This is a genomic window from Streptomyces sp. cg35, from assembly GCF_050410835.1.
Taxonomy (GTDB): Bacteria; Actinomycetota; Actinomycetes; order Streptomycetales; family Streptomycetaceae; genus Streptomyces.
The window spans coordinates 5,461,118-5,517,213 of sequence record NZ_CP191268.1 but is presented as its reverse complement, the minus strand read 5'-3'; the positions used below and the strand labels follow the sequence as shown (position 1 = coordinate 5,517,213).

Here is a 56,096-nt window from a genome sequence, read left to right as displayed (position 1 = left end):
TCACACGGCCCATGCTGCCACCACGAGGCGTCAACCGCACAAACGAGCCGCTCGCGCGGGCCTTGCCGCACACCTGCTCCACGATCGGACGCAGAAATCGTCACACTGACGCTAATTGGGGGTAGCATTCCTCTCATGAACACAGCGGACCTTGGCCTGCCGGTGGACGTTCCGTCGACAGCGCTCTTCACCGATCACTACGAGCTGACGATGCTGCAGGCCGCCCTCCACGGAGGTACGGCCGACCGGCGCTCGGTCTTCGAGGTCTTCACCCGGCGCCTGCCGGAGGGCCGCCGCTACGGGGTCGTCGCGGGCACCGGGCGCGTCCTGGACGCCGTGGAGAACTTCCGCTTCGACGCGGGCGTGCTCGGCTTCCTGCGGGAGCGGAACGTCGTCGACGAGCCGACGCTCCAGTGGCTCGCGGACTACCGCTTCTCCGGCGACATCTGGGGCTACCCCGAGGGCGAGGTCTACTTCCCCGGCTCCCCGATCCTGCGCGTCGAGGGCTCCTTCGCCGAGTGCGTGCTCCTGGAGACGGTGATCCTCTCCATCCTCAACCACGACTCGGCCATCGCCGCGGCCGCCTCCCGGATGGCCTCGGCCGCCGGGGACCGGCCGCTGATCGAGATGGGCGCGCGCCGCACGCACGAGCTGGCCGCGGTCGCCGCCTCGCGGGCCGCGTACGTGGGCGGTTTCGCCACGACGTCGGACCTGGCGGCCGGGTTCCGGTACGGCATCCCGACCGTGGGCACGTCCGCGCACGCCTTCACGCTGCTGCACGACTCCGAGCGGGACGCCTTCCGTGCCCAGGTCGACTCCCTCGGCGAGGGGACGACACTGCTCGTGGACACGTACGACGTGCAGGAGGCGGTCCGCACGGCCGTCGAGATCGCGGGGCCGAAGCTCGGGGCCGTCCGGATCGACTCCGGCGACCTGCTGCTCGTCGCGCACCGGGTGCGTCAGCAGCTCGACGAGCTGGGCGCGAAGGACACCAAGATCGTGGTCACCTCCGACCTCGACGAGTACGCCATCGCCTCGCTCGCGGCCGCGCCCGTGGACGCGTACGGCGTCGGTACGCAGCTGGTGACGGGCTCGGGGCACCCGACCTGCTCCATGGTCTACAAGCTGGTCGCGCGGGCCGAGTCCGCCGACCCGAAGGCGCCGCTGGTGCCGGTCGCCAAGAAGTCGGCGGGCGGCAAGACGTCCATCGGGGGGCGCAAGTGGGCCGCGCGCCGTCTCGACCGGGACGGCGCCGCGGAGGCCGAGGTCGTGGGCACCGGAGCCGTGCCGGCGGAGCTCGCCGACCGGCAGCTGCTGGTCGAGCTGGTCAAGGGCGGTGAGGTGGTCTCCCGCGAGCCGCTGGACGCGGTGCGCGAGCGGCACATCGCGGCGCGCGACGGGCTCCCGCTGTCGGCGACGCAGCTCTCCCGGGGCGAGGCCGTGATCCCGACCGAGTACGTGTGAGCCGTGCGGGAGCGAGTGCACCAATTGCCCTCTCCCGCAATGCACTTGAAGCTTCTACGCTCGTAGTCTCCAGCCGAAGACCTTTAAGGACACCGACCATGTGCCGCGCCCTGATCGTCGTAGACGTGCAGAACGACTTCTGCGAGGGCGGCAGCCTCGCGGTGGCGGGAGGTGCCGATGTCGCTGCCGCGATCACCGATCTCGTCGGGCAGACGGCGGGCGGCGGCTACCAGCACGTCGTCGCCACCCGCGACCACCACATCGCGCCCGGCAACCACTTCGCCGACTCCCCCGACTACGTCCACTCGTGGCCCGCGCACTGCGTCGCCGGGACCGAGGGCGTGGGGTTCCACCCGAACTTCGCGCCCGCCGTCGCCTCCGGCGCGATCGACGCCGTCTTCGACAAGGGGGCGTACTCGGCCGCGTACAGCGGGTTCGAGGGCGCCGACGAGAACGGGGTGTCCTTGGCGGACTGGCTGCGGGACCGGGAGATCTCCGAGGTCGATGTCGTCGGGATCGCCACGGACCACTGTGTGCGGGCCACTGCGCTGGACGCCGCGCGTGAAGGGTTCCGTACGCAGGTTCTTCTTGATCTCACCGCGGGAGTCGCCGCCGGTACGACCGAGTCCGCGCTGGAGGAGATGAAGGCGGCCGGGGTCGAGCTCACCGGTAAGCCGGTCGTGGCCTAGGTCGCGGGGCCCCGCTCCTCAAGCGCCGGAGGGGCTGGCTGCGCCGGGTCTCAGCAGCGCGCGTATCGGGTGCCACAGCTCGCCCGTCGTCGCGTCCGGGGCCTGGCGCCAGACCAGGCCGTCCGGATGGTGCAGGACGGCCGTGATCTCGTCCGGGGTCGGCGGGTGCGCGTTGCCCCGGAGGTAGACCGCGCGCAGGCCCAGATTGCGCAGGCGGGTCAGGGCGCGGGCCCGGTTCACGGCGTGCACCAGGACCCGGACCGCACCCTCGCCGGTACCCGGCGCGGGCAGCGTCAGAGCCACCACCACGCTGCCGCCCGGCAGCTTGCAGAACCCTCCTGCGGACATGACTGTCACACCCCCGTGAGACGTAGTGTCAATAAGGAACTCACAGGACGCACTCAAACACGATCGGCCGCGACCCGCCAGAGGGTCGCGGCCGATACGTTTCTGACCTGCGGTTTTACCGGCTACTTCGCCGAGGGGCCGACCTTCACCGTGATCGAGGAGCCGTCGAGGGGCTGGCCCACGACCGTGATCCGGGTGTTGGTGTCAGTTGTCTGGACACTGCCGGTCGGGTTCTCCTTGTACCAGTAGGTGCCCTTGTGGTCGTCGAAGACCGGGTTGCCGAGCTGCGCCGGGATCCTGGTCTCGACGCCGAGCTTGTGGAGCTTCATGCCGGGCACCGGGTACCAGCCGAAGGCGGCGTCGTACGGCGTGATCTTGTTCGTGATCAGCTTGCCGTCCGCCCACTTCAGCGGCTTCGCGTGCGCGTCGACCGGCAGGATCAGACCCTTGCCGGGGTGCTGGCCGACGTTGTTGTTGCGCTGCGAGGTGTCCCACTGCCAGATCATCAGGCCGGGCCGGTACTGGTAGTGCTCGACCCAGTCGTTCTTCGCGCCGCCGTCGCGCCAGCCGAAGTTGTACGGGCCGACCTTGAGGGTCTTGTCGTACGACACGTACTGGCGGTTCTCGGCGATGTAGAACTGCGGGAAGTCGCCGTTGATCGCGGCGCCGACGCGGGAGAAGCCGCGCGCGGTCCAGCCGTTGTCGTCACCCTCGGCGTTGTCGGTGAACACGGCCGAACCGTCCGCCTGCACCGAGAGGTTGTCGGCGGTGAAGCCCAGGCCGCCCGCGCCGCCGTCGGTCTTGTAGCGGAAGCGGATGTCGATCTTCTTGCCCGCGAACTCGTCGAGCGGGAAGACCAGGTGCTGGAACGTGGTGGAGTCACCGGTCAGGGCCGGCTTGTCGCCGCCGTCGCGCGGGATAGTGACGCCGTCGGCCGTGCCGTCGATCGACTTCCAGCTCGCGCCGCCGTCGGTGGAGACCTGCGTGTACAGGTAGTCGTAGTCCTTCTCGATGTTCCACCAGCCGTCGAGCTCCAGCGACGCCTTCGCCTTGCCGCTCAGGTCGACCGTGCGCGACAGGGTGTTGTCGAGGTCGTCGCCGTAGTCCGACCACCACTGCTTGGAGCCCTCGGCGGGCTTCACGATGTCGGTGGTGACGTTCTTCTTCGGCAGCTCGACGACCAGCGCCTGCTTCAGCTTGGTGTTGTACTCCGAAACACCCAGCTTGTGCGTCGAGTTGGTGGCCGCCTTCGCCTTGTCGTAGGTGAGCCAGCCCAGCTGCAGCTTGTCCCAGGCGGTCATGTCGCCCGGCATGTCGCCGATCGAGTCCTTGCCGGTGCCGAGCCAGGAGCCCGCCGACATCAGCGACCAGAAGCCGACCGAGTTCTCGCCCGCGTACGAGGTGTCGTACAGGTCGGGCAGGCCCAGGTCGTGGGCGTACTCGTGGGCGAAGACGCCGAGGCCGCCGTTCTCCGGCTGCATCGTGTAGTCGCCGACCCAGATGCCGGTGTCGCCGACCGGGGTGCCGCCCGCCTTGAAGCCCTCGGGGCCGGTGTCGCCGTCGTCGCGGCTGTAGACGTAACCGCGGTGCGCCCACAGGGAGTCGCCGCCCTGCGCGCCGCCGCCGGCCGACCCGTCCTCGCCCGCGTGGACGATCTGGAAGTGGTCGATGTAGCCGTCGGGCTCGTTGAAGTTGCCGTCGTTGTCGTGGTCCGTGCGGTCCCACTGGTCGTACTGTGCGAGGTCGGCCTTGATGTCGGCGTCCGACTTGCCGGCCGCCTTCTGCTGCTCGACCCACGCGGTGACGCCGTCACGGACCAGGTCCTCGACGTTCGGGCAGTTGTCGGCGCCGCAGTAGTTGGAGCCGTAACGGGCCTCGTTCCAGGGCACCTTCACCCAGTCCGAGACCTCGCCGTCCACCGAGTAGCGGCCCGAGGACGTCTTCTCGTAGTACGTCTTGAGGGAGTCGACTCCCTTGCCCGTACCGAAGTAGAGGTCCTTGTAGTGCTGGGAGTCGTAGTCCTTCTTCCAGGCCGTGCTGTTGTTCGTGGCGCGGTCCGGCTCGGCGATCTGGTTGTGCAGCGGGCCGGGCGTACCGCCGTACTTCGGCTTCAGCTCGTCGGTGTCGTCGTCCGCGCGGTCCACCAGGGTGGTGTTGTCGACCTTGTCGCCGAACTCGGTCAGGATCGTGAAGATCTTGTCCGTGCGCTCGCGGCCCAGCTCGACGTACTTGCCCTTGCCGAGGTCGACGACCCGGGAGCCGTGGCGCTCCTGGACCTTCGACGTGCCCTGCAGCACGTTCTGCAGGGCGGTCTGCCGCTGCTGCTCCTGCTGCTTGCTGAACGGGCCGTCCAGGACGTGGCCCTTGCCCCCGTACGTCTTCCCGTCGGCGGTCGTGCTCGTCGCGGCCGGAGTGTCGGCCTGGGCGGTCGTCGCCGCTATGGAACCGGTGGCCGCGGTGGCGGCCAGGGTCACGAGCACGGCGGCGGATCTCAACGCCCGTCTCTTGGTGGTCACTTGAGTGGTCCCCTCCTCCGTGGCGCACCCGCCACGTGTCACAAGTGACGCCATTTGACCGGAGGTAGAGGAGAAATAACAGTCCTTGACTGTGACGTTTCCGTTGCACTATGCAGGTGCGCCGGTCCGGAATCCGGACAAGCACGCCGATACTCAACAGCGCGTCGAGCCGTCCACTTGGCGGACGGGATGACTCCGTGCGCCCCCCATGCTCCGACACCGGGGGTTAGGTCATGCTTACCGGCCGTTCCGCTCGGGCACACGTCGGAATAGAGTCGGGCCGTTGGTGTGAACCAACCCGGCAGCCCGCTCGCGCTCCCCCGATGTCACGAGGACGGATACCGCCATGCCTCGCCCGACTGTCGCACAGCTCCTCTATGGTTCGGCCACCGTCGTCTTCTCCACCCTCGCCATGCTGCTGCTGTCCCAGACGAGTTCGGGTCCCGGGGTCGTCGTGATCGCCGTGTCGGCACTCGCCCTGGGGCTGCTCGTGGCCCTGTCCGTACCGGTACGCAGGCAGACGCCCGCGGCCGAGCGGGCCAAGGAGCGGGTGCCCGGGCAGCGCGTCGCGGCCCCGGAGCCCACCGGGTCCCGGAGCGTGCGGGAACGCGAACCGGCAGGCCCGTGAGGCACGGACCCGCCGGTTCGGTCGTACGTCGCCGCTGTCGCCGTGAGGCGCCCGGTCAGGCGCTGCTGACCACCACCGTCTTCGCGGCCTTGTCGTGCAGGCCCTGCTTGTAGGGCTTGTCGAAGAAGCTCCAGCCGCCGGAGATCGCCGTCCAGATGCAGGCGCAGCAGAACACGGCGGGGACCCAGAGCACCACGGCGCGGATCAGGTTGGTCTGCACACTGGGCGTCGCCCCGTTGTCGAGGTTGGCCAGGCGCAGCTTCATCAGCTTCTTGCCGAGCGTCTGGCCGGTCCGCGCCATCAGCACGGTGTCGTAGCCGATGTAGAGGACGGCCGCGAGCAGCGACTGGCCGAACTGCTTGCCGTACTCGATCTTGTCAGGGTCGGTCTCGTACTCGGAGATCCCGAACACCCACGACAGCAGGCCCGCCACGATCCCGACCAGGATCAGGTCGATGATGCGGGCCAGGACGCGCTTGCCGCTGTCGGCCAGCGGCGGCATCCCGGCCAGCGGGTCGGCGGCGCCGCCGTAGCCCCCGGACCCGTACGGGTCACCGCCGTAGGGAGGGGGCGTGCCGCCGCCGTACGGGGGCGGGGTGCCACCGCCCGGCGGGGGCGCCGAGCCGTAGGGGTTCTGCGCGGAGTCGTACGGGTTCTGGCCCGCGGAGCCCTGGGAGCCCTGCGGACTGTCGTACGGGGAGCCGCCGCCCGGCGTGGCCGGGGGCGGCTTGCGGAACGGGTCGTCGTCCGGCGGCTGGCCGGATCCGTTGGGCGGCGGTTCGGTACTCATGGCCCGAGTGGACCGCGAACACCGGCGGTACGCACCCGGCGGGCCGCCGTCCGGATGACCCAGGAGGGCCTGTCCGGCCGCGCCCCGGCTATCCGGCGACGAACGTGCGCGCCGCCTTGTCGTGCAGGCACTGCCGCCACGGCCGGTCGACCGCACCCCACAGGACGCCGACGACACCGATGACGAGCACGACCGGCACGCAGTAGGCGAACCAGCGGCGCAGGGCCGCGCCGAACGTCGGGGAGTCGTGCGCCTCGATGTCCCGCACGCTCAGGCCCATCAGCTTCTTGCCCAGCGTGCGGCCCCACTTGGCGGTCGGCAGTGCCTCGTACAGGACGCCGGCGACGAGCAGCACGGCGAGCACGATGCCGAGGTACGTCGCGGTCGTGCCGTCGAGCAGCCAGACCGTGACCTGCCGGCCCGAGGCCTTCGCCGCGTCGATCTTGCCGTCGATGTGGTCGGCCGCGCGGGCGCCGAGCGGCACGGCGGCGACCGCGGTGACGGCGCCGAGGACGAGCGTGTCGACGAGCCGCGCCACGAACCGCTTGCCGAGGCCCGCCGGACGCGCCGACGCCTGGGCCTGCGCGGCGGCGAGGAACGGGTCCTCGGCCACCGGCTTGAACGGGGTGACCGGGCCCTCCGGCTCCGCCGTCTGCTGCTGCGGCGCGGCCAGCTGGTGCACCTGCTGCGCCCAGGACGGCGAGCCGCCGCCGGGGCCCTGGGTGACGGGCGTGGGCAGCGCGGGCGCCGACGGGGCGGGCTGCGGGTATCCGTAGGCGGGCTGACTCGGCGCGGGCGCGGGCGCCGGAGAGGGCGCCGGAGCCGGGGCGGCCGCGCGAGGAGCGGCCTGGGCGGGGGCGCTCGCCCGGGGCGGGGCGGCGCCGAGGCGGGGGTCGGCGGCGGGGGTGCCGGGCGCGGGCTGCGGGTTGAGGCCGGCCCGGGACTGGGCCGGCGCCTGCGCCTGCGCCGGGGCGGGTGCCTGCGCGGGTGTCTGGGCCGGGGTCCCCGACTCGGCCGGGGTGCCCTGCTGCGGTACGGCCCGGATCGTCATGGTGCCGTCGGCGCGCGGGGCGGTCTCGGCACCGGGCCGGACGGCGCGAAGCGCGACGGTGCCGTCCGCGCGTGCGGCCGCGGGAGCGGCGGGGGCCTCCGGGGCGGCGGGCTCGGCGGGCGTCTCGGGGGCGGCGGGCGGGTCGGTGTGCTCCGCCGCGTCGTCGCCGGAGGCGTCCGCGCCCCACGAGACGCGGCGGTCCTGGTCACCGCCGAAGCCGGACTGGCGGGCGGTGTCGGCCGCCCACGCCGAGGCGGGCTCGGGCGACGCCGGCTCGTCGGGGCCCGTCTGCGTACGGACGGAGGGCTCTTCGTCGAGGAAGACCGGGCCGGTCTCCTCGGCGGGGGCGGGAGTCTGCGTGACGACCGGGGCCGAACCCGGCGGCGTCGGCAGGGTCTCGCCGTCGGACGGGGCGGGGCGGCTGGTGCCGGGGACCCAGGCGGCTCCGTTCCAGTACCGGACATATCCGGGAATGGACGGGTCGGGGTAATAGCCTTCGCGGGGCCTGTCGTCACCGGGGGCCGGGGTTGGGGCGCTCATGTCCGTCGTCCCGTATCTGCTCGGGGGTCTTGTTGTGGCCTCTACGTCTATCAGAAGGCCGCACCCGCCCGCGCCGGTCCGCCGGTACGCCCCACTTTCCGGGCAACGGAACCTGCCAAAAAAAGAATCTTCGCGAACTCGCGTAATGCCGCGGGGGGGATCGCTGTCTCACCTTGCACGGGCCCGCTCCGGGGACCCGTGCAGATGGAGAGGAAGCGCACGACATGCACACCGTGGTGGAACGTGAACTCGAGCTGAAGCTCGTGCTGTCGCCCGAGCGAAGCATCCCTGTACCGGCCCGACTGACCTACCGCACCGATGACCCGTACGCCGTCCACGTCGCGTTCCACATCGGCTCCGAGCACCCGGTCAACTGGACGTTCGCCCGCGAACTGCTCGTGGAGGGGGTGTTCCGGCCGTGCGGGCACGGGGACGTACGGGTATGGCCGACAAAGGTGGACGGGCGCTCCGTCGTGCTGATGGCGCTGAGTTCGCCGGACGGCGACGCGCTCCTGGAGGCCCCGGCCGCCCAGGTGTCGGCCTGGCTGGAGCGGACGCTGCGGGCGGTCCCCCCGGGCTCTGAGGGCGAGCGGCTCGGTATCGACGACGGCCTCGCCGAGCTGCTCGCACCCACTCCGGCCGACGACCTCTACCTGCGCGACCCGTGGCCGTCGGACGAGTCGTCCGACGAGCGCTGAGGCGGCCGCGTGGGCACGTCAGTGCGCGGGGGTGCCCGGGTGCGCGGGGGCGGACGCCCGGGGCGCGGCCGGGGCCGGGCCGGTGTCGGCGACGGCCGAGCCGACGGCGAGACCGAGCGAGGCGAGGGCGACGGCGCCGGCCAGCGCGACGGCACCGGCCTTGCGGGCACGGGTCGTCCGGCGCGGGGCGCGGCGGGGGTTGCTGGCGTCCATGGCAGGACCTCACGGGGGCAGGGTGCGGTCGGCACCCTGACGGCCGGCCGCGCGACCGTTCCAGGGTGCCCGCGACCGGCACCTCACTTCATGAGGCTTTCGTCCCTTATGTCACTCATACGGGAGCCACCTATGACCGTGGGTGATCAGAACAGCTTGCCGGGGTTGAGGAGGCCCAGCGGGTCGAAGGCCGCCTTCACCGTCCGCTGCACCTCGACGCCGACCGGGCCGAGTTCGCGGGCCAGCCACTCCTTCTTCAGGACGCCGACGCCGTGCTCACCGGTGATGGTGCCGCCGAGCTCCAGGCCGAGCGCCATGATCTCGTCGAAGGACTCGCGGGCCCGGCGTCCCTCGTCGGCGTCCTGGGCGTCGAAGCAGACGGTGGGGTGGGTGTTGCCGTCGCCCGCGTGCGCGCAGACGCCGATGGTCAGCGCGTACTTCTCGGCGATGCGCTCGACGCCTTCAAGGAGCTCGCCGAGCCTGGAGCGGGGCACGCACACGTCGTCGATCATCGTCGTGCCCTTGACCGCTTCCAGGGCGGTGAGGGACAACCGGCGCGCCTGGAGCAGCAGTTCCGACTCGGCCGCGTCCTCCGCGGGCACGACCTGGGTGGCGCCCGCGGCCTCGCAGAGCGCGCCGACCGCGGCGAGGTCCCGGGCCGGGTCGAGGGTGTCGAAGGCGGCGAGGAGCAGCGCCTCGGTGGTCTCGGGCAGACCCATGTGCGCCATGTCGTTGACGGCCTTGACGGTCGTCCGGTCCATGAGTTCCAGGAGCGACGGGACGTGGCCGTCCTCCATGATCCGGCAGACGGCGTCGCAGGCCGCGGCGGCCGAGGCGAACTCGGCGGCCAGGACGAGCTGTTGCGGCGGCTGCGGCTTCAGCGCGAGGGTGGCCCCGACAACGATGCCGAGACTGCCCTCCGAGCCGACGAACAGACGCGTGAGGTCGTAGCCCGCGACGCCCTTCGCGGTGCGCCGCCCGGTGGACAGCAGCCGGCCGTCGGCGAGGACGACGTCGAGTCCGAGCACGTACTCCGCCGTCACCCCGTACTTCACGCAGCACAGGCCGCCGGAGGCCGTGCCGATGTTGCCGCCGATGGTGCACATCTCCCAACTCGACGGGTCCGGCGGGTAGTACAGGCCGTGCTCGTTGACCGCGCGCGAGAGCGTGGCGTTGATGACGCCCGGCTCGACGACCGCGATCCGGTCGACCGGGTTGATCTCCAGGATGCGGTCCATCTTGACGAGCGAGAGCACGATGCAGCCGTCGGAGGCGTTGGCCCCGCCCGACAGGCCCGTGCGGGCGCCCTGCGGGACGACCGGGACCCGCAGCGCGGTGGCCGTGCGCATCACGTGCTGGACCTGCTCGACGGTCCGGGGCAGCACCACGACGGCGGGTCTGCCCGCGTCGCAGAAGCTCGCCATGTCGTGGGCGTACGAGGCGGTGACGTCGGGATCGGTGACGAGTGCCTCGGCGGGCAGCCCGTCGCCCAGCAGTTCGATGAGGGTGCGGCTCATGATCACAGCCTGGCACTCGGGGCCATCGGTGTGAACCCGTCTGCGGGCTCCATCACGTGCCGGAATGGCGAGCGGGTGTGCTCTTCGTATTGACGCACAGTGTGCGTCATGGACAACTCCGTGGAATCCCCGGAAGCCGAAGCGGTACCCGTCGCGAACCCGGCACCTCCCGAGGTCACCGCGCCGTCGCGCCGCCTCTCCCCCGCCCTGAAGCGCACGGTCGTCGCGTCCGTCGCCGGGTGCGCGGTGCTCGGCGGCGTGCTCGTCCTGCTGCCCGACGGCGATGTGCAGGGGCCGCCCGCGCTGCCGGGCCCCGCCGGACGGGCGGTCATCGCCGCCTCGGCCGGGGCGCCCGCCGCGCTGCCCGACCTGACCGCGCTGATCGGCGAGCGGGAGGCCGAACTGCGCAAGAACCCCCGGGACGACCGGACGTGGGCGGCGCTCGGGGCCGCCTATGTCGAGCGCGGTACGCGCACGGCCGACGCGGCGTACTACTCCAAGGCCGAACAGGCGCTGCGCAGTTCCGTCAAGGCGCGCCCGAAGGGCAACGTGGAGGCGCTCGACGGGCTCGCCGCGCTGGCCGCCGCCCGGGGCGACTGGCGTGCCGCGAAGAACTGGGGCGAGGCCGCGCGCAAGCTGGCGCCGGAGCGCTGGTCGACGTACTCCGGTCTCGTCGCGGCCTATCAGGGGGTCGGTGACTACAAGGCAGCCGGGCGTTCTCTGGACAAGCTGTCCGAGCTGGCGTCGGGGACGGCGGTGACCCTGCGCACCGCCGCCGTGTACCGCGACAGGGGCTGGCGGGAGGACGCGGCGGCGGTCCTGAGCGACGCGACGGCCCGGGCCGGCACCCCCACCGAGCAGGCCGCGCTGCTGCACCGCGCCGGCGACCTGGCCTGGGAGCGCGGCGAGGCGGCGGACGCGCTGCGGCACTTCGACGCGGCGCTCGCCGCGGACCCGCAGTTCCCCGCGGCGCTCGCGGGCCGGGGCCGGGCGCTCGCCTCGCTGGGCCGCACGGCGGACGCCGTGCGGGCGTACCAGCACGCGCTCATCAAACGGCCCGCGCCCGAATACGCCCTGGAACTGGGCGAGTTGTACGAATCCATGAACCTCGACGCGGAGGCCCGTGCCCATTACGACGCGCTGCGGGCCCGGGTGGCCGCGCAGGGCGCGCACGGGGTGGACGACGCGCTCGTGCTCGGCCTGTTCGAGGCCGACCACGGCGACCCGGAGGCGGCGGTCGAGCGGCTGCGGGCGGAGTGGAAGCGGGCGCCCGGCATCGCCGCGGCGGACGCGCTCGGCTGGGCGCTGCACCGGGCCGGCGAGGACGACGAGGCGATCGGTCTGCTGCGGCGGGCCACGGACCGGCAGAAGGGCGGCACGGTGCGCAGCGCGCTGTACTCGTACCATCTGGGCGCCGCGGAGCGGGAGATGGGGCTGTACGGGGCGGCGCGGCGGCACATCGGGGAGGCGCTGCGGATCAATCCGGCGTTCTCCCCGCTGCTCGCTCCGCAGGCCCGGGAGGCGCTCAGCGCCCTCGGCGATCCGCCGGAGGGCGGGCCCGAGCAGATGTGGCCGCCTCAGCCGAAGGCTGCCGCGCCTGCGCGTAAGCCCGCCGCCCCGGCGCGGAAGCCCTCTCAACCGCCCGCGCCCAAGCGCCGCTAGCGTTCACTTGCCGGACGAGTGCGCCTCCGGTGGGGGCTGGTCGCCACGACGACAGCCGCACCCGGCAACGAATGCGCACCCGGCAGACGCGGACGCGACCCGTCACACCCGTGCCGTCCCGATCAGCCCGTTCCGGGTCACAAGAGAGGCCGGCTCCGCCTCGCCCAGAGAATCCGTCCCCGCGGGCCGCAGCGGAAGCGGACTCCGTGTTCTCCGCGACGCGCAGCCGCTGGTGCTGGACTCCCCCGGCCGCGAAGCCGAGTTCGCCGACCGCCGCCGCGCCGTCCGCGAGGAGCCGCGCCTTGAAGTCGGGGTCGGTCCAGGCGCGTGCCACCGCCTTCGCCCCGTTCACCGGGGAGGCACCGGCGAGGAACCCGTCGATGACCTCGTCGACGGTGTCGCCGCCGACGATGCCCTTCTCCTCCAACGGGCTTTCCAGCAGCCTGACCTGACGGGAGATCACGGCGTCGTCGTGATCACGGGAGTCACCGGACATCAGCGTCGTCGGCCTTCCGCAAGTAGCTCGCCGACAGGTCGAGGACCACCTCGTGGTCGCCCTCGCCCCACAGGTCCCGCGCCGCGAACCGCACCGCGTAGATCATCTCGACCGGGGCGTCGTCCCGGCCCTGCGCCCGGACGTCGGCGAGCTCGGCGTCGCCTGCCGCGTACACGGGTTCAGGCACGGTCCAGCACCCCCGCCTCGATCACGCCCTTGCGCTCCAGCAGCGTACGGATGCCGTGGAACCAGCGCTCGTGGTACGAGGCCGCGAGGTACTCGCCGGGCGGCATCGTCTCGATGGCGTCCCGGAACTCGTCGAGGTTGAAGACCTTCTCGACGAGCAGTGCGCGCTGGAGCGCGAAGACCCGCGCCTCCCAGTCCGCGTGGAAGGGCTCGGCGTCGTCGGTGGTGTCGACGGCGCCGACCCCGGTCATCCCGCCCACGTCGTTCGTCCTGGCCGTACGACCAGCCTAGAAGCCCGGGTCAGAGATTTCCGCGCTTCTCCTGCTCCCGCTCGATCGCCTCGAACAGGGCCTTGAAGTTGCCCTTGCCGAAGCCCATGGAGCCGTGCCGCTCGATCATCTCGAAGAAGACGGTCGGCTTGTCCTGGACCGGCTTGGTGAAGATCTGCAGCAGGTAGCCGTCCTCGTCGCGGTCGACGAGGATCTTCAGCTCGCGCAGGGTCTCGACGGGCACGCGGGTCTCGCCCGCCCACTCGCCGAGGGTGTCGTAGTACGAGTCGGGGGTGTCCAGGAACTGGACTCCCGCCGCGCGCATGGCCCGTACGGACGCGACGATGTCGTTCGTGGCGAGCGCGATGTGCTGGACGCCGGCGCCGCCGTAGAACTCCAGGTACTCGTCGATCTGGGACTTCTTCTTGGCGATGGCCGGCTCGTTGATCGGGAACTTGACCTTCAGCGTCCCGTCCGCGACGACCTTCGACATCAGCGCGCTGTACTCGGTCGCGATGTCGTCGCCCACGAACTCCTTCATGTTCGTGAAGCCCATGACCTTGTTGTAGAACGCCACCCACTCGTTCATCTTGCCGAGTTCGACGTTGCCGACGCAGTGGTCGACGGCCTGGAAGGTGCGCTTGGCCGGCGGCTCGACGATCGGGTCCGCGGCCACGAAGCCGGGCAGGTACGGGCCGTCGTAGCCGCCGCGCTCGACGAGGGTGTGGCGGGTCCTGCCGTACGTGGCGATGGCGGCGCGCACGACGGTGCCGTGCTCGTCCTTCGTCTCGTACGGCGCCTGGAGGCCGCGGGCGCCGTGCTCGACGGCGTACGCGTACGCGGCGCGGGCGTCCGGCACCTCGATGGCCAGGTCGACGACGCCGTCGCCGTGCGCGGCGACGTGCTCGTCCAGGAAGTGGCCCCAGTCGGTGGACGCCTTGATGACGGAGGTGAACACGAAGCGGGCGGAGCCGTTGGTCAGGACGTACGAGGCGGTCTCGCGGCTGCCGTTCTCCGGTCCGGAGTAGGCGACGAGCTTCATGCCGAAGGCGGTGGAGTAGTAGTGCGCGGCCTGCTTGGCGTTGCCCACGGCGAAGACGACCGCGTCCATGCCCTTCACCGGGAAGGGGTCGGCCTGCCGGGCGGTGTCGGGGGCACTTTCGGAGGACGAGTGTGTGGTCTGCGTCATGTGTGGAGGCTCCCGCCGTTCCACAAGATGCGCAATAGTTGGCGAATTCGATGGGCAATGTGACCAGTGAAGGGCCCGTTCCTGCGGGCGCTGTGTACAGGATGACCATCCCGGAGGGGCGCATGGCGATCGATCATCTGGACGGGCGGCTGATCGTGCTGCTCGCGCGGGAGCCGCGGATCGGGGTCCTGGAGATGTCGCGCCGGCTCGGCGTCGCGCGCGGCACCGTGCAGGCCCGCCTGGACCGGCTTACCTCGAACGGAGTCATCCGCGGCTTCGGCCCCCAGGTGGACCCGGCGGCGCTGGGCTACCCGGTCACGGCGTTCGCCACGCTGGAGATCCGGCAGGGGCAAGGAGCCGACGTCAGAGCCCATTTGGACGGCGTGCCCGAGGTCCTGGAGCTGCACACGACGACCGGCGGCGGGGACATGCTGTGCCGGCTCGTGGCCCGCTCGAACGCGGATCTTCAACGTGTGATCGATCTGGTTGTCGGTTTTGATGGCATCGTCCGGGCTTCCACGGCGATCGTCATGGAAAATCCCGTTCCGCTGCGGATCATCCCGCTGGTGGAACAGGCGTCGGGAGATTCCTGACGACCAGGTGAGCACCGCCCGGAAGTGAGGTGCGATGAACTTCTGGGACTACCTGGGCGCGCGCCACCAGCAGCTGCTCGTCGACGCCTACCAGCACGCGAGCGCCGTCTTCCAGTGCATGGTCGTCGCCACCCTCATCGGCATCGTCATCGCCGTCGTCACCTACCGCAGCGACTGGGCCGGGAACCTGGCGACCACCGCCACCTCCACCATCCTCACCATCCCGTCGCTCGCCATGATCGGTCTGCTGATCCCGGTCGTGGGGCTCGGTGTCGCGCCGACCGTCATCTCGCTGACCCTGTACGGGCTGCTGCCGATCGTGCGGAACGCGATCGTGGGCCTGCGCGGTGTGGACCCCGCGCTGATCGACGCGGCGAAGGGCATCGGGATGTCGCGGGCGGCCCGGCTGTTCAAGGTGGAGCTGCCGCTGGCGTGGCCGCCGATCCTCACCGGGATCCGGGTCTCCACGCAGATGCTGATGGGCATCGCCGCCATCGCCGCGTACGCCTCCGGGCCCGGCCTCGGCAACGAGATCTTCCGCGGCATCGCCTCGCTGGGCAGCGCCAACGCGCTCAACCAGGTGCTCGCCGGCACGCTCGGCATCATCGTTCTCGCCCTGCTCTTCGACGCCGCGTACGTCCTCATCGGACGGCTGACCATCCCGAGGGGGATCCGTGTCTGAACCCGCATCCGAGACGCAGGCGTCCGGCGCCAGCATCGAGCTGGAGAACCTCACCAAGCGCTACCCCGGCTCGTCCGACCCGGCCGTGGACAGCGTCAACATGGAGATCAAAGCAGGCGAGCTGATCATTTTCGTGGGCCCGTCGGGCTGCGGGAAGTCGACGACCCTGAAGATGATCAACCGGCTCATCGAGCCGACCGGCGGCCGCATCCGCATCGGCGGCGAGGACGTCACCGACATGGACCCGGTGAAGCTGCGCCGCAAGGTCGGCTACGCGATCCAGTCCTCCGGGCTCTTCCCGCACATGACGGTCGCCCAGAACATCGCGCTCGTGCCGAAGATGGTCGGCTGGTCCAAGTCGAGGATCAAGTCGCGGGTGGAGGAGATGCTGGACCTCGTCGGGCTCGACCCGGGCGAGTTCCACGGCCGCTACCCGCGCCAGCTCTCCGGCGGCCAGCAGCAGCGCGTCGGCGTGGCCCGGGCGCTCGCCGCCGACCCGCCCGTGCTGCTGATGGACGAGCCGTTCGGCGCGGTCGACCCGATCACCCGCGACCACCTCCAGGACGAGCTGATCCGGCTCCAGCACGAGCTGCACAAGACGATCGTCTTCGTCACGCACGACTTCGACGAGGCCATCAAGCTCGGCGACCGGATCGCGGTGCTGCGGGAGCGCTCGCACATCGCGCAGTTCGACACCCCCGAGGCGATCCTCACCAACCCCGCGGACGACTTCGTGTCCGGCTTCGTCGGCGCGGGCGCGGCCCTCAAGCGCCTCAACCTCACCCGCGTACGCGACGTGGAGGTCACCGACTATCCGACGGTGGGCGTCGACGACCCGCTGCAGGACATCTTCAACAAGCTGCGCGCGGCCGGGACGAACGAGCTCCTGCTGCTCGACAGGCGCGGCCGCCCCTACAAGTGGCTGCGGCGCGGCGACCTGATGCGCGCCAAGGGCTCGCTGGCCCGCGCCGGCACCCTGGTCCACGACACCGTGACCTGGGACGCGACCCTGCGCGACGCGCTCGAAGCGGTCCTCACCGACAACGCGGGCCGTGTCGCGGTGACCGGGCGGCGCGGCGAGTACGAGGGCGTCGTCGACATGGAGACCCTGATGAACTCCGTGCACGAGCTCCTGGAGGCCGACCGGCTCGAAGCGGTCGAGCACCAGCACGAGCTGCAGGAGCAGCGCGCCCACCAGACGGAACTGGAGCAGGAGGGCGCGCAGGCCGGCGACGGGGAGGCGAAGGCGTGAGCAGTCCCCTGAAGAAGGGCGGCGAGCGCCCCGACGGCGAGCACGAGGTCAAGGGCCTCGCGTTCCGCGACGAGGGCGAGGGCGAGCAGGAGGCACCGCCGTCGGCCTCCCCGGCGAAGGAGCCGCGCCGCATCACCTGGCAGAAGCTGACGTTCCTGCCGGTGGTGCTCGTGGTGGTCCTGCTGGTCACCTGGCTGTGGTTCCGCAACGCCGACCTCGACTCGATCTCCGAGAACGCGCTGTCCGGCGGGCAGGTGTGGAAGGCGCTGCGCCAGCACATCAGCCTGACGGTGATCTCGACGTTCTTCGTGCTGATCATCGCGATCCCGCTGGGGATCCTGCTGACCCGCAAGGCGTTCCGCAAGGCGACCCCGTTCGCCCTGGCGCTGGCCAACATGGGTCAGGCGACGCCCGCCATCGGTCTGCTCGCGCTGCTCGTCATCTGGCTCGGCATCGGCGAGAAGACCGCTCTGATCGGCATCATCATCTACGCGATCCTGCCGGTGCTCTCCAACACGATCGCCGGGCTGAAGGCCAACGACCCGACGCTCCTGGAAGCCGCGCGCGGCATCGGCATGTCGCCGCTGGGCGTGCTCGCCAAGGTCGAACTCCCCCTCGCCGTCCCGCTGATCCTCGCCGGTGTCCGTACCGCGCTCGTCCTCAACGTCGGCACCGCGACGCTCGCCACGTTCGGCGGCGGTGGCGGGCTCGGCGTCCTGATCACCACCGGGATCACCAACCAGCGCATGCCGGTCCTGATGCTCGGCTCGATCCTGACCATCGCGCTCGCGCTGCTCGTCGACTGGCTGGCCTCACTGGCCGAACTCCTGTTGCGGCCGCGCGGGTTGGAGGTGCGCTCATGAAGTACCGGATGCGCGTGGCAGCGGCGGCGGCGAGCGGGCTCGCGCTGCTCGCGGGCTGCGGACTCACCAGCGGCAGCCCGCTGGTCGACACGGTGCGGCCCGGCTCGATCGGGCAGGGCGAGCCGCTCGAGGGCGCGGACATCACGGTCACGTCGAAGGAGTTCACCGAGCAGCTGATCCTCGGCGCGATCATGGGCATCGCGTTCAAGGCGGCCGGCGCGGACGTCCTGGACCGGACCGGCATCCAGGGCTCCATCGGCGCCCGCGAGGCCATCAAGTCCGGTGACGCGGACGCCATGTACGAGTACACGGGCACGGCCTGGATCACGTACCTCGGCAACTCCGACCCGATTCCCGACCCGCAGAAGCAGTGGCAGGCGGTGCACGACGCCGACCTGAAGAACGGCATCACCTGGCTGCCGCCGTCCGCGCTGAACAACACCTATGCGCTGGCCATGAACGAGGCCAACTTCAAGAAGTACGGCACGAAGACGCTCTCCGAGGTCGCCGAGCTGGCCAAGTCGAACCCGAAGGCCGTCACACTGTGCGTGGAGAGCGAGTTCGCCAACCGCGCGGACGGGCTGCCCGGCATGGAGAAGGCGTACGGGATGAATATCCCCGCCGCGAACATCACGCAGATGGACAGCGGCATCATCTACACCCAGGCGGCCAAGGGCAGTTGCACCTTCGGCGAGGTGTACACGACCGACGGCCGCATCAAGGCGATGAACCTCAAGGTGATGGCGGACGACCGGAAGTTCTTCCCGAACTACAACGCGGCGCCCGAGATCAACACCAAGTCGCTGAAGAAGTACCCGAAGATGGCCGAGGTCATCGACCCCATCACGAAGAAGCTCAACAACGACGTCGCGCAGGAGCTCAACGCCAAGGTCGACGTCGACGGGCAGGACCCGCACGACGTGGCGAAGGACTGGATGGTGAAGGAGGGCTTCGTCAAGGAGTGACGGGCCTGACGGGCCCGCGGCTCAGCACGCGGGAACGCTGCCGGACCCTTTCTCCAGGTGCGTCAGATCGGTGACCGCGCCCTTGAGCGTGGTCACCGGGATCAGCCGCATCGACTTCGGCGCCGACGCCTTGGCGTCCGAGCACTCCGCCTTCGGTACGAGGAAGACGGTGGCGCCGTCCCGGTCGGCGGCCTGCACCTTCAGGGACACTCCCCCGACCGCGCCGACCTTGCCGTCCGCGTCGATGGTGCCGGTGCCCGCGATGGACTTCCCGCCGGTCAGCTCGCCGCCGCTGCCGTCGCCGTCGAGCATGTCGACGATGCCGAGCGAGAAGAGCAGGCCCGCGCTGGGCCCGCCGACGTCGCCGAGCTGCAGGGTGACCCTGACCTTGTCGGAGTCGTCTCCGAGGTAGGACAGCGCGGCCTCGGTGGCGGCGTCCTGGGAGCCCTTCATCTCGTCCGCGTTGTGCTGCTCGATCTCCTTGGTGGAGCCCCTCGACGGATAGACGGAGTCACGCGGCATGATCGCGCGGTCCTCCGCGAACCAGCCGTCGATCACGTCGCCGAGGTGCACGGTGGCGTCGGGCCCGGTCGCCACGATGGTCACCGCGCGCAGCTGGCCCTTCGTGTCGCGGGTGGGCGCGCCGGTGATCTCGATGACGGGCTTGCCGTCCGAGTCCCCGAGCACGTTCGTGGTGGGACCCGGCTGCGCCACCGAGAACGGCAGCGGGGCCAGGCCGGCCACCGCGAGCAGCGCGACGACGGGCAGCGCGCACAGGGCGAGGGCAGCAGGGGGGCTGAGGCGGTTGAGCACGGGCCCAATCTAACGCGGCGGGGTCGTGAGGCGCGGGGCGGCTGTCGCCGGGTGCGGCCCGGTGGGGCTTCTCGCGCCACGACGAAAGCCGAGGCCGCCAACGAGACGCACCCGACCACGGCGAAGAGGCGCAGGCCACGACCCCGCCGCACCCCACCCCGCCCCCGCGCGGTCAGCGCAACGCGTCGGCGACCTCCCGAGCCGCGTCCATCACCCGCGGCCCCACCCGCTCCGGCACCGCATCCGCCAGCATCACGACCCCGACGCTGCCCTCGAGCCCGGTCACCCCGAGCAGCGGCGCCGCGGCCCCGCTCGCGCCCGCCTCCAGTTCGCCGTGGGTGAGGGTGTAGCCGGGTTCGGGCAGGGTGCCCTGCCGGGAGGCGAGGATGGCGCGGCCCGCGGCGCCCTTGTCCAGCGGATGCCGGAACCCGGTCCGGTAGGCCACGTGATAGTCGGTCCAGGTCGGCTCGACGACGGCCACGGCCAGCGCCTCGGATCCGTCCACCAGCGTCAGATGCGCGGTGGCGCCGATGTCCTCGGCCAGCGAGCGCAACGCCGGCAGCGCGGCCTCGCGCACCAGCGGATGGACCTGCCGGCCCAGGCGCAGCACGCCGAGGCCGACCCGGGCGCGGCCGCCCAGGTCACGGCGGACGAGGGCGTGCTGTTCCAGGGTGGCGAGCAGACGGTAGACGACGGTCCGGTTGACGCCGAGCTTGTTGGACAGCTCGGTCACGGTCAGTCCGTGGTCGGTGTCGGCGAGCAGTTTGAGGACGCGCAGTCCCCGGTCGAGCGTCTGGGAGGTCTCCGCGGTCACGACGCCCACTCCTTAGTGGTGAGGGTCGGCGGTCTCCTACGCGGCGGTTGCGCCGCCTGTCCCGTGGGGCGACGCGCGTCAGAGCCGCCGGTCGGTGATCAGGCGCTGGGCTGCATACGACTGTCTTCGGTACGTACCGGCTGCGCTCCGCGGCGGCGCTGCCACGGGGCGTGTGCGTTGCCGGGAATGTAGCGAGGTCGTCCCGCTGAGCGGAAGACTCCGTCCAGAATCCGGGCACCGCGGAGCCTGACTTGTGGGTGATTGCCCCGGTCCGGATGTGCGGCCGGGGGTCACTTCATCCGCGTGGCCCACTCCTGGACCTTGGCGATGCGCTGCCGCAGCTGGCCGGCGGTGGCCTCGGCGCTCGGCGGTCCGCCGCACACCCGCCGCAGCTCGGTGTGGATCACACCGTGCGGCTTGCCGCTCTGATGGACGTACGCGCCGACGATCGTGTTGAGCTGCTTGCGCAGCTCCATCATCTCCTTGTGGGAGACCACGGGCCGCCGCTCGGCGGGCAGTTCGAGCAGATCGGCCTCGGTGTCCGGCTTCTTCTTGCTGTGCGCGATCTGCCGGGCCTGCCGCTTCTGCAGCAGCATCTGCACCTGGTCGGGTTCGAGGAGCCCGGGAATCCCGAGGTAGTCCTGCTCCTCCTCGCTGCCCGGGTGGGCCTGCATGCCGAACTCGGCGCCGTCGTAGAGGACCCGGTCGAAGACGGCCTCGGACTCCAGCGCCTCGAAGGAGAACTGCTCCTGCTCGCCGGTGTCCTCGTCCTGCTCCTTGTTCGCCTCCTCCATCTCCTTCTCGGACTCGGCGTAGGGGTCCTCCTCCCCGTCCTTCTTCGGCTTGTCGAGCACGTGGTCGCGCTCGACCTCCATCTCGTTGGCGAAGCCGAGCAGGTCGGGGACGGTGGGCAGGAAGACGGACGCGGTCTCGCCACGCCTGCGCGAACGCACGAAACGGCCCACGGCCTGCGCGAAGAAGAGCGGGGTGGAGATGGTGGTGGCGTACACCCCGACCGCGAGGCGCGGCACGTCGACGCCCTCGGACACCATGCGCACGGCGACCATCCAGCGGTCCTCGCTCGCCGCGAAGTCGTCGATCCGCTTCGAGGCGCCGGTGTCGTCGGAGAGCACGACGGTCGCCTTGGTCCCGGTGATCTCCCGGATCAGCTTCGCGTACGCGCGTGCCGAGTCCTGGTCGGAGGCGATGACGAGGGCGCCCGCGTCCGGGATGCCCTTGCGGACCTCGGTGAGCCGGGCGTCGGCGGCCCGCAGCACGCTGGGCATCCACTCGCCGCGCGGGTCGAGGGCGGTGCGCCAGGCCTGGCTGACGGCGTCCTTGGTCATCGGCTCACCGAGCCGCGCCGCGATCTCGTCACCGGCCTTCGTGCGCCAGCGCATGTTGCCGCTGTAGGAGAGGAAGATGACGGGCCGCACGACGCCGTCGCCGAGCGCGCTGCCGTAGCCGTACGTGTAGTCGGCGGACGAGCGCCGGATGCCGTCGTTCCCCTCCTCGTACTGGACGAAGGGGATGGGGTTCGTGTCGGACCGGAACGGCGTACCGGTGAGGGCGAGCCGCCGGGTGGCGGGCTCGAACGCCTCCAGGCACGCCTCACCCCACGACTTGCTGTCACCGGCGTGGTGGATCTCGTCGAGGATGACGAGGGTCTTGCGCTGCTCGCTGCGGTTGCGGTGCAGCATCGGCCGCACGCCCACACCCGCGTACGTCACGGCGACGCCCTGGTACTCCTTGCTGAGCGGGCCCGCGCTGTACTCCGGGTCCAGCTTGATCCCTATCCGGGCGGCCGCTTCGGCCCACTGCTTCTTCAGGTGCTCGGTCGGCGCGACCACGGTCACCTGCTGCACGACGTGATGGTGCAGCAGCCATGACGCGAGCGTCAGCGCGAACGTGGTCTTTCCGGCTCCCGGGGTGGCGACCGCGAGGAAGTCGCGCGGCTGCTCCTGGATGTACCTGTCCATCGCCCCCTGCTGCCAGGCGCGCAGCTTGTTGGCGGTGCCCCAGGGGGCGCGGCCGGGGAAGGCGGGCGAGAGGTGATGGGACGAGGAGGCGGCGGTGGTAGTCACGGTCTCCGGTTACTTGAGGTCGACGGCACGGCTACGTATGACAACCGGGCCACCCTACCGGTGACGAAGTTGACGATCGCGGTGGACGAGGCCGGGCGAGGGAGGGTTGGGACGCGCGTCACAGATCAACTGGCCTGAGTTCACGGGGAGTCGCGGGTACGTCACCGGGCGGGGGCCTGGATCTTGGTGAGGCGCGGGGCGGTGATGGTTCCGTGGGGCTGCGTGCGGTGGGGCGGTCGGTCGGGAGGCGACGCTGCCGTGTCGGGGCGCGGCGCGGGCCGAAGTCCGGCCAGGACCACCACGTGCGCCGCCGGGCCCCGCCACCACCCGAGGCCGGCCGCCGCCAGGGTCACCGCTCCCGCAGCCGCGTCCCCACCCACGCCCCGGCGAGCGCGACGGCCGCCATCGGGAGGAACACGGCGAGGAAGGCGGCCGGGTGGGAGCCGCCCGCGCCTTCGGTCACCCCGTGCCCGGCCGCTCCGACCGCTCCCCCGCCGAGCGCGGCGAAGGCGGCGCCACCGGCGGCGAGGAGTACGACGTTCGACAGGCCGTCGGAGATCTGGAGGGCGGCGGAGTTCGCCCCGGCCTCCTCCGGCGCGGACAGCTGGAGCAGCATCACGCTGGTCGACGAGATGACCAGCCCCATCCCCAGGCAGCCGAACCCCCACGCCACGGCCACGGTCCACACCGGCACGGCATGGATCAGGACGCTCGGGGCGGCGGCGATGGCGGCGGCGACGAGCACCATGCCGCCGGCGACGAGCCGCTCCCGGTAGGGCTCGAGCCGGGGCCGCGACTGCACCCAGGACCCCAGGGCCCAGGTGGCGCCGCCCGCCGCCAGCGAGAACCCGGCGAGCGTCGGCGACAGCCCCCGCTGGGTGACCAGCATCAGCGGCACGAACGACTCCGCCGCGATGAAGGCCCCCGCCGCGATCCCGCGCAGCAGCACCACCGACGGCAGCCCGCGCACGGCCCGGTACGTGCCGCGCGGCAGCAGCCCGAGCACGGACGGCACGAGGAGTGCGGCGCCGGCGACGCCGGGCAGCAGGGAGAGGACCCGCAGGTCCTGGGCGGCGTACTGGAGCAGCCCGGCCCCCGCGGAGATCCCGAACGCGAGCCGGATCCGCCGCCGGTCGAACGCCCCGGCGACCGCGCCCTCGGCCGGACCGCCGGCCCGCCGCCGGATCTGCGGCAGCGCGAGCGCGAGGGGCAGGACGACCAGCACCGGAATCCCGAGGAACACCCACCGCCACCCGAGCTGCTCGGTGACGGCACCGGCGGCCAGCGGCCCGACGACGGAGGGTACGACCCAGCTCGCCGCGAACGCCGCCATGATCGCGGGCCGCAGCCGCGCCGGGTAGGCCCGGCTGACGACGACGTACAGCGCCACGATCACCAGCCCGCCGCCCAGCCCCTGCACGGCCCGCCCGGCGACGAACAGCCACATGCCACCGGCGGTCCCGGCGAGCACGAGCCCCGCGGCGAAGGTCCCGATCCCGGCCGTGACCGGGCCCAGCGGCCCGCTCCGGTCGGCCCACTGCCCGGCGAGCACCATGCCGAAGAGGCTGGTGGTGAAGTACCCGGAGAACGCGAAGGCGTACAGCGCCACCCCGTCCAGCTCCCGCGCGGCGACGGGCATCGCGGTCCCGACGGCGGTCGCCTCGAAGGCGATGAGGAGAACGACGGTGACGATGCCGATGCTGAGGGCGCGATAGGTACGCCCCAGGACGCCTTCGGTCTCAGAGGTGGAGAGGATCGGTGCAGGGGCAACGGCGCTGTCGCCTTGCACTTCATCTACTTCGTCTACGTCGTCTTCGAGGGCGGCCATGCGGTCACAGTAAGGGGCATGGAACGCTCTGACCCCTGTCCGGAGGCGGGGTTGAGCTGGTCCCTTGGTCGTACGCCCCGCAGGGCACCGCGCCGGATCATGAACGGCGTATGGCAGTCGCGTTGCGGGCCGGGCCGGAGCCTTGAACGGCCCTCGGCCGGGCGCCTACGGTCGAAGCACCGGATCCCGACGGGGGAGTTCTTCCGAACTTCGGGGATTCGGGGTTTGGCCGTGTGCCCGAGTGGTTTAGGGATTCGCCTGCAAAGCGAAGCACACCGGTTCGATTCCGGTCACGGCCTCTCACGCAGCTCAACGGCGCTGAGCTGCGCGTCCGTGAAGGGGCGCCCCGCTTCGGCGGGGCGCCCCTTCGTCGTCCCCGACCAGCGGCGACCGGCCCTCACCCGCCGGCGGTCAGAATGACGCCTCCGCCGACGACCACCACGGCGAAGCCGACGAACACGAGCACGAAGAGCAACAGCTTGCGGGCCGAGGGCGCGGGTTCGTAGGCGCGCGGCGGGGACTCCTCCCGCCCGCGCGGCAGGGGTTCATCCACGACACCGCTCCTCTCCGACACATGGCACAACCACGGTACGACTCCCCAAACCCACCCTTCGGCCGCCCCGACCGAGCCACGCGAGGCGGCCGGACATGTGCAGTCGGCCAAAGCAAAAAGCGATACGAGCAGTCGACGCGAGGAGAACATCACAGCTCAGCGCAGGAATGCGTATCGGCAGCGCCCGTCGCGTAGTCCTGGGTGAAGGCGAGCATGTCCTTGGCCGTTGTCGTGTGTGTCGTCCGCGCTGTCACCCACAATGACCGATCCGACTTCGCAGAAGAAGGACACTGCACACGGCCGACCGCACCGGTCTTGGCATAGAGGAACCGGCCGTTGCTCGTCGCGGAATCCGTGGGTTCGACACCGATGGCGGACTCAGCCACGTCCCTGGCCGAGACGTCCCCGGCCCGCGTCTCCACACTGCTCGAGAACACCACTTCACCGTCGGCCTCGAGCCGACAGCGTTCAGCGCCAACGGCAGAGGTAGGTTGCGCAGATACCTTCTTCCCTGGCGACAGCAGCGGCTCCAGCAACGCGCTTGAGACTTTCGTGCCGCACAAGCTGCTCGGGATCGCATATTCGCGCTGCGACCAGTAGCGCTGCCCCGAATGCGACAGGGCTCAGACGACTCCTGTTGTGCGCCATCCCGTACATGTTTCTTCCGTTGTTGTCGCCGGAGGGAGCCGATGAGAACGGGCCGAAACATCGTTCAACGCCCCGGCCCGAAGCATCGGTCTACCGTCAGCCCAAAGACCCTATTGGCATTGCTGCGAGCCCCGCACATCTTTCGTGTAGGACTTGATCATCTGCAGCATGGAATCAGCATCGCGATGCTTGGAACCGGTTGCCTGCAGCCCGGTGTACAGCTCTTGATCCTCATGGTCAGGGTTCACACAGTCCGTGACCTTGCCAAACGCTTGATACCCCGAGTAGAGATAGGATCCAGCCCCTGATGATTTATCTGGGTCGTCAAGGGTCTGCCCCATTGCAAACCGCGCAACGGTGGACCCGGATTCCCACCAGGTCTGCGTTGTGACAAGAATTGTTTTGGAGTCGACACGCACATCACAGTGTGTCGTATCAGGCCCCACTCGCCTTCCCCTTACCGTCAGCTTCTCACCCGCGGGAAGGAACTCTTCAAGGAGATTGGCCTCGATCTTGGTGCCGCACAATGAACTGGGAGTTGAATATTCACGCTTGGGTTCTTCGCCAGAGCATCCTGAAAGTGTGAACGCCAGGCAGCCCACAGCGGCGGAAATCGCCAGGAATCGTGGTCGGGAAAAAGTATCCAGAAACATCGAGGGCTTCCTTTGCCGGCTCGTGGTCACTCGGTTGTCATGCTGCCGGGGGCCTGCCCGTCCAGCACGGGTCGAGCGTTGATGAATCCCTGGTCAGCTGCCGCGCGTGCCCAACCAGCCGCGTCGCTGGCGTCGACATCTCCGTACTTCTCGGCAGCAAGCCGAGCCGCCTGGCTAGTCCTGGTGTTGTTCTCTTCCCGCCCGACCTGCCAGAGGTCTCCCCTCTCATCCGCCGAATCAGCCAGTGCATGTCCCTCCGCATCGGCGAATACACCTTCAAGGACGCTACCAGTTACCGTGCCGACCGCTCCCCCAACCAGCGCTCCGGCCCAGGGAGTCGCGATGAATGAAGTGCCGACGCCCGTAATCGTGCCGGCGGTTCCCGAGATAAGGTTCTTGTACTGGGCCATGGACTTGCCGTAATCCTCGTCCTCCACCGAAGAAGGGCCGGCCAGTTCCTCCTGCCGACCGAGCCCAAGGACCCCGGATACCTGTCCCGAACTCTGGCCGATCGCCTTGATCGTCGTCTCGGGATCATCGGAGTACCGCATATCCTCCGGTAGCTCCGGGTTGAGGTGGTACTCCATCAACCGCGACATGTAGTCCTTCTGCCCCACCTCAATGGCCGCGTACCCTTCAGGGTTCTGCCCCACCGCGAAGAGGAACTTGTTCGTGGCACGCGGAGCGAGGTCAGCGGCCTCTCCGTTCGCCGGATAAAGCTTCTCGATCTCCGCCCAGGATTCGGGATCGCTGTCCGGGTTGACTCCGCTCTCTGCTCGATTGATATCCGGAAGGTACTCAGAGCCGATCTGCCCCAGGCTGTCAGACATGTAGCCGTGGTCCGAGAGACGCTCTGGCTTATCCCCCACAGAGGACACAATGGAGCTGAACAGCTTGGCCTGGTCGGCATTGTGTGCCGGCGTGTCCAGCGTCGGGAGCTCGCCCGCAGGGTGTCCGGTGGTGGCTGCTTCGAGAGCCATCGCCAGATTGTTCCTGCCGGTATCTACGCTTTCGCCCTTCATGTTTGCCTCATCCGGCCATTCCCGCTGCTCGAAGAGGTACTTGAAGTTACTCACCGCGTGCTTATGGTCGTCGTCCTTGGGAAGGTACTCGTCGTTGAAGAAGTCGGTTGCCGCAGCAGGGCTGTTGGACAACCCCTTGAGGTAGCCCGTCAGCGGGTCATCACCGGTGTCACCGCCTTCCTCACCGATGAAGTTGAGCCGCTGGTCCATCCCGAGGTGCTGCCAAGCAATATTGCGACGCTCGCCCTTGGCCGTAAGGTCTCGCTCAGTTTCCATGAGCCGCTTTCCGTACTGCGTCATGAAACTGTCGTCATAGTCGCCGGCCCGCATCAGGTTGCTCATCACCTGGAAGCCCATCGGACCACCGCCGTTGCGCCCGAGACGCTTGTCACCCTGATCGATCATGTCCTGCTTCCAGTGCGACATGGCCGTCGAGTCGCTCTGGGTAGCGGTGGCGAGCGTCATGCTCATGTTCTTCTGGAGGTCATCCAGCTGTTCGCGACGTGCGAGGTACAAGTCGCGGTTCTCATAAGGGTTGGTGACCCCGGCCCAGAACTCCATCGTCTTCTTCGGGCCGAGGGCCGTGGCGAACCGCTCCGAGAACAACGGGTCGTCGTGGTACTTCTTCATCCCCGCGTTCAGCTGGTCGAACTCCTTGACCGTCAAGTCACCGGGGTCCTTCTTCGCCAGCCTTGCCAGCTCGTCGGCTTCCTTGACGGCTGCCGCCGCCTCGTCCCGGTCCTTGTAGTCGGCGTCGGTGAAGCCCATCTCTGCCTGATCCACGATCGCAGTGAGGACCAACTTCGCCGACTTGTCGCTCTCCGTGGCCTTGCGCATGATGCCCTGCACCTCATCCCGCAGGGCAGTGACGTCGCTCTCGTCGTGCTCGGGAACCGTAGTGCCCTTCCCGGCCCGGTCCGGGTGGATGTTCATGGTGACCGTGAAGCCCCCATTACCGGTGTCCTGCACGGTCAGGTTCTTCTTCAGCCCTCGTTCGATGGCCGCCTTGAGGTCCTCTTGGTGCTGCTTCAGCTCTCCGACGGTGTCGTCGAGAATCCTGTGGATCGTCTTCGCCTGGGTGTGGGCGTCAGCGAACTCACCAGCGGTCTTGCCGATGAACTCCTTGCTGACCTGCGCGTTGACACCGGACCAGTCGGCCTTGTTGGCCGATTGATGCAGCCCCTTCTCGGCCTGATCCTGAAGATCTTTGAGATTCCCGACGAGCGTCGACCAGTCCTTGACGGCCTCGTCGACTGAGGCAAAGTTGGCGAAGCGCAGATCATCGAGGTCCATGGCGGTACCTTTCCGTGCGGGCAGTTGAGAAGCGCTGGCGACCTGTGACGAGCACGACGTCGCTATTCATCCTTCTTCTCGCCCTTGTCCGGCTTGCCGTAGTAGGCGGGGTTCTTGCCTCCCGGCTCACCAACTCGCTCGTCAAAGCCTGCGTCCAGGGCGTCGATACTGCTCATCTGCCGACGGATGTAGTTGTCGTCATCGTCATGCACCCGCTTTGTGGTCTGCATGTGGTTGGTGATCTGGGCGCAGGCGTCCATGAGGGACTTCAACTGCTCGTCCCAGCGACTGGATACGTGCTTCAGTCCTGAACCGAGTTCGAAGCCCTGCTTCGTCAGGCTTCCCGCAGCCGAGTCACTGCTCGCGACGTTGACACGCGCACGGTCCCAGAGTTGGTTGTACAGCTCGTGCGCGCTCTTGCCGAGCTTGGTCAGATCACCATGTCCGACCTCAAGGTCACCGGTCGTCGTCGTGGTCGTCTCGTCCGCCGGGATGCCATTCAGCTGCATTCCGGTCGAAGTGTGCTTTCCCTTGAGCTCTTCCCACTCATCCCATGCCATGGCCGACAACTCTCCCCGTATGGCTACCTCTGACTGGATTCGCTCCATGCACGCTAGCAACTGCAACTGTTCAGTGTCGGAGCAAGGAAAAGCCCGCACGGTTTGCACACCTTCGCGGGCCGCAGAACCGGGCGCTCCACGCCTTCCGCGAGAAGTCGACTAATTCAACTCAAAGTTGACGACCTGCTGACCGTTGTACGGCTGCTGTCGATACACCCTTGTGCGGCGACCGCCTGAGGCATAGCGGCACCATAGAGGCCAGGATCAGGAGCCGTGGTAGGGATTGTGGTCGGGATTGCTGCCCGGCGTCGGCGAGCCGTACGGCTGCTGCCCCGTGAACTGCTGATTTCCGTAGGGCTGTTGAGTGCCGTACGGCGTACCGGACGGGCCTCCCGGATAGGGCTGCATCGGCGCGGCCGGCGGAGGAAGCTGCTGAGCGTCGCGGCGACGCCGCCGCGTCAGGCCGAACGCGACAGCGGCGCCGATCACCACGACGACGGCAACGCCCACGCCGATCCACAGCCCGGCATTGCTGTCGTCGGACTTCGCTGAGCTGTCCGCGGCCTGGTCGCCATCCGAGGTCTGGGCACCCGTGCCCTTCGAGGCTCCCGAAGAGGGCGACGTGGCGGCGGCCGGATAGTCCGCCATCGGGAACTTGTCTGCCGGGCCCGGGGCGCCGGGAGTCTTCAGGGCGATGCGAGGCCGGACGATTCCGTAGCCGATGCCGTCGTTGCGCTTCGCGCCGTCAGTCGGTCCACCGATCGTGTTGAGCATGACCCGGAGGACCTGGTTGTTGGTCCAGTTCGGGTGCTTGGACCAGATCAGGGCGGCACTGGCCGAGGCGAGGGCCGTGGCGTCACTGCTCCCGCTGGTCTTGCACAGGCCGGTCTTGCCTCCGCAGGCATGGACCATCTCGTCGCCGGGTGCGGAGAGGTCGACTTGAGAACCTGCCGTCGATTCACCGGTCTTGGTGAGGTTCTTCCCCACCGCGCCGACTCCGACCACGCCTGGAGTGGCCGCCGGATACTCGACGGTGTTGCTGGAGGCCCCGCTGTTGCCCACCGCCGCGAAGATCAACGCGCCCTTCTCGATGGCGTAGCCCACCGCGTCCTTCAACTTCCGCGAGTCGGCTCCACCACCCATGGAGATGTTGATGACCTTGGCGCCCGCGTCCACCGAGTAGCGGATCGCCTGGCTCATGCGGTCCGCCATCGCGAAGGAGGTGATCTCGCTGGCATCCGGCATCCGGACGGGGAGGATCTGCGCCCCGGGTGCGAGGCCGAATGCTCCCTGTCCCCCTCCGAAGGCGCCGGTGCCGGCGATGAGGCCTGCCATGCCGGTACCGTGTCCGTCGTAGTCGGTGTGCTCGTCCCCCGCCCGCTTGGACGACGCGAGGTCCTTGCCATCCAGCACGCGGCCCTTCAAGTCGGCGTTGCCCGTGTCGACCCCCGTGTCGATCACAGCCACCTTGACGCCTGTGCCAGTGCTTGTCTTCCACATCGATTCGGCGTGCATGACATCGAGGAACCACTGTTGCGAGCGCGTCGACTCCGCATGGGCGGGGGTGGTTGCCGTGCCCACCAACAGCAGACCGAAGAGTGCCGAAGCCACGGCTCCTGCACGCTTGCGACGATGACCGATGGTGGGCACGTGGCTACCTCTCGCTGTTCTTGGAAGTGTCGTCTACCACTGAGGGGACGTTGCGTCGCGCGTCAGCCTGCCATGTCGCCTCGTCTTCGACGACGTAGTCGGGCCGCTCCTCCTGGTTCTCCTCGCGGCGCCGCCCGGGACGTGCGCCCGAGGGAACAGACCCGGCACGACCTGACTGATTCGTTGCTCGCGACTCTTCAGGGCCGCCGTTGCCGGCGCTGTTCTGGCCACGTACAAGGCCGGAGCCACCGGAACTGAACGAACGCGCGCCTGCGCGCCCCTGCTGTTGTCCCCGGCCGCCGACGATCCCGTCACCCTGACTCGCGCCCCGCCGTCCAGAGGTAGCGCCACCTCGCTGTCCCACGGCACCCTCAGCAGCAGCACCGGGCCGGCCGCCGGACGGGCGACCGATGCCGGGCGCGGTCCGCCCCGTGGAAGCACCGCCGCCTGTTTCACCACCCACGACCGTGCCACGCGGAATTCCGCTGCCGGACTTACCTGTTGGCGCTTGCGGGCGGCCACCGGCGACTCCGTTGTTCGTCGGCAGACGCCCGGGTCGGCCGCCTCCCGCCGGCCGACCCGTACCGGTGACGCCCTGGCCGCCTGTCATCGGGCTTCGCGTACCCGGGGAAGACGGGCGCCCCGTGGCAGAGGTCCCTGGCGAAGTACCGGTGGGTTTCCCCGATCCCATGGCGCTGGGACCGGATGTGGCGCCACGAGCTGCCGCTGGTGGGCCGAGCGGGCGCCCGGCGACCGGATTCGGGGTCGGTCCGCCGTAGGCCGGCGGGGTGGCCCCTGTCACGGGAGGCTGCGGACCGGTGCCTGGAGCAGACGGGCCAGGGGGCGTGTTCCGGCCCTGGGCTGTCTCGGGCAGTGTGTCGACCGAGTCGATGTCCATCCGTGCAGGCGGTGCGACGTCGGCCGGGCGCACACCATCGGATGGTGGGACATCGGGGGTCGTGATGCGGGCGTGCGGACGTTCATCGGAGACGACTCTCGGCTGTGCCTGGTCCGCCACGGCGTGCCCGGTTGCGGCATCCCTGGATCCGGTCGGCGTCCCCGCCTCCGCTGCGCTGCCCGAACCGGTGGCGCCAGGGCGCGCGAGGTCCTGACTGGAGCCGCCGTGCGGCACCACGGCGTCGGGCGGCGGCGGGAATTTGGGCCGCGCCAGGCTGCCCATCTGCGTGGACGACAACGAGTACGCCTGGCCCAGCTTCCGCATCTCGCCGGCGGCTTCCTGGCGAACCTTTTCCTTGTTCGCCGCGATCGCCTGCAATTCACTCGACGACTTGCCGGCGACAGCCGCAGCGTCCGGGTCATTGTGGGCGGCCTTGGCCGCGTCAAGGTTCGCCTGGGCACTCGCCTTGTCGCGCGGGATGGAGACCTGCGCCGTACTGATCGCAGTCGCCGCCTGGCCCAGCCACTTCGACGAGTCCTGGCTGAAGTCCCCCAACGCGAGCGTCGCATTGGCCAGATCACCCGCCCATGTACGGAAGGCCTCCGCTCCGTCGCCCTTCCAGTTCACCCACTGAGGCCGGACCTTCAGGTCTTCAGCGATCGAGTGGATCTCCTTGGCTGCCGCCACGAGCCTGTCCGCCGCGGCCTGCACCGTGCCGGAGTTCGCCTTGTCGAGCCACTCCAACATCTCCTCGTGGCTCATCCCGTCGAACGGATCCTTAGCCATCAGGCCTTCCCACCCTTGTAGCTGCCATTGGCCGCGGGTGTCGGCTTGTCGCCCCCGGCATCGGAGTCGTCGTTGGAGCCGCCCGTCCCGATGTCGGCCATCCCCGGTCCCTTGCCGTCATGCCACAGCTTGGACTTCTCCGGGTCGTAGCTGCCGCCGTAGTGCTCCTTGGTGTCCGCGGAGATGGCCGCCATCCGGTCCCGGATCTCGACGTCGATGTTCTCGTAACCCTTGTGCGAGGCCAGCACCGCGATACCCATGGCCTCTATCGAGTCGGACAGCAGTTTCGAGAAGCTCTCCAGATCGGAGATGACCTTCTGGTAGTTGGCAAAAAGACCGTCCGCGTCACCCCAGCCCTGCGTGCCACCGCCGAACTGCGCCCGTGCCAGTGGCTCTTGGCCCACCTTCTGCGGACCGGCCTCAGAACCCTTGAGGTTCCTGATCAGCTGATCCACCCGCTGCTGGAACTTCGTGAACGACTCCAGCTCCGTGACGATGTCCCCGGCCGCGTCCTTCGCCGCCTCGACCACGCTGAACGCCCAGCCGCCGAGCCCGCCCGAGCCGCCACCCTTGTCGTCCGCCATCGCGTACGCCCTCCCGTTCCCCCGTAAGTCCCCGTGCCTCGGGCCCCGCGCAGTCGACGCGGAGCCGAAGTCCGGTCACAACTCTAGCCACGCACACTGACAGTTCACAGGCGCCACATGACCGAAGCAACTCACATCACGTCACGGAACGCCACGGCACGTCACAGTTCGGAACGGTTGCGCCGCGCAGGGGCAGGGGCAGGGGCAGAGGCAGAGGCGGGCAACAACGGATTGGCGCCGTCAGGCAGTTGACTCCGCCGCGCCGGACGCGACCGGCTCCGCTACCACCGCCGCCTGCGGCCGGATGGGCAAACGGTTCACGGGGCGCCCCGTGGCCGCCCGTACCGCCGAGGCGACGGCCGCCGGGGACGCCACCACCGGTACCGCGCTCGCCGCCTTCGCGCCGAACGGGGCCACGACGTCGCGTTCCTCCACCAGCTTCACGATCCGGATGTCGGGGGCGTCCAGTGAGGTGGGAAGTGCGTAGCCGGTGAGGTCAGGGCGCCGGACGACGCCCTTGGGCGTCCGGAGGTTCTCCGTGAGGGCCGCGCCCACTCCCTGCGTGACGCCCGCCTCGATACGGGCCGCCAACTGCCCCGGATTCAGGACCCGTCCGACGTCCTGGGCCACCGCCAGTTCCACCACCCGCACCGAGCCGATCTCGATGTCGACGTCCACGACGGCGCGGATCGCGCAGAAGGCCAGGCCCACGAACGCGTCGCCCTGGCCTGCGGCGTCCAGGGGCTCCGTCGGGTGCGGGCGGCACTGGGCCGTCGCCCACAACTCCTTGCCGTCCATGGCCTCTTCGACCGTCGTGGAGAGGACACCGTCGTACGACGTGATCTTGCCGTCGGCGATCTGCAGCAGCTCCGTGGACATGCCGAACTTGTGGGCCAAGGGCTGCAACAACTGCGTGCGGACCATCTTCGCCGCCCGCTCGACCGCGCCGCCCGACACCCAGGTGTGACGGCCTCGGCAGCCCGGCCCGGCCGGCGGCTGGTCCGTGTCGACCGGGGCCACGTGGACCTCGTCGATACCCAGCGTCTCCTGGACGATCTGGCGGGCGAGGGTGGTGAAGCCCTGGCCCGTCTCGACCGCCGCGCAGATGACCGTGGCCACGCCGCCCTGGACCTTGACCGTGGCCGTCGAGACCTCGTCGGTGCCCTCGGCGCCCAGCATGTGCACCATGCCGATGCCGTAGCCGACGCCGCGGCGGACCGCGCCGGGCTCGCCCGCGCCCTCGGGGCCGCCGGGCAGCAGCCAGTCCTCCTCCGGGGTGTCCTTGGGGAGCGCCGGGAGCGGGAAGTTCCTTACCGCGTCGAGGAGTTCGGCGACCGGGGCCGGGCAGGTCACCGTCTGGCCGGTGGGGAGCACGTCGCCGGTCGCGAGGACGTTGCGCATGCGCAGCTCCGCCGGGTCCACGCCCAGCTTCTTCGCCAGCTTGTCCATCTGGGCCTCGTAGGCCGCGCAGACCTGGAGTGCGCCCTCTCCGCGTACGTGACCGGAGGGCGGGTTGTTCGTGCGCACCGCCCAGCCCTCGATCGAGGCGTGGGGGACGACATAGGGGCCGCAGGCGAAGGCGACCGCTGCCGCGAGAGCGTCCGAGGACGTGTCCGCGTAGGCACCCGCGTCGAGGAGGATCTGCGCCTCCACCTTCACCAACTTGCCCTCGGCGTCCGCGTGGTGGCGGTAGCGCAGCAGGGTCGGGTGGCGGTGCGGGTGGCCCAGGAAGGATTCCTCACGGGTCGCCGTCAGCTTGACCGGGCAGCCCGTGCTCAGCGCCAGCAGGCCGAGGGGGAGGTGGAAGCTCGGGTCCTCGCGGTCGGCCGTCGCGCCCGCGACGCCCGTGACCACGACCTTCACGCGCTCCGGCTCCAGGCCGTAGCGGGCCGCCGCCACGTCGCGGTCGCCGTGCGGGTCGGTCGAGGCGATGTACAGCTCCACGCCGCCGTCGGGGCGGGGCACCGCCAGACCGGCTTCCGCGCCGATGGGCGCCGGGTCCTGGCGGCCGATGCGGTAGAGGCCCTCGACGATCACCTCGCCCGTCGCGTCGAGGTCGCCGTGGCTGAGCGGGATGTGGCGGACCAGGTTGCCGTCGGGGTGCAGGGGTTCGGCCGCGAAGGACTGCTCCGGGTCCGTGACCGGGTCCAGGACCTCGTACTCGACGATGATCGCCGCGGCCGCCATGCGCGCCGTGTCCGGGTGGTCGGCGGCCACCGCCGCGAGCGGCTCGCCGTGGTGGCGTACGACGTCGGAGGCGAACACCGGGCGGTCGGCCGTGCGGTGGCCGGGCAGCGGGCCGCCGGGGACGTCCTCGTGCGTGACGACGGCGCGGACGCCGGGCATCTCGCGCGCGTGGGTGGTGTCGATGGAGACCACGCGTGCGTGCGCGTGCGGGGAGCGCAGGATCGCCGCCCACAGGAGTCCCTCGGCCCACAGGTCGGAGGCGTAGGGGAAGGTGCCCTCGGCCTTGGCGCGCGCCTCCACGGAGGGCAGGGTCGTGCCGAGGCCGTGCGGGATCTCTTCCGTCTCGGGGGTCGCGGGGACCTCCGTCGTCTCGTTGGTCACGCCCGGCCTCCGTCCTGGAAGTCCTCACTGGTGGCCGGGCCCCCCTGGCGCGGGATGCGGGGCTCGTCCTCGGCGGTGCTCTCCGCCGCCTCCGCGGATGCCTGCCGCTCGTCGGCGACCTGGCGCACGGCGTCGAGTACGCCGCGGTAGCCGGAGCAGCGGCACAGGTTGCCGCAGAGGGCCTGGCGGGTCTCGAGGTCGGTGGGGTTCGGGTTGCCCTCGAGCAGGTCGTGGACCGTCATCGCCATGCCGGGGACGCAGAACCCGCACTGGACGGCGCCGCAGGCGGCCAGCGCGCGCTGCACGTCGGAGGCCTGTCCGTCGTCCGCGAGGCCCTCGACGGTGCGGACCTCGCTGCCGGCGGTGGTCGCCGCGGGCACCAGGCAGGAGGCGACGAGGCGGCCGTCCACCTGGACGTTGCACGCGCCGCACTCGCCCTGCGAGCAGCCGTCCTTGGCGCCCGCGAGGCCGAGGCGCTCGCGCAGCACGTACAGGAGCGACTCGCCGATCCAGGCGTCGGTGACGGGGCGGTCGGTGCCGTTGACCCGCAGGACGTAGCTGGTCACGGGGTGGTCGTCGTGGAGCGGGGCGGAGGCCGGGGAGGCGTCGCCCTCCCGCGACTCCGGCTCCGGCTCCGGCTCTGTTTCCAGAACCTGATCCGGTGCCGCTTCAGGCTCCGCTTCCGCTTCGACGACCGCCTCGATGTCGGCCTCCGGCTCCGGTTCCGGTGCCGTCGGCTCGACGGGCGCCTCGACCGGTTCCGGTTCCGGCTCCGCCTGCTGTACGGGCTCGGGCTCGGGCTGCTGTACGGGCTCGGGCTGCGGCTCCGGCTCGGGCGCCTCGGCCGGCTGTGCCCACGGCTCGGACGCCCAGGGCGCGGGCGCGCCGCCGGGAAGCGTCGCGGGAGGCGTGCGGTCGCCCCACTGGGCGGCCAGCGAGGAGGTGGTGAACTCCCCCGATTCATCGAGCAGTTCGCCGTCCGCGACCGGGATCGACCATTGCCCCGTGTCACCCTGCGCGGCGCTGTACGGCTCCGGGGCGGGCTCCGGTTCCCGGGTCGCCGTGGGCCAGCCGGTCTGCTGTCCCGCCGGGTCGGCGCCGCCCGCTCCGGTCAGCTCCGGCGGCAGCACCCACACGCCGGTCGCCGCCGGGTCGGTCGCGGCGGCGCCCGTGGCCGGGCTCACCGTTATCTGCGGCGGCACGTACCCGTGGCCCGGGGCGGCCAGCGGGGCGGCGTCCGGGAAACCGTCGGGGGGCAGTTGCACGAAGGCCGTGGCGTCGGAGTCGTAGTCGCCCTGGGGCAGCGGCTGCCAGCCGTCCGGGTCGGGCGCGGCGCCCGCATCGGGACCGTTGTACTCGTTCGTCACGACAGCGCCCTCCCAAGTGCACGTCGGGCCAGCGCGGCGACGGTGCGCCGCAGATGCAGTACGGCGGGCGGCAGCGTCTCCTGCGTGCCGTCCGGGGCCGGGGCCGGGTCGGGGATGCAGGCCGCGGCGACGTACTCGCCGAACGCCTGCACGGCCTCGGGCACGAGCGCACCGCGGTCGCCGTCCCAGTCGATGAGCGAGGCCACCCACTGCTCGGCCTCCAGCGGGCGCAGCGGCATCGGCGCGATGGCCCCGACGGCGCAGCGCACCCCGCGCCGGGCGGGGTCGAGGACCAGCGCGACGGACGCGGTGGCCCGGCCGGGTCCGGTGCGGCCCGTCGCCTTCAGGAAGACCTGCGGGGCGTGCAGCAGCGGAACCCGGACGAAGCCGATCAGCTCGCCCGGGCGCAGCATCTCCATTCCGGCCAGCAGATGGGACACGGGGACCTCGCGGCGCGCGCCCTGCGGCCCCGCGATGATCAGCGTGGCCTCCAGGGCGGCCAGCACGGGCAGCGTGTCGTTGGTCGGGGCGGCCGAGGCGATGTTGCCGCCGAGGGTGCCGGCGTTGCGGATCTGGGGCGGGCCCGCGGCGCGCGCGGAGGCGGCCAGGGCCGGGATGAGGGCGGCGAAGTCGGGGCGGCCCATGCGGGCGTGGGTGAGGCCGGCGCCGAGCAGCGCGTGCCCGTCCTGGTACTGCCAGCCGCGGATCTCGCTGATCCGGCCGAGGCCGACGAGGGCCGCGGGGCGGAGTTGACCCGCGTTGACCTGGGCCATGAGATCGGTGCCGCCGGCCACGGGCACGGCGGCGGGCATGGCCGCGAGCGCCGCGACCGCCTCGTCCAGCGAACCCGGAAGTACCGCGGCCTGTGTCGCCTGCGGTGCGTGCGTGGTCAAACCGGCTGCCCCTTCCCGATGTCCGGCCGTGCGCCCGGTGGCTCGGTGATCGCCGCGTGAACTGTCGTGCGACCGCCGTACCCGCCGTTACGCCTGTTCCGCCGTACGGTACGTGCTGACCGGCCGGACGTGGCAACTCTGGCACATCTTCACCGGCGCCCGGAGAGGGGGTCCGGTAGGAGGCATTCGCCCCTTCCACCTGGGAGATGACCGATATGACAGCTGATCGCCGTCGAGAGCGAATTGACACTCTTCGGTGACGTATGAGGTGACGTAAGGGCCGCTCACGGCTCCCGGAAGCACGGCCGGGCCGGCCGCGCCCCCGGGACACGCGGGGCGGACGCACTTCTCACACGTTCGGGGGTGCCCCTTCGATCGGGCGTCCGAGCACCCCGGGTCGCCGCTGCCACGGCAACGGGCCGCCCGGCGGGCGGTAGTCGACGCCCAGGGCGTCAAGTCGCCGGTAGTGGGCGGTCATTCGGCGCTCGAAGTCCGCGTGGTCGCGCTCGGCGGGCGCGGGCAGCTCGCTCCACGCCACTTCGCAGAAGGCGGACAGGCGCGGGAACGCCTGGTAGTCGACGCGCTGCTGGTTCTCCATCACCTCGGTCCACAGGTTGGCCTGGGTGCCGAGCACGTGCCGCGCCTCGTCCTCGGTCAGCTGCGGCGGAACCGGCTCGAAGCGGTAGACGTCCTCCAGGGTGCGCACGAAGCCGATCGGCACCGGCTCGTCCTCGCCGGGCGCCTGCCGGTGGTCGAGGTAGACCTGCTGCTCGGGGCACATGACGACGTCGTGGCCCGCCTGGGCGGCGGTGATGCCGCCGCCGTAGCCGCGCCAGGACGAGACCGTGGCGCCCGGCGCGAGGCCGCCTTCGAGGATCTCGTCCCAGCCGATGAGGCGCCGGCCGCGCTCGCTCAGCCAGGTGTCGAAGTGCCGGATGAACCAGGACTGGAGCTCGTCCTCGTCCGCCAGCCCCAGCTCCTTGATGCGGGCCTGGGCGACCGGCGACTCCTTCCACTGGTCCTTGGGGCACTCGTCGCCGCCCACGTGGATGAAGGTGGACGGGAAGAGGTCGAGCAGCTCCTCGAAGACGCCCTCGTAGAAGCGGACCGTGGCGTCGGTGGGGGCCAGGACGTTCGGGTTGACGCCCCAGCTGTCCCAGACGGGCAGGGCGGCCGTGTCGACGACGTCGGTGTTGCCGAGTTCGGGGTACGCGTGGATCGCGGCCTGCGAGTGGCCCGGCAGGTCGATCTCGGGGACGACCGCGATGTGCCGGGCGTCCGCGTAGGCGACGATCTCGCGGATGTCGTCCTGGGTGTAGAAGCCGCCGTGCGGCTTGTCCTCCCAGAGCTCGGAGGCGCGGTGGCCGAATTTCGTCCGTGACCGCCAGGACGCGTCCTCGGTGAGCTTGGGGTACCGCTTGATCTCGACGCGCCAGCCCTGGTCGTCGCTGAGGTGGAAGTGGAAGACGTTGAGCTTGTGGGCGGCGAGCAGGTCGAGGTAGCGCAGCACCCCGTCCTTGGGCATGAAGTGGCGGGCGACGTCGAGCATCATGCCGCGCCAGCCGAAGCGCGGGCTGTCCTCGACGGTGACGTGCGGGAGCGCCCAGACGTGGTCGCGGGTGAGCGGGGCCCGGCGGAAGGCGTCGGGGCCGAGGAGCTGACGCAGCGTCTGCGCGCCCCAGAAGACGCCGGCCGCGGCGCCGCCCTCGATGGTGACGCCCGCGTCGGTCACGCGCAGCCGGTAGCCCTCCGCCGCCAGGGACGGGTCGATCGACAGGTGTACGCCGGGGCCGTCGGACGGGGGCAGGGCGAGTCCGGTGACGGCGCCGAGCGTGGCCCGCAGCCAGCGCGCGGTGTCCTCGGTGCCCTCCCCCGCCGCGATGCCGGTGTCGCCGTCGAGGACGTAGGAGCCGTCGCCGTCCCGCGTCAGCAGGCGGGGCGCCGGAATGAGATCCAGGGGATGGTCAGACACTTCAGTCCTTAACCGCGCCGCCGAGCCCGGACACCAGGCGCCGCTGTACGAGTACGAAGAAAACCAGTACCGGAATGGTCATCACCGTCGAGGCTGCCATGATTCCGCCCCAGTCGTTCTCGTCGGGTTTGAAGAAGACGAGCAGGGCCATCGGCAGCGTCGACTGGGACGTGTCGCTGATGATGAACGACTTCGCGAACAGGAAGTCGTTCCAGGTGGAGATGAAGGAGAAGACACTCGTCGCCACGAGACCGGGGAAGACGAGCGGGAAGAGGATCTGCCACAGGAAGCGGGAACGGCTCGCGCCGTCGAGATACGCCGCTTCCTCCAGCGCCTGAGGAACGGCTTTCACGAATCCGCGCAGCATCCAGATCGCGAACGGCAGCGAGAAGGCGAGATGCGGCAGGATCAGCGAGCCGAGCGTATTGAGCTGACCGAAGTCGCGCATCAGGAAGAACAGCGGGATGGTGAGCGCCTCGACGGGCACCATCTGCGCGACGAGGAACATGATGAGCAGCGTCGTACGGAACCGGAAACGGAACCGCGTCACGGCCGTCGCCGCGAGGAACGCGACGAGTGCCGAGACCACGACGACCGTGCCCGCCACGATGAGGCTGTTGACGAAGTAACGGCCGAATTCCTGCTGTTGGAACACGCGGCGGAAAGAGTCGAGCGACGGCGAAAGGGTCCACGGCCGCGGCTCGGTCGATTCGATCTCGCCCGCCGGTTTGAAGGCGCTGAGCACCATCCAGTACAGCGGGAAGGCGACGGCGAGGGCGATCAGCAGGGCGGACACTTCGGCGGCGAGCCGCCAGGGGCGTTGAATTCTCACAGTTCCCTGCCCTCCCTGCGCATGAGCCGCAGATAGACGAGCGTGACGGCGAGCAGGATCACGAGCATCACGACGCCGATGGCGGAGCCGAGGCTGTACTCGCTGCCGGCGAAGGCCTTTTGATACGCGTACACGTTCAGGACGAGGTTCTGTCCCGCGATGCCGCCGCCGTTCGTCATGACGTAGATCTGCGTGAAGACCTTGAAGTCCCAGATGATCGACTGGATGGTGACCACGACGAGGATCGGCCGCAGCATCGGCGCCATGACCGAGCGCCAGATCCGCCACTGCGAGGCGCCGTCCAGCGACGCCGCTTCGAGGACCTCGCCCGGGATCGCCCGGATCCCCGCGTACACGGTGACCATGACGAACGGGAAGGAGCACCAGACCACTTCGAGCAGGACGAGCGCGAAGGCGCTGTACCGCCCGTACGTCCAGGAGAAGTCGCCGAGCCCGAGCACCTTGTCGACCGGTCCGAAGTCCGGGTCGAAGAGGAACACCCAGACGGTGGACCCGGTGATCGCCGGGGTGGCCCAGGCGCCGAGCGCGGCCAGCATCAGCGCGAGCCGGGGCACGGCCCGCACCCGGGTGAGCAGCACGGCGAGCGCGCAGCCCACGAACAGTGTCGCCACGACGCAGGCCGCCGCGAACAGCACGGTGGCGAGCAGCACCTGCCAGAACTGGCTGTCGGAGAAGAGCCGCTGGTAGTTGCCGAGGCCCTGGAAGGTGGTGGGTTCGCCGCCGCTGACCTGGGCCTGGGTGTACTCCAGGAACGAGATCAGGCCGAGCTGGTAGATCGGGTAGACCAGGAGGCCGCCGAGGAGGACGAGGGCGGGGGCGAGATACAGCCAGGGAGCCCAGCCCCCGCCCCGCAGCCGTACGGAGCTCACCCGGCGGTCCCGAACGCGTCGTCCATCTTCTTCGCCGCGTCCGCGGAGGCCGACTTGACGTCCTTACGGCCGCTGACGATCTCCTGGAACATGGTGGGCAGCACGAGCGAGGCGTCGATCTTGGCCCAGCCGGGCGAGGCGGGCACGAACTTGGCGCCGGCGCCGAGGGTCTTCACGAAGGGCGCGACGAACGGCTCGCTCTTGGCGACCTCTTCGCGTACGTCCGTGTAGGTCGGCAGGAATCCCATGCCGTCGAAGAGGCTGCGCTGCGCGTCCTTCCCGGCGAGCCGCTTCATGAGGTCCACGGCCAGTGTCCGGTGCGAGGTGCTCTTCAGGACGCCGATGTTGTTGCCCCCGGCGAACGCGGGCGCGATCTCGCCGGCCTTCACGCCCGGCAGCGGCACGACGGCGTACTTGCCCTTCACTTTGCCGTCCTCCATGGCCTGGTGGCTGAAGTCGCCGCCGATCGCCATGGCGGCCTTGCCGGAGGCGAAGGCGGTGACGGTGTCGTTGCCGCCCATGGAGGCGCACTTGGCGGCGGGACAGTTGGTGTCGCCGAACAGCGAGGTGTAGGCCTTGATGCCCTTCTGGGCGGCGGGGCTGTCGATCGCCGAGGTGTAGGAGTCGCCCTTCTCGTCGGCGAGTTCACCGCCGTTGGCCCAGATGAAGGGCATCGCGCCGTACGTGTACGCGCCGCCGACGGCGAGCCCGTACAGCTCGGGCCGCTTCTTGTGGATCTCCTGGGCGGTGGCGGCGAGTTCGGCCTGCGTCTTCGGCACGTCGACGCCGAGGTCCTTGAAGACGTCGGTGCGGTAGTAGAGGGCGCGGACGCCGACGAAGTACGGGGCGCCGTAGATCTTCCCGTCGACCGTCACGGACTCCTTGGCGGTCGGGTCGGTGTCCTTGGCGTCGGCCCAGTCGCCGAACTCCTCGCTCACATCGGCGAGTCCGCCGTCCTTCACGTATCCGGCGGTGTCGGTGTTCCCGTACTCGATGACGTCGGGAGCGCTTTTAGGGTCGTTGAACGCGGCCTTGATCTTCTCGGCGCGGGTCTCGACGGGTATGTACTCGACCTGGACCTTCGTGCCGTCGTGCGCTCTTTGGAAGGTGTCGACCGCGGCGTCGACGACCTTCTTCTTGGGCGCGTTGTTGACCTCCTGGAAGAGCCAGACCCGCAGCGTGCCGCTCTTCTCGTCCTGGCCGGCGCCGCTGTTGTCGGAGGTGCCGGGAGCGCAGGCGGTGGCCGCGAGAACAAGTGCCGTGAGGGGGACGGCAGTTCGTACAGAGAGCTTCACAGGGAGCTTCATCGGAAACGCCTCCGAAGTGTCGTTGCAACATACGCAATGGGTGTTTCGCTGTGCACAACATCACGGAGGCTAGAAGGACTGGACCAGTGAGCGCAATGGTTTACGGGAGGTCAAAGAAGCGAACGGCCCCCCGGGCAGCACAAAGGCCCCCGGCGTGCGTCACCGCACACCAGGGGCCTCACGCGGGAGAGGGCCGGACTACTGCTTGCCGCCGTCCTTGCCCTTGTCCTTGTCGCCGCCGGCGCCCATGGACTCGTAGATCTCCTTGCACATGGGACACACCGGGTACTTCTTCGGGTCACGGCCCGGCACCCACACCTTGCCGCAGAGCGCGACCACGGGCGTGCCGTCCAGCGCGCTCGCCATGATCTTGTCCTTCTGGACATAGTGAGCGAAGCGCTCGTGATCGCCGTCGCCGTGCGACGTCTGCGGCGTCGGCTCTACGAGGGTCCCCGTACCTGTCCCGCGCTCGGGCTCAAGAGTGCTCATAACCGCCAAGGGTACTGAAGGCCGCCCGAAGGGCGAAGAGTCGCCAGTGCCCTTAGTTGAGCGAGGGATCATCCGGGTACGTCGCCACCATCGCCAGCTCGCTGCGCTGGCGGCGCAGCACCGCGCGCCACAGCCCCTCGGGCCGGGTGGCCGAGATGTCGCCCGGCTCCGACTCGACGACGTACCAGGCGCCCTCGGTCAGCTCGTTCTCCAGCTGTCCCGGGCCCCAGCCCGAGTAGCCGGCGAAGATGCGCAGCGAGCCGAGCGCCGCCGCGAGCAGCTCGGGCGGCGCCTCCAGATCGACGAGGCCGATCGCGCCGTGCACCCGGCGCCAGCCGAGCGGGCCCTCCTCGCCGGGGATGACGGCGACGCCGAGCGCCGAGTCGAGCGAGACCGGGCCGCCCTGGAAGACGACGCCCGGCTCACCGGCCAGCTCGCCCCAGCCCTCCAGGATGTCGCCGACGTCCACCGGGGTCGGCCGGTTGAGGACGACGCCGAGGGAGCCCTTGGCGTCGTGGTCCAGGAGCAGCACGACCGCGCGGTCGAAATTCGGGTCCGCGAGGGCCGGTGTGGCGACGAGCAGTCGCCCTGTGAGCGAGGACACCTCGGTCATGCCAGACATGATCCCGCACATTCGGCGCGCGAGGGGAGCCAAGCGGAAGAACGACATGAATGCAGCTCAGCGCGCATCGAAGCGGAAGGGGCGCACGTCAGCCGCCCGTCACCCCATGTGTCCGATTCGGAACGGTTCGTGTTGTAGCGAAGTCATGACGGTTCCGTCCGTCCTCGGGCTTACTCAGCAGGGGGAGGCGGCCCTTACCCTTGTCCCTTGGCCCCCTGCCCATCTCATCGGAACGCGAGATTCATGACCGTCACCGACGATGTACTGCTTGTCCACGGCGGAACCCCGCTGGAGGGCGAGATCCGTGTCCGCGGCGCGAAGAACCTGGTGCCCAAGGCCATGGTCGCCGCGCTGCTCGGCAGTGCTCCGAGCCGACTGCGCAATGTCCCCGACATCCGCGACGTGCGGGTCGTACGCGGCCTGCTGCAGCTGCACGGTGTGACGGTCCGCCCCGGCGAGGAGCCGGGCGAGCTGGTCATGGACCCCTCGCACGTGGAGTCGGCGAACGTCGCGGACATCGACGCGCACGCGGGCTCCTCCCGCATCCCGATCCTGCTCTGCGGCCCGCTGCTGCACCGCCTCGGCCACGCGTTCATCCCGGGGCTGGGCGGCTGCGACATCGGCGGCCGGCCGATCGACTTCCACTTCGAGGTGCTCCGGCAGTTCGGCGCGACGATCGAGAAGCGCGCGGACGGCCAGTACCTGGAGGCCCCGCAGCGCCTGCGCGGCACGAAGATCCGTCTCCCCTACCCCTCCGTGGGCGCCACCGAGCAGGTCCTGCTCACGGCCGTCCTCGCCGAGGGCGTCACGGAGCTCTCGAACGCGGCCGTGGAGCCGGAGATCGAGGACCTGATCTGCGTCCTGCAGAAAATGGGCGCGATCATCGCGATGGACACCGACCGCACCATCCGCATCACCGGTGTCGACAAGCTCGGCGGCTACACGCACCGCGCGCTCTCCGACCGCCTGGAGGCGGCCTCCTGGGCGTCCGCGGCGCTCGCCACCGAGGGCAACATCTACGTGCGCGGCGCCCAGCAGCGCTCGATGATGACCTTCCTCAACACGTACCGCAAGGTCGGCGGCGCCTTCGAGATCGACGACGAGGGCATCCGTTTCTGGCACCCCGGCGGCCAGTTGAAGTCCATCGCGCTGGAGACGGACGTCCACCCCGGCTTCCAGACGGACTGGCAGCAGCCGCTCGTCGTGGCGCTCACGCAGGCCACCGGCCTGTCGATCGTGCACGAGACGGTCTACGAGTCCCGCCTCGGCTTCACGTCCGCGCTGAACCAGATGGGCGCGCACATCCAGCTCTACCGCGAGTGCCTGGGCGGCTCCGACTGCCGCTTCGGCCAGCGCAACTTCCTGCACTCGGCGGTCGTCTCCGGCCCCACCAAGCTGGAGGGCGCCGACCTGGTCATCCCCGACCTGCGCGGCGGCTTCTCGTACCTGATCGCGGCCCTGGCCGCGCAGGGCACGTCCCGGGTGCACGGCATCGACCTGATCAACCGGGGTTACGAGAACTTCATGGAGAAGCTCGTTGAACTCGGCGCGAAGGTTGAGCTTCCGGGCAAGGCCCTGGGCTAGTCGCCGTTCCCGTTACGTACGTTGAGGGGGGCCGTCCGGACGACCGGGCGGCCCCCTTCGACGTACGAGAGCCGTGATGACGCAACTGCCCCGCCCCGCCGCCCTGCTGACCGACATGGACGGCACGCTCGTCGACACGGAGCGGGCCTGGCTCGACGTCGTGGGCCGGCTGCTCGGCGACACCGCCGGGCTCGACGCGTTCGCGGGGCTGACGATCCAGGACGCCGCCCGGCGGATCGTCGACGAGGGGCGCACGGCGCTGTCGTACGCGCGGACGGCGGCCTGGCTGGACGGGGAGTTCAGCGCGGCTGTGGGGGCCGGTGTGCGCGTGCAGCCCGGGGCGCTCGCGCTGTTGGACGGGGCGCGGGCGCTGGGCGTTCCTGTGGCGCTCGTGACGGCGTCTGAGCGGCATGTGGCGGAGCGGGTGCTCGAGGTGCTCGGGGCGGAGCGGTTCTCGGCGTCGGTGACGAACGGGGAGACGGTGCGCGGGAAGCCGCACCCTGACCCGTATCTGGCCGCGGCGGCCGCGCTTCGTGTGGCGCCGGAGGAGTGCCTGGCCGTCGAGGACACGCCGACCGGGGTCGCCGCCGCGGTCGCCGCGGGGTGCCGGGTGCTGGCCGTTCCGTCGGTCCCTGGGATCGTCGCCGGTCCCCGTACGACGGTCGTCGCGTCGTTGGAGGAGGTCTCGCTCGGGCGTCTGCCGGGTTGATGCCCCGTCGGCGGGTGCGCGTCGAGTGTGGCTGCCCGCGCAGTTCCCCGCGCCCCTGGGATGCGGCGCAGGCGGAAAGCCGCGAGGGGCGGTGCCCGGCGAAAATCCGGGTACCGCCCCTCACGCTTGCCGGAGGCTTACTTGCCCTTGGCGGCTTCCTTGAGCTTGGAGCCCGCGGAGACCTTGACGCTGTAACCGGCCGGGATGTTGATCGGCTCGCCGGTCTGCGGGTTACGAGCGGTGCGAGCGGCACGGTGGGTGCGCTCGAAGGTCAGGAAGCCGGGGATCGTGACCTTCTCGTCGCCCTTGGCAACGATCTCGCCGACGGTCTCGGCGAACGCGGCCAGCACGGCGTCGGCGTCCTTGCGGGTCACCTCGGCGCGGTCGGCCAGCGCGGCCACCAGCTCACTGCGGTTCATGTTTGTACTCCCGTGTTCTTCTTGCCGTTGAGGCGTGCCATACGGCTGAGCCGCATGTTGGGCAACAGCGAAGCCGATGCTGCCAGGGTCTCGGTCAGGCCCAGGACCCGGGTCCGTTTTCCGGACCCTCGCGCCCGAAGACGCATCCTGCCCCCACCAGCGGCGGTAAAGCCAATCCGGCACCCGTGGGGGTCACACGGACAGCGCCACCGCCCTGGGACCGGGCGGGTCGGGGGGCCTGCTTCCCGGCCACCCTAGAGGGCCCGGCCGGGCCCCGCATTCCGCGACGCGCCGGGCCTCAGGCGGTCGTGGTACCCGTCACAGCCACTCCGGCGGCCTTCGCGGCGTTGCGCACGGCACCGGCGACGGCACCTGCGACCTTGTCGTTGAAGACGCTCGGAATGATGTAGTTCGGGTTGAGCTCGTCCTCGCTCACCACGTCCGCCAGGGCCGTGGCGGCCGCCAGCATCATTTCCGTGTTGACCGTACGCGACTGGGCGTCGAGCAGGCCACGGAAGACGCCGGGGAAGACCAGGACGTTGTTGATCTGGTTCGGGAAGTCGGAGCGGCCGGTGGCCACGACCGCGGCCGTCTCGCGGGCGATCGCGGGGTCGACCTCCGGGTCCGGGTTCGCGAGCGCGAACACGATGGCGCCGTCGGCCATGGCCGCGACGTCCTCGCCGTTCAGGACGTTCGGGGCGGAGACGCCGATGAAGACGTCGGCGCCGACGACCGCTTCCTTGAGCGTGCCGGTCAGGCCTTCGGGGTTGGTGTTGTCGGCGATCCAGCGCAGCGGCGAGTCGCTGTCGGCGCCCACCAGGTCCTCGCGGTCGGCGTGCACGACACCGTGGATGTCGGCCACGACCGCGTTCTTGACGCCCGCCGCGAGGAGCAGCTTGAGGATGGCGGTGCCGGCCGCGCCGGCGCCCGACATGACGACGCGGATGTCGCCAATTGCCTTGCCCGCGACGCGAAGTGCGTTGGTCAGGGCGGCGAGCACGACGATCGCGGTGCCGTGCTGGTCGTCGTGGAAGACCGGGATGTCGAGGGCCTCGCGCAGCCGGGCCTCGATCTCGAAGCAGCGGGGCGCGGAGATGTCCTCGAGGTTGATGCCTGCGAAGCCGGGGGCGATCGCCTTGACGATCTCGACGATGGCGTCGGTGTCCTGGGTGTCCAGGCAGATCGGCCAGGCGTCGATGTCGGCGAAGCGCTTGAAGAGGGCCGCCTTGCCCTCCATGACCGGCATGGCGGCCATCGGGCCGATGTTGCCGAGGCCGAGCACCGCGGAGCCGTCCGTCACGACCGCAACGGTGTTGCGCTTGATGGTGAGGCGGCGGGCGTCCTCGGGGTTCTCGGCGATCGCCATGCAGACGCGGGCCACACCCGGCGTGTAGACCATGGAGAGGTCGTCACGGTTGCGGATGGGGTGCTTGGACTGCATCTCGATCTTGCCGCCGAGGTGCATGAGGAACGTACGGTCGGAGACCTTCCCGAGCGTCACACCCTCGATGCCGCGCAGCTCCTCGACGATCTCGTCCGCGTGGGACGTCGAGGTGGCCGCGATCGTGACGTCGATCCGGAGCTTCTCGTGGCCGGAAGCGGTGACGTCGAGGCCGGTCACCGAGCCGCCGGAGGACTCCACGGCGGTGGTGAGCTGCGAGACAGCCGTACCGCTCGCGGGCACCTCCAACCGGACCGTCATCGAGTAGGAGACGCTGGGCGCCGTTGCCATGGCCGACTTCCTCTGCTTTCACCGTGTAGCTGTTGCCGTCCGATGGTCGCACCTACCGCCGAGTACGTGGTAGCCGCATCGGATTTTGAACGTTACGTTCATCCTGCTTTTGGAAACTGGTTTCCACCATACGAGAAGTTACGGGGAACAGGAAGAGGTACCGGGAGAACGAGAAGAGGCTCACGTCACTGGGTGACGTGAGCCTCTCTCTACGTTCATGACACCGACCCGCCATGCTCGCCTCGCGGCAAGTGGTCCCTCTGAGGGACGAAGGTTGGGCCCGGGGGCTTGGATCGAGCCGGTGCCGTCATCAACGGTAACACCGGCTGCTGCGGACACAAGGGTCAGTCGCGCAGCAGGTCGGGCACCCCGTTCGCGTCCGGTGCGTCGCGCTCCGCGGAGACCACCGTGAGCTGCTGCGTGGCGCGGGTCAGGGCCACGTACAGGACCCGCAGACCCGCCGGGGACTCGTCGGCGATCTCGGCCGGGGAGACCACGACCGTGGCGTCGTACTCCAGGCCCTTGGCCTCCAGCGAGCCGAGCGCGACGACGCGCTCGCCGAGCTCGGCGAGCAGGCGGGCCGCCTCCGCGCGCCGGTTCATCGCCACGACGACGCCGACCGTGCCGTCGACCCGGTCGAGGAGCCGGGCCGCCTCCTCCCGTACGGCGTCGGAGAGCCGGCCCCGGGCGACGGCGAACCGCGGCTCGACGCCGGTGGAGCGGACGGCGGACGGGGACGCGGAGCCCGGCATCGCGAGCGCCAGGACCTTGGCGGCCAGCTCCGCGATCTCGGACGGGTTGCGGTAGTTGACGGTGAGCGTGAAGCGGCGGCGCGGTCGCGAGCCGAGCGCCTCGTCGCGGGCCTCGGCCGCCTCGTCCGGGTCCGACCAGGAGGACTGGGCCGGGTCGCCGACGACCGTCCAGGTGGCGTGCCGGCCGCGGCGGCCGACCATGCGCCACTGCATCGGCGTGAGGTCCTGCGCCTCGTCGACGATGACGTGCGCGTACTCGGTGCGTTCCTGCGCGAGGCGCTCGGCGCGCTCGCGCTGGGTCTCCTCGCGCTGCGGCATCAGCTCTTCCAAGCCGGTGAGCTGGTCGAGCGGGTCGTACTCGCGCTTCTTCTTCGGGCGGGCCGGGGCGCCGAGGACGGCGTTCAGCTCGTCGAGGAGGGCGACGTCGTGGACCGAGAGGGCGTCCCGCTTCAGGGACCGGGCGAGCTTGCGGACCTCGCCCGGGTTCAGGATGCGGCGGGCCCAGCGGCCCAGGCGGCGCTCGTCGGCCATCGCGGACAGCACGGCGCGCGGCGTCAGCTCCGGCCACCAGGCGTCCAGGAAGCGCAGGAAGTCGTCCTCGCCGGTGATGTCCTCGTCGAAGGAGGAGCGCAGCTCGGCCGCCAGCTCGGGGTCCGTGTGCCGGCTGCCCGCGCCGGACTGCTCCCACAGGGCGTCCAGCAGGAGCTTGCGGGCGCGCGGGCGCAGATGGTTGACCGGGGCCGTGCCGCCGAGGGCGGCGTGCCGGATGCGGTCGAGCCGGTCGGCGTCGAGTTCGAGACGGCGGCCGAAGGCGACGACGCGCAGCCGGGCGGGCGTGCCGGTGGCGGCCGGGGCCTCTTCCTCCTCCTCGCCGAAGGCGAGCTGCTCGGCGGGGGCCGAGGCGGAGGCCGCGGCGGGGCGGCCCGACTCCAGCGCGCCGCGCGCCGCCTTGCGCAGCACCTTCAGCATCCGCGACGACCCCTTGACGCGGGCGACGGCCGGGCTGTCGTACTCGGTGGCCTCGGCCCCGTCGACCAGGGAGCCGACCGCGCGGATCGCGACCTGGCCCTCCTCGCCGAGCGAGGGCAGCACGCCCTCCGTGTACGCGACCAGGAGCGGGGTCGGCGAGACGATGAGGATGCCGCCCGCGTACCGGCGCCGGTCCTGGTAGAGGAGGTAGGCGGCGCGGTGCAGGGCGACCGCCGTCTTGCCGGTGCCCGGGCCGCCCTCGACGTACGTCACGGAGGCGGCGGGGGCCCGGATGACCAGGTCCTGCTCCGCCTGGATGGAGGCAACGATGTCGCGCATCGAGTGGCTGCGGGCCTGGCCGAGCGCGGCCATCAGGGCGCCGTCGCCGATGGCCGGGAGCCGCTCGCCGTCCAGGTACGCGGTCAGCTCGGGGCGCATCAGGTCGTCCTCGACGCCGAGCACCCGGCGGCCCTTGGAACGGATGACGCGGCGGCGCACGACGCGGCCCGGGTCGACCGGCGTGGACCGGTAGAAGGGGGCGGCGGCCGGGGCCCGCCAGTCGATGACGAGCGGCGAGTAGTCCGCGTCCAGGACACCGATGCGGCCGATGTGCAGGGTCTCGGCGATGTCGGCCGTGCGGTCGGCGCGGACCGCGCCCTCGGCGGGCTCGACCGCCGTGTACGCGCCGTCCGGGCCCTTCTTGCCGTCCTTGCCGAGCAGCAGGTCGATACGGCCGAAGAGGAAGTCCTCGAACTCGTTGTTGAGGCGGCTGAGGTGGATGCCCGCGCGGAAGACCTGGGCGTCCCGCTCGGCGAGCGCGCCGGGCGTGCCGACCTGCCCGCGCTTGGCGGCGTCGTCCATCAGGAACTCCGCCTCGTGGATCTTCTCTTCCAGTCGGCGGTAGACGGCGTCGAGATGATTCTGTTCGACGCCGATCTCGCGGTCACGAACGGAGTCCGTATCCGAGTCCACCGCTGAATCCTGCTGAGCCTGAGCGGCCACCGGGCCCCCTTCTGACGTGCTGGGCAGCCGTCAAAGGTACGCGAAAGGGGGCCGCGGAAGCTACGTGCGCGGCGACCCGCTCAAGAAAGGCTCATGCGTTCACCTCGACGAGCCGTTTCCCGTCGAGCGTCTCGACCTCGAAGTGGTCGATCTGGTTCCGGTCGAAGGCCGCGCCCCCGTGCACGTACAGCGGGTATTTGGCGCTCTCGTGCGTGCTGTCCTTGATGCCGTAACCCCACTTCGGGACGGCCCACGTGGTGACCGTCTCGCGCTCGCCGTTCTTGCCGACCGCGACGAGTGAGCATTTCAGCGGGCCCTTGACGTTCTTCAGTTCCAGGACCGTGTGGGTGCCCCAGGCCTTCTTCTCCATGCCGATGGTCGCGGTGACGTCCGTCGTCGTGTCGGTGGCCTCCACCTTCTCGTCCATGTGGTGGAAGAAGGCGTCCTCGGCGGGGCTCGTGGGGTGCGGCTCCGCGACGGTCCCGGTGCCGCCGCCGTCGTCGGTGACCGCCATGACCGTGAGGGGCCCGCCGATGATCAGGGCCGCGGCGGCCGCCACCAGGTAGAGGCCGCGCCGACGTTTCTGCACGCGCCTGCGGGCGACCTCGTCGACCAGGGACTCCGCGAGCCGGCGGCTCGGCGCGGCCGCGAGAGACTCCCCGATGTGCCGCACGGTGGGCCGGTCGCGCCCGGCGGGCAGATCGGCGAGGGCGGCGAGCATCGGCTCCATCCCCGCGAAGTCCTCCAGCTGCGCCGCGCACTGCTCGCACCGCGCCAGATGGGCCTCGAACGCGCTCGCCTCGGCGTCGTCGAGGATCCCGAGCGCATAGGCGCCGACCGTCTCGTGCACGTCGCCCGCCGGCTCGTGGCCGTAGGGCCCGTACGATCCGTGCGGCGTCGTCATGCCGTCACCCCCCGCTCCTCCAGCGCCAGCTTCATGGAGCGCAGCGCGTAGAAGACGCGGGAGCGCACCGTTCCGCTGGGGATGCCGAGCGTCTCGGCCGCCTCATTGACCGTACGCCCTTTGAAGTACGTCTCGACGAGCACTTCCCGGTGCGCGGGGGTCAGGTCCTCCAGGGCATCGGAGAGGGTCATCAGCCAGAGCGCCTTGTCGATCTCGTCCTCCGCGGGGATGACCTCCAGCGGCGACGCGTCGACCTCCTGTGGCCGGGCCTGCCGGCTGCGGTGGCCGTCGATGACGATGCGTCGGGCGACCGTCACCAGCCAGGGGCGTACCGAGCCGGTCGCACGGTTGAGCTGACCGGCGTTCTTCCAGGCACGGATGAGCGTCTCCTGCACGACATCCTCCGCGCGCTGCCGGTCCCCCGCCACCAGGCGGAGCACGTAGGCGAGAAGCGGTCGCGCGTGCTCGGCGTAGAGCGCGCGCATGAGCTCCTCGTCCGGCTCCGGGGGCCGGGACGCGCGATGTCGGGCCCGGGGAGGGCGTTCATCGGCCACGGCGGAATCCTTGCGCACGCCTACCTCCGGTGTCCCCAGTTCGACGATCCGGCCGTCTCTTTTCGGCTGGGCTCACGGGAGGGATACGTAGTCGAACGCACCGCTGTTCAAAGGGAGTTCGAAATCGGCGCTCACGCCCTGGCGAGCGCCGCTCTGCGACGGTGCCTGGCCACCCGCTCGCGGTTGCCGCACACCTCGCTGGAGCACCAGCGGCGCCTGCGTCCGCGGGACGTGTCGAGATAGATGATCGGGCAGTTGTCGCCCTCGCACTGCCGCAGACAGCCGCGCGCGGCGGGGTCGGTGAGCAGGTCGACGACGTCCCGGGCGACGGCCGCGAGCAGCGCCGGGCAGCCGGGCTGGTCGTGCAGGGCGCGGACGAGCGTGCCGTCGGCGGTGCGCACGGCGCGCGGTGCGGGCGGGGCGGCGCGGGCCAGCAGATTGACCCGCTCGAGGGCGCCGGGCGCCGGCCGCCCGGCGAGCTCGCCGCGCACCAACTGGGCTATGTGGCCTCGAAGTTCGAGGAAGGCCGCGAGCCAGGCGGGGGCGCAGGCGGGCAGTGCGGCGGAGTCGGGGACGAGGCCGGCGCCGACGCACCAGGCGCGCAACCGGTCGGGGGAGACGAGGCGTTCATCGGGGTGTGCGGTGGCGACCAGGTCCAGGCAGAGGCGTCCGGAGTCGAACCGCAGCTCGTGGGGGAAGGGCCCTGTGGGTACTGCTGCCATGTCCTCTACAGTGCCCGCCCCGGCGCCCCTGAGGAACCCCCGGTAACGCGGGGCTACTTGGGGACGTGCGGGGGCGGGTCGTCGTGCAGCAGCCGCTGGAACAGGATGTGGTCGCGCCACTCGCCCGCGATGTAGAGGAGCTTGGGGGCCAGCCCGTACCGCTCGAAGCCGCTCTTGGCGAGGACCCGCTGCGAGGCGGTGTTGTCGGTGAGGGTGCCCGCCTCGATGCGGTGCAGGCCGAGTTCGTCGCGGGCGGTGCGGCAGACCTCCTCGACGGCCGCCGTGACCAGGCCGCGGCCGGTGTACTCGGCGTCCACCCAGTAGCCGAGGCGCGCGGCGCACAGCGGGCCGAGCACGATCTCGGCGAGCGCGATGCGGCCCACCACCCGGTCGCCGTCGAACAGCAGCCAGGTCACGCCGTCCCGTTCGCTGAGCCGGGGCAACTGCCCCTGCGCGGTGTAGAAGGCGTCGTCGCGGTACGGCTCGGTGGGCCGCAGGTGGTCCCGGTTGCGTATGCACGCCTCGGCGAGGGCCTCGGCGTCGTCCGGGACGGCGCGGCGCAGTGCGATGTCGTCGGTGATCATCATGTCCGTACGGTACGCGCGGGCGTGGACGCTCGCTTATGGAGCTGCGCGGATCGGCGATGTCGGGGCGGCGGGGCCGCGACTTCACTGGGTCCCATGACAACCGCCGAGCGTTTCACCGGATGCGTGCTGGGTGCGGCCACGGTCGCCATGGGCCTGATCGCCGGGGCCTTCTACGTCTTCTCGTGCGCCGTGATGCCCGCGCTGGCCCGCAGCGACGACCGTACGTACATCGAGGTGATGCGGAACATCAACGACGTCATCCAGAACCCCGTGTTCTTCCTGAGCTTCTTCGGGGCGCTGCTGCTGACCGCCCTCGCGGCCTGGCGGGTGCGGCGCCGGCCGGGCCCGCGGGGCTGGGCGGTGGCGGCGCTGGCCGTCTACGCGGCGGCGTTCGTGCTCACCTCTGCGGTGAACGTCCCCCTGAACGACGCGCTGGCCGCGGCCGGCGCCCCCGCCCGGATCGCCGACCCGGCCCGCGTACGGGACGCCTTCGAGGGCCCGTGGGTGGCGTGGAACGTGGTGCGGGCGGTGCTGTGCACGGTGGCCATGGGGTGTCTGGTGCGGGGGTCGGTGCGGTGGGGACGGGCGGGGGCGTGAGAGGGCGGGTGCGGAGGCGGGAGTCGTGGCCGGGGCGGGGTACGGGCCGGTGCGGGCCCTCGCCGGGGTTCGGCCCCGGGCCGCTCCCCCGCCCCGCTCAGGCGTCCGCGTACTTCGCGTCGGCCGCCGTCGGGTCCAGCGCCAGCCGGTACCCCCGCTTCACCACCGTCTGGATCAGCTTCGGCGCCCCGAGGGCCGACCTGAGCCGGGCCATCGCCGTCTCCACCGCGTGCTCGTCGCGGCCCGCGCCGGGCAGCGCGCGCAGCAGGTCCGCGCGGGCCACCACCCAGCCGGGCCGCCGCGACAGCGACCGCAGCAGCGCCATACCGGCCGGCGGCACCGGCCGCAGCGCCCCGTCGACCAGGACCGCGTGCCCGCGGATCTCCACCCGGTGGCCGGCGATCGGCAACGTCCGGGCGCGGGAGGGCAGTTCGTGGCACAGCAGCTGGACCAGCGGGCCGAGCCGGAAGCGCTCCGGCTGCACCGTGTCCACGCCGCGCGCCTGCAGCGGCAGCGCCGTCACCGGGCCCACGCACGCCGGGAGCACGTCGTGGTGCAGGGCGGCCAGCAGCTCGGGCAGCAGGCCGCGCTCCTCCGCACGGGTCAGCAGTGACGCCGCCGCCGGGGCCGAGGTGAACGTCAGCGCGTCCACGCCCCGCGCCACCGTCGCGTCGAGGAGGCGGTCCACCGGCCCTATGTCCTCGGGCGGCATCCACCGGTACACCGGCACGCCGACCACCTCGGCCCCGGCCTCGCGCAGCGCCTCCACGAATCCGGGCAGCGGCTCCCCGTGCAGCTGGACGGCGATCCGCCGCCCCTGGACCCCCTCGGCGAGCAGCCGCTCCAGCACCTCCGCCATCGACTCCGACGACGGCGACCACTCCTCCGTCAGCCCGGCGGCGCGGATCGCGCCCTTGACCTTCGGGCCGCGCGCGAGGAGCTCCACCCCTCTGAGCCGGGCGAGCAGATCCTCCCCCAGGCCCCAGCCGTCGGCGGCCTCGACCCAGCCGCGGAAGCCGATGGCGGTCGTCGCCACCACCACGTCCGGGCCGTGGTCGAGCAACTCCTTCGTCGCGGCGAGGAGTTCGCTGTCGTCGGCGAGCGGCACGATCCGCAGCGCGGGGGCGTGCAGCACCGTGGCGCCGCGGCGCTGGAGCAGCGCGCCGAGTTCGTCGGCCCGGCGTGCCGCGGTCACCCCCACGGTGAAGCCCGCCAGCGGGCCGTGCGGCTGCGCGGACCCGGAGGCCTGCTGTTGCTCGTACATGCTGGTTCTCGTCCCGCTCGACGGTCGTCCCGTGCACTGCTGCGCTGTCGCGTCCCCACGCACGCAGTCGTCCGAGCCTGTCAACACACCGTGACAGGCCCGGATCAACGTGATTGCGTGCGTGTTACGTGCGCGTTCCTCACACCTCGGCGTAGCTGAGCTGCGGCTTTGCTTCAGCGCTGGGTACGGTCGCCGAACGCGCGGCCGAGCGGCGAAGGTATACGGCCCACGTCACGGCGAAGCACACCGCGTAGAAGACGAGGAAGGACACGAAGGCCCCGGTGCCGGTGCCGGCCGTCTGGAAGGACTGGCGGAACGCGAGGTTGATGCCGAGCCCGCCGAGCGCTCCGACCGCGCCGATCAGCCCCATGGAGGCGCCCGAGAGGCGGCGTCCGTACGCGGCGGCCTCCTCGCCGGTGAGGCCCATGCCGAGCGCCTTGGCCTGGAAGATGCCCGGAATCATCTTGTACGTGGACCCGTTGCCGAGCCCGGTCAGCACGAACAGCGCGATGAACGCGACCGTGAAGAGGGTCAGCGACTTCTCCACCGACGCCAGGGTCACCA

General features: G+C 70.6%; 53 protein-coding genes, 1 tRNA gene and 1 pseudogene (2 of these 55 running past the window's edge). 14 read left to right on the top strand and 41 right to left on the bottom strand.

From position 1 onward, the window contains the following. A protein-coding gene (gene clpS / locus ACQUQD_RS25240; RefSeq protein ID WP_428954406.1) for an ATP-dependent Clp protease adapter ClpS crosses the window boundary here: on the bottom strand, positions 1 to 13 show its beginning. The gene continues 305 nt to the left of window position 1, outside the view; only the first 13 of its 318 coding nucleotides appear in the window; the start codon lies at positions 11 to 13; its stop codon lies off the left edge, out of view. A gap of 122 nt (positions 14 to 135) precedes the next feature. On the opposite strand from clpS, the gene ACQUQD_RS25235 reads away from it, so the two are divergent. Both ACQUQD_RS25235 and ACQUQD_RS25230 read left to right on the top strand, forming a co-directional pair. Next, positions 136 to 1,464, top strand: a complete 1,329-nt coding sequence (locus tag ACQUQD_RS25235) for a nicotinate phosphoribosyltransferase (protein ID WP_428954405.1) — start codon at positions 136 to 138, stop codon at positions 1,462 to 1,464. A 98-nt stretch (positions 1,465 to 1,562) separates the two neighbouring features. Further along, a complete protein-coding gene (locus tag ACQUQD_RS25230) occupies positions 1,563 to 2,153 on the top strand; it encodes an isochorismatase family protein (protein ID WP_428954404.1) in 591 nt (196 codons plus the stop codon). A gap of 18 nt (positions 2,154 to 2,171) precedes the next feature. Here ACQUQD_RS25230 and ACQUQD_RS25225 read toward each other — a convergent pair whose 3' ends face one another. Together ACQUQD_RS25225 and ACQUQD_RS25220 are read right to left on the bottom strand one after the other, a co-directional pair. Beyond that, the gene (locus tag ACQUQD_RS25225) at positions 2,172 to 2,501 is read right to left on the bottom strand and encodes a hypothetical protein (RefSeq protein ID WP_428954403.1); all 330 of its coding nucleotides are present in this window, start codon (positions 2,499 to 2,501) and stop codon (positions 2,172 to 2,174) included. 122 nt (positions 2,502 to 2,623) lie between these two features. Continuing rightward, positions 2,624 to 5,017, bottom strand: coding sequence for an immune inhibitor A domain-containing protein (locus ACQUQD_RS25220; protein ID WP_428954402.1), 2,394 nt, complete (start codon positions 5,015 to 5,017; stop codon positions 2,624 to 2,626). A 346-nt stretch (positions 5,018 to 5,363) separates the two neighbouring features. On the opposite strand from ACQUQD_RS25220, the gene ACQUQD_RS25215 reads away from it, so the two are divergent. Continuing rightward, entirely contained in the window at positions 5,364 to 5,645 is a 282-nt protein-coding gene (locus ACQUQD_RS25215; protein ID WP_428954401.1) for a hypothetical protein, read from the top strand. 55 nt (positions 5,646 to 5,700) lie between these two features. Here ACQUQD_RS25215 and ACQUQD_RS25210 read toward each other — a convergent pair whose 3' ends face one another. Together ACQUQD_RS25210 and ACQUQD_RS25205 are read right to left on the bottom strand one after the other, a co-directional pair. After that, complete coding sequence (locus tag ACQUQD_RS25210; RefSeq protein ID WP_428954400.1) at positions 5,701 to 6,435, bottom strand: RDD family protein; 735 nt, start codon at positions 6,433 to 6,435, stop codon at positions 5,701 to 5,703. Positions 6,436 to 6,523: 88 nt separating this feature from the next. Continuing rightward, positions 6,524 to 8,026, bottom strand: coding sequence for an RDD family protein (locus tag ACQUQD_RS25205; RefSeq protein WP_428954399.1), 1,503 nt, complete (start codon positions 8,024 to 8,026; stop codon positions 6,524 to 6,526). Positions 8,027 to 8,250: 224 nt separating this feature from the next. Here ACQUQD_RS25205 and ACQUQD_RS25200 point away from each other — a divergent pair, with 224 nt between their 5' ends. Continuing rightward, on the top strand, positions 8,251 to 8,724 hold the full coding sequence (locus ACQUQD_RS25200) for an SsgA family sporulation/cell division regulator (RefSeq protein ID WP_428954398.1): 474 nt from the start codon (positions 8,251 to 8,253) through the stop codon (positions 8,722 to 8,724). A gap of 18 nt (positions 8,725 to 8,742) precedes the next feature. Here ACQUQD_RS25200 and ACQUQD_RS25195 read toward each other — a convergent pair whose 3' ends face one another. Together ACQUQD_RS25195 and ACQUQD_RS25190 are read right to left on the bottom strand one after the other, a co-directional pair. After that, positions 8,743 to 8,937 carry a hypothetical protein gene (locus tag ACQUQD_RS25195; protein WP_428954397.1) on the bottom strand — a complete coding sequence of 65 codons (195 nt, stop codon included), beginning with the start codon at positions 8,935 to 8,937 and terminating at the stop codon, positions 8,743 to 8,745. A gap of 146 nt (positions 8,938 to 9,083) precedes the next feature. Beyond that, positions 9,084 to 10,454: an FAD-binding oxidoreductase gene (locus ACQUQD_RS25190; RefSeq protein ID WP_428954396.1), complete on the bottom strand. Its 1,371-nt coding sequence runs from the start codon at positions 10,452 to 10,454 to the stop codon at positions 9,084 to 9,086. A gap of 108 nt (positions 10,455 to 10,562) precedes the next feature. Between ACQUQD_RS25190 and ACQUQD_RS25185 the strand changes: the two genes are divergently transcribed. Beyond that, positions 10,563 to 12,116 (top strand): tetratricopeptide repeat protein, encoded by a 1,554-nt coding sequence (locus ACQUQD_RS25185; protein WP_428954395.1) that lies wholly within the window; start codon positions 10,563 to 10,565, stop codon positions 12,114 to 12,116. A gap of 259 nt (positions 12,117 to 12,375) precedes the next feature. On the opposite strand, the pseudogene ACQUQD_RS25180 reads toward ACQUQD_RS25185, so the two are convergent. The 4 genes and pseudogenes from ACQUQD_RS25180 to hppD all read right to left on the bottom strand — a co-directional run. Continuing rightward, a pseudogene (locus tag ACQUQD_RS25180) lies at positions 12,376 to 12,612 on the bottom strand (nitrile hydratase subunit alpha); the annotation flags it as partial. Next, entirely contained in the window at positions 12,602 to 12,799 is a 198-nt protein-coding gene (locus tag ACQUQD_RS25175; protein WP_428954394.1) for an SH3-like domain-containing protein, read from the bottom strand. The gene ACQUQD_RS25175 and the pseudogene ACQUQD_RS25180, both read right to left, overlap by 11 nt. Further along, positions 12,792 to 13,049, bottom strand: coding sequence for a hypothetical protein (locus ACQUQD_RS25170; protein ID WP_428957649.1), 258 nt, complete (start codon positions 13,047 to 13,049; stop codon positions 12,792 to 12,794). Before ACQUQD_RS25170 ends, ACQUQD_RS25175 begins: the two co-directional genes overlap by 8 nt. A 49-nt stretch (positions 13,050 to 13,098) precedes the next feature. After that, on the bottom strand, positions 13,099 to 14,256 hold the full coding sequence (gene hppD, locus ACQUQD_RS25165) for a 4-hydroxyphenylpyruvate dioxygenase (RefSeq protein ID WP_428954393.1): 1,158 nt from the start codon (positions 14,254 to 14,256) through the stop codon (positions 13,099 to 13,101). A 122-nt stretch (positions 14,257 to 14,378) separates the two neighbouring features. On the opposite strand from hppD, the gene ACQUQD_RS25160 reads away from it, so the two are divergent. From ACQUQD_RS25160 to ACQUQD_RS25140, 5 genes are read left to right on the top strand one after another with little or no spacing between them, the layout of a single operon-like run. Next, the gene (locus ACQUQD_RS25160) at positions 14,379 to 14,849 is read left to right on the top strand and encodes an Lrp/AsnC family transcriptional regulator (protein ID WP_428957648.1); all 471 of its coding nucleotides are present in this window, start codon (positions 14,379 to 14,381) and stop codon (positions 14,847 to 14,849) included. Between the two features lie 34 nt (positions 14,850 to 14,883). Further along, positions 14,884 to 15,531 carry an ABC transporter permease gene (locus tag ACQUQD_RS25155; protein WP_428954392.1) on the top strand — a complete coding sequence of 216 codons (648 nt, stop codon included), beginning with the start codon at positions 14,884 to 14,886 and terminating at the stop codon, positions 15,529 to 15,531. Beyond that, the gene (locus ACQUQD_RS25150) at positions 15,524 to 16,783 is read left to right on the top strand and encodes a betaine/proline/choline family ABC transporter ATP-binding protein (protein ID WP_428954391.1); all 1,260 of its coding nucleotides are present in this window, start codon (positions 15,524 to 15,526) and stop codon (positions 16,781 to 16,783) included. Before ACQUQD_RS25155 ends, ACQUQD_RS25150 begins: the two co-directional genes overlap by 8 nt. Continuing rightward, the gene (locus ACQUQD_RS25145) at positions 16,780 to 17,646 is read left to right on the top strand and encodes an ABC transporter permease (protein WP_428954390.1); all 867 of its coding nucleotides are present in this window, start codon (positions 16,780 to 16,782) and stop codon (positions 17,644 to 17,646) included. Before ACQUQD_RS25150 ends, ACQUQD_RS25145 begins: the two co-directional genes overlap by 4 nt. Then, positions 17,643 to 18,611 (top strand): glycine betaine ABC transporter substrate-binding protein, encoded by a 969-nt coding sequence (locus ACQUQD_RS25140; protein ID WP_428954389.1) that lies wholly within the window; start codon positions 17,643 to 17,645, stop codon positions 18,609 to 18,611. Before ACQUQD_RS25145 ends, ACQUQD_RS25140 begins: the two co-directional genes overlap by 4 nt. 21 nt (positions 18,612 to 18,632) lie before the next feature. Here the strand turns inward: ACQUQD_RS25140 and ACQUQD_RS25135 are convergent, their stop codons facing one another. The 4 genes from ACQUQD_RS25135 to ACQUQD_RS25120 all read right to left on the bottom strand — a co-directional run bounded on the left by ACQUQD_RS25135 (position 18,633) and on the right by ACQUQD_RS25120 (position 24,150). Then, entirely contained in the window at positions 18,633 to 19,424 is a 792-nt protein-coding gene (locus ACQUQD_RS25135; protein WP_428954388.1) for a S16 family serine protease, read from the bottom strand. A 172-nt stretch (positions 19,425 to 19,596) separates the two neighbouring features. Further along, positions 19,597 to 20,238: an IclR family transcriptional regulator gene (locus ACQUQD_RS25130; protein ID WP_428954387.1), complete on the bottom strand. Its 642-nt coding sequence runs from the start codon at positions 20,236 to 20,238 to the stop codon at positions 19,597 to 19,599. 290 nt (positions 20,239 to 20,528) lie between these two features. Further along, positions 20,529 to 22,322 carry a DEAD/DEAH box helicase gene (locus tag ACQUQD_RS25125; RefSeq protein ID WP_428954386.1) on the bottom strand — a complete coding sequence of 598 codons (1,794 nt, stop codon included), beginning with the start codon at positions 22,320 to 22,322 and terminating at the stop codon, positions 20,529 to 20,531. A gap of 349 nt (positions 22,323 to 22,671) precedes the next feature. Then, positions 22,672 to 24,150, bottom strand: coding sequence for an MFS transporter (locus ACQUQD_RS25120; RefSeq protein WP_428954385.1), 1,479 nt, complete (start codon positions 24,148 to 24,150; stop codon positions 22,672 to 22,674). A 227-nt stretch (positions 24,151 to 24,377) separates the two neighbouring features. Between ACQUQD_RS25120 and ACQUQD_RS25115 the strand changes: the two genes are divergently transcribed. Further along, positions 24,378 to 24,449 (top strand) — tRNA-Cys (locus ACQUQD_RS25115). A 98-nt stretch (positions 24,450 to 24,547) separates the two neighbouring features. On the opposite strand, the gene ACQUQD_RS25110 is transcribed toward ACQUQD_RS25115, so the two are convergent. From ACQUQD_RS25110 to ACQUQD_RS25030, 17 genes are all read right to left on the bottom strand, one after another. Then, entirely contained in the window at positions 24,548 to 24,703 is a 156-nt protein-coding gene (locus ACQUQD_RS25110) for a hypothetical protein (RefSeq protein WP_428954384.1), read from the bottom strand. Between the two features lie 149 nt (positions 24,704 to 24,852). Further along, the gene (locus ACQUQD_RS25105; protein WP_428954383.1) at positions 24,853 to 25,239 is read right to left on the bottom strand and encodes a hypothetical protein; all 387 of its coding nucleotides are present in this window, start codon (positions 25,237 to 25,239) and stop codon (positions 24,853 to 24,855) included. Positions 25,240 to 25,461: 222 nt separating this feature from the next. After that, a complete protein-coding gene (locus tag ACQUQD_RS25100; RefSeq protein ID WP_428954382.1) occupies positions 25,462 to 26,004 on the bottom strand; it encodes a hypothetical protein in 543 nt (180 codons plus the stop codon). Positions 26,005 to 26,030: 26 nt separating this feature from the next. Then, positions 26,031 to 28,319: a hypothetical protein gene (locus tag ACQUQD_RS25095; RefSeq protein ID WP_428954381.1), complete on the bottom strand. Its 2,289-nt coding sequence runs from the start codon at positions 28,317 to 28,319 to the stop codon at positions 26,031 to 26,033. Positions 28,320 to 28,381: 62 nt separating this feature from the next. Further along, complete coding sequence (locus tag ACQUQD_RS25090) at positions 28,382 to 28,879, bottom strand: hypothetical protein (protein WP_428954380.1); 498 nt, start codon at positions 28,877 to 28,879, stop codon at positions 28,382 to 28,384. Between the two features lie 264 nt (positions 28,880 to 29,143). Continuing rightward, a complete protein-coding gene (mycP, locus tag ACQUQD_RS25085; protein WP_428954379.1) occupies positions 29,144 to 30,529 on the bottom strand; it encodes a type VII secretion-associated serine protease mycosin in 1,386 nt (461 codons plus the stop codon). Positions 30,530 to 30,533: 4 nt separating this feature from the next. Beyond that, positions 30,534 to 32,213, bottom strand: a complete 1,680-nt coding sequence (locus ACQUQD_RS25080) for a translation initiation factor IF-2 (protein WP_428954378.1) — start codon at positions 32,211 to 32,213, stop codon at positions 30,534 to 30,536. After that, positions 32,213 to 32,797 (bottom strand): hypothetical protein, encoded by a 585-nt coding sequence (locus ACQUQD_RS25075; RefSeq protein WP_428954377.1) that lies wholly within the window; start codon positions 32,795 to 32,797, stop codon positions 32,213 to 32,215. Before ACQUQD_RS25075 ends, ACQUQD_RS25080 begins: the two co-directional genes overlap by 1 nt. A 240-nt stretch (positions 32,798 to 33,037) precedes the next feature. Next, positions 33,038 to 35,365 carry a xanthine dehydrogenase family protein molybdopterin-binding subunit gene (locus ACQUQD_RS25070; protein WP_428954376.1) on the bottom strand — a complete coding sequence of 776 codons (2,328 nt, stop codon included), beginning with the start codon at positions 35,363 to 35,365 and terminating at the stop codon, positions 33,038 to 33,040. Then, complete coding sequence (locus ACQUQD_RS25065; RefSeq protein ID WP_428954375.1) at positions 35,362 to 36,732, bottom strand: (2Fe-2S)-binding protein; 1,371 nt, start codon at positions 36,730 to 36,732, stop codon at positions 35,362 to 35,364. The genes ACQUQD_RS25070 and ACQUQD_RS25065 overlap by 4 nt, the downstream gene beginning before the upstream one ends. Continuing rightward, entirely contained in the window at positions 36,729 to 37,625 is an 897-nt protein-coding gene (locus ACQUQD_RS25060) for an FAD binding domain-containing protein (RefSeq protein ID WP_428954374.1), read from the bottom strand. The genes ACQUQD_RS25065 and ACQUQD_RS25060 overlap by 4 nt, the downstream gene beginning before the upstream one ends. Positions 37,626 to 37,974: 349 nt before the next feature. Further along, positions 37,975 to 39,597 (bottom strand): beta-N-acetylhexosaminidase, encoded by a 1,623-nt coding sequence (locus ACQUQD_RS25055; protein ID WP_428954372.1) that lies wholly within the window; start codon positions 39,595 to 39,597, stop codon positions 37,975 to 37,977. A gap of 1 nt (position 39,598) precedes the next feature. Beyond that, complete coding sequence (locus tag ACQUQD_RS25050) at positions 39,599 to 40,429, bottom strand: carbohydrate ABC transporter permease (protein WP_428954371.1); 831 nt, start codon at positions 40,427 to 40,429, stop codon at positions 39,599 to 39,601. Continuing rightward, complete coding sequence (locus tag ACQUQD_RS25045) at positions 40,426 to 41,319, bottom strand: carbohydrate ABC transporter permease (protein WP_428954370.1); 894 nt, start codon at positions 41,317 to 41,319, stop codon at positions 40,426 to 40,428. The genes ACQUQD_RS25050 and ACQUQD_RS25045 overlap by 4 nt, the downstream gene beginning before the upstream one ends. Further along, complete coding sequence (locus tag ACQUQD_RS25040) at positions 41,316 to 42,614, bottom strand: extracellular solute-binding protein (RefSeq protein WP_428957647.1); 1,299 nt, start codon at positions 42,612 to 42,614, stop codon at positions 41,316 to 41,318. The genes ACQUQD_RS25045 and ACQUQD_RS25040 overlap by 4 nt, the downstream gene beginning before the upstream one ends. A gap of 210 nt (positions 42,615 to 42,824) precedes the next feature. Beyond that, positions 42,825 to 43,115, bottom strand: coding sequence for a DUF3039 domain-containing protein (locus ACQUQD_RS25035; protein ID WP_428954369.1), 291 nt, complete (start codon positions 43,113 to 43,115; stop codon positions 42,825 to 42,827). Between the two features lie 52 nt (positions 43,116 to 43,167). Continuing rightward, on the bottom strand, positions 43,168 to 43,728 hold the full coding sequence (locus tag ACQUQD_RS25030; RefSeq protein ID WP_428954368.1) for a YqgE/AlgH family protein: 561 nt from the start codon (positions 43,726 to 43,728) through the stop codon (positions 43,168 to 43,170). A gap of 252 nt (positions 43,729 to 43,980) precedes the next feature. On the opposite strand from ACQUQD_RS25030, the gene murA reads away from it, so the two are divergent. Then, positions 43,981 to 45,321, top strand: coding sequence for a UDP-N-acetylglucosamine 1-carboxyvinyltransferase (gene murA / locus ACQUQD_RS25025; RefSeq protein WP_255976127.1), 1,341 nt, complete (start codon positions 43,981 to 43,983; stop codon positions 45,319 to 45,321). 76 nt (positions 45,322 to 45,397) lie between these two features. Continuing rightward, positions 45,398 to 46,030, top strand: a complete 633-nt coding sequence (locus ACQUQD_RS25020) for an HAD family hydrolase (protein WP_428954367.1) — start codon at positions 45,398 to 45,400, stop codon at positions 46,028 to 46,030. A gap of 137 nt (positions 46,031 to 46,167) precedes the next feature. Here ACQUQD_RS25020 and ACQUQD_RS25015 read toward each other — a convergent pair whose 3' ends face one another. The 7 genes from ACQUQD_RS25015 to ACQUQD_RS24985 form a co-directional block, all read right to left on the bottom strand. Further along, positions 46,168 to 46,449, bottom strand: a complete 282-nt coding sequence (locus ACQUQD_RS25015) for an HU family DNA-binding protein (RefSeq protein ID WP_016645140.1) — start codon at positions 46,447 to 46,449, stop codon at positions 46,168 to 46,170. Positions 46,450 to 46,747: 298 nt separating this feature from the next. Beyond that, a complete protein-coding gene (locus ACQUQD_RS25010; protein WP_428954366.1) occupies positions 46,748 to 48,181 on the bottom strand; it encodes an NAD-dependent malic enzyme in 1,434 nt (477 codons plus the stop codon). Positions 48,182 to 48,525: 344 nt separating this feature from the next. Continuing rightward, on the bottom strand, positions 48,526 to 50,904 hold the full coding sequence (locus ACQUQD_RS25005) for a HelD family protein (protein ID WP_428954365.1): 2,379 nt from the start codon (positions 50,902 to 50,904) through the stop codon (positions 48,526 to 48,528). 91 nt (positions 50,905 to 50,995) lie between these two features. Then, on the bottom strand, positions 50,996 to 51,808 hold the full coding sequence (locus ACQUQD_RS25000; RefSeq protein ID WP_428954364.1) for an anti-sigma factor family protein: 813 nt from the start codon (positions 51,806 to 51,808) through the stop codon (positions 50,996 to 50,998). Beyond that, positions 51,805 to 52,380, bottom strand: coding sequence for a sigma-70 family RNA polymerase sigma factor (locus tag ACQUQD_RS24995; protein WP_365573088.1), 576 nt, complete (start codon positions 52,378 to 52,380; stop codon positions 51,805 to 51,807). Before ACQUQD_RS24995 ends, ACQUQD_RS25000 begins: the two co-directional genes overlap by 4 nt. A 113-nt stretch (positions 52,381 to 52,493) precedes the next feature. Further along, a complete protein-coding gene (locus tag ACQUQD_RS24990; protein WP_428954363.1) occupies positions 52,494 to 53,084 on the bottom strand; it encodes a CGNR zinc finger domain-containing protein in 591 nt (196 codons plus the stop codon). Positions 53,085 to 53,137: 53 nt separating this feature from the next. Next, positions 53,138 to 53,671 (bottom strand): GNAT family N-acetyltransferase, encoded by a 534-nt coding sequence (locus tag ACQUQD_RS24985; protein ID WP_428954362.1) that lies wholly within the window; start codon positions 53,669 to 53,671, stop codon positions 53,138 to 53,140. Positions 53,672 to 53,764: 93 nt separating this feature from the next. Here ACQUQD_RS24985 and ACQUQD_RS24980 point away from each other — a divergent pair, with 93 nt between their 5' ends. Beyond that, positions 53,765 to 54,268, top strand: coding sequence for a DUF1772 domain-containing protein (locus tag ACQUQD_RS24980; protein WP_428954361.1), 504 nt, complete (start codon positions 53,765 to 53,767; stop codon positions 54,266 to 54,268). 97 nt (positions 54,269 to 54,365) lie between these two features. Here the strand turns inward: ACQUQD_RS24980 and ACQUQD_RS24975 are convergent, their stop codons facing one another. Beyond that, a complete protein-coding gene (locus tag ACQUQD_RS24975; protein WP_428954360.1) occupies positions 54,366 to 55,532 on the bottom strand; it encodes a uroporphyrinogen-III synthase in 1,167 nt (388 codons plus the stop codon). Positions 55,533 to 55,671: 139 nt separating this feature from the next. Beyond that, positions 55,672 to 56,096 carry the final stretch of a nitrate/nitrite transporter gene (locus tag ACQUQD_RS24970; protein WP_428954359.1) on the bottom strand. Its footprint extends 937 nt past the window's final position, so only the last 425 of its 1,362 coding nucleotides appear in the window; the start codon falls outside the window, past its right edge; the stop codon is at positions 55,672 to 55,674.

Bases quoted from the DNA above. Each gene is read 5' to 3' on its own strand.
- ACQUQD_RS25235 (WP_428954405.1), top strand. From the start codon at position 136: ATGAACACAGCGGACCTTGGCCTGCCGGTGGACGTTCCGTCGACAGCG.
- ACQUQD_RS25230 (WP_428954404.1), top strand. From the start codon at position 1,563: ATGTGCCGCGCCCTGATCGTCGTAGACGTGCAGAACGACTTCTGCGAG.
- ACQUQD_RS25225 (WP_428954403.1), bottom strand. From the start codon at position 2,501: ATGTCCGCAGGAGGGTTCTGCAAGCTGCCGGGCGGCAGCGTGGTGGTG.
- ACQUQD_RS25215 (WP_428954401.1), top strand. From the start codon at position 5,364: ATGCCTCGCCCGACTGTCGCACAGCTCCTCTATGGTTCGGCCACCGTC.
- ACQUQD_RS25210 (WP_428954400.1), bottom strand. From the start codon at position 6,435: ATGAGTACCGAACCGCCGCCCAACGGATCCGGCCAGCCGCCGGACGAC.
- ACQUQD_RS25205 (WP_428954399.1), bottom strand. From the start codon at position 8,026: ATGAGCGCCCCAACCCCGGCCCCCGGTGACGACAGGCCCCGCGAAGGC.
- ACQUQD_RS25200 (WP_428954398.1), top strand. From the start codon at position 8,251: ATGCACACCGTGGTGGAACGTGAACTCGAGCTGAAGCTCGTGCTGTCG.
- ACQUQD_RS25195 (WP_428954397.1), bottom strand. From the start codon at position 8,937: ATGGACGCCAGCAACCCCCGCCGCGCCCCGCGCCGGACGACCCGTGCC.
- ACQUQD_RS25190 (WP_428954396.1), bottom strand. From the start codon at position 10,454: ATGAGCCGCACCCTCATCGAACTGCTGGGCGACGGGCTGCCCGCCGAG.
- ACQUQD_RS25185 (WP_428954395.1), top strand. From the start codon at position 10,563: ATGGACAACTCCGTGGAATCCCCGGAAGCCGAAGCGGTACCCGTCGCG.
- ACQUQD_RS25170 (WP_428957649.1), bottom strand. From the start codon at position 13,049: ATGACCGGGGTCGGCGCCGTCGACACCACCGACGACGCCGAGCCCTTC.
- hppD (WP_428954393.1), bottom strand. From the start codon at position 14,256: ATGACGCAGACCACACACTCGTCCTCCGAAAGTGCCCCCGACACCGCC.
- ACQUQD_RS25160 (WP_428957648.1), top strand. From the start codon at position 14,379: ATGGCGATCGATCATCTGGACGGGCGGCTGATCGTGCTGCTCGCGCGG.
- ACQUQD_RS25155 (WP_428954392.1), top strand. From the start codon at position 14,884: ATGAACTTCTGGGACTACCTGGGCGCGCGCCACCAGCAGCTGCTCGTC.
- ACQUQD_RS25140 (WP_428954389.1), top strand. From the start codon at position 17,643: ATGAAGTACCGGATGCGCGTGGCAGCGGCGGCGGCGAGCGGGCTCGCG.
- ACQUQD_RS25120 (WP_428954385.1), bottom strand. From the start codon at position 24,150: ATGGCCGCCCTCGAAGACGACGTAGACGAAGTAGATGAAGTGCAAGGC.
- ACQUQD_RS25100 (WP_428954382.1), bottom strand. From the start codon at position 26,004: ATGTTTCTGGATACTTTTTCCCGACCACGATTCCTGGCGATTTCCGCC.
- ACQUQD_RS25095 (WP_428954381.1), bottom strand. From the start codon at position 28,319: ATGGACCTCGATGATCTGCGCTTCGCCAACTTTGCCTCAGTCGACGAG.
- ACQUQD_RS25090 (WP_428954380.1), bottom strand. From the start codon at position 28,879: ATGGCATGGGATGAGTGGGAAGAGCTCAAGGGAAAGCACACTTCGACC.
- ACQUQD_RS25080 (WP_428954378.1), bottom strand. From the start codon at position 32,213: ATGGCTAAGGATCCGTTCGACGGGATGAGCCACGAGGAGATGTTGGAG.
- ACQUQD_RS25075 (WP_428954377.1), bottom strand. From the start codon at position 32,797: ATGGCGGACGACAAGGGTGGCGGCTCGGGCGGGCTCGGCGGCTGGGCG.
- ACQUQD_RS25035 (WP_428954369.1), bottom strand. From the start codon at position 43,115: ATGAGCACTCTTGAGCCCGAGCGCGGGACAGGTACGGGGACCCTCGTA.
- ACQUQD_RS25030 (WP_428954368.1), bottom strand. From the start codon at position 43,728: ATGACCGAGGTGTCCTCGCTCACAGGGCGACTGCTCGTCGCCACACCG.
- murA (WP_255976127.1), top strand. From the start codon at position 43,981: ATGACCGTCACCGACGATGTACTGCTTGTCCACGGCGGAACCCCGCTG.
- ACQUQD_RS25020 (WP_428954367.1), top strand. From the start codon at position 45,398: ATGACGCAACTGCCCCGCCCCGCCGCCCTGCTGACCGACATGGACGGC.
- ACQUQD_RS25015 (WP_016645140.1), bottom strand. From the start codon at position 46,449: ATGAACCGCAGTGAGCTGGTGGCCGCGCTGGCCGACCGCGCCGAGGTG.
- ACQUQD_RS25010 (WP_428954366.1), bottom strand. From the start codon at position 48,181: ATGGCAACGGCGCCCAGCGTCTCCTACTCGATGACGGTCCGGTTGGAG.
- ACQUQD_RS25000 (WP_428954364.1), bottom strand. From the start codon at position 51,808: ATGACGACGCCGCACGGATCGTACGGGCCCTACGGCCACGAGCCGGCG.
- ACQUQD_RS24990 (WP_428954363.1), bottom strand. From the start codon at position 53,084: ATGGCAGCAGTACCCACAGGGCCCTTCCCCCACGAGCTGCGGTTCGAC.
- ACQUQD_RS24985 (WP_428954362.1), bottom strand. From the start codon at position 53,671: ATGATGATCACCGACGACATCGCACTGCGCCGCGCCGTCCCGGACGAC.
- ACQUQD_RS24980 (WP_428954361.1), top strand. From the start codon at position 53,765: ATGACAACCGCCGAGCGTTTCACCGGATGCGTGCTGGGTGCGGCCACG.
- ACQUQD_RS24975 (WP_428954360.1), bottom strand. From the start codon at position 55,532: ATGTACGAGCAACAGCAGGCCTCCGGGTCCGCGCAGCCGCACGGCCCG.